Origin of the sequence: Streptomyces sp. NBC_00075 (genome assembly GCF_045041225.1) — a bacterium.
GTDB lineage: Bacteria > Actinomycetota > Actinomycetes > Streptomycetales > Streptomycetaceae > Streptomyces > Streptomyces adonidis.
Map to the genome: position 1 here is coordinate 11,586,743 of NZ_CP108243.1, position 57,671 is coordinate 11,644,413.

A 57,671-nucleotide genomic window follows, 5' to 3' on the forward strand; every position below is an offset into this window, starting at 1 on the left:
GCTTGGCCAGCACTCGGGCGGAACCGAGATTCCGCGGGTCACAGGTGGCGAAGATCCGATGAAGCCCCAACTGACCGAAGCCGTGTGAGAGAAGCCGGTGCCCGATTCCTGTGCCGATGCCCTGCCCCCAAACCCGTGGATGCACAATGTAGGAGATCTCGCCCTGGCGCTGAGTGTGACTGCGGACATGCAGTTCGCCCACCCCGACAACGTCGTCCCCGAAGCGCGCTGCATAGGCGAACCTCTGCTGGGGTGTGCTCGACCAAGCCTCGACGGCGGCCTTCACGAAATCGCGCGTCTGGTCCTCAGTGTTCGGTCCCCAAGGCTGGAAACGACAAGCCTCCGGGAGACAGGCCCACGAGTGAATGGCCTGCCAGTCATCAAACGAGATCTTGTCCAAGGCCACCGAGTGCAGACTCATGGGTTGATCTTGCCAACCCGAGTCGGCCGACGCTACGAGTTCAGAACACCTACCTGTGTGCACGATGGCAAAGCAGCGGCCAGTCGTACAGCGAGCCGTTTCCAACCCGCGGTGCACAGCCCCGCGCCCCGGCCGGTGAACCTACGTATTCGATTACGTAGTTCTACTGGAGACTCCGGAAGGCGGCGTTGGGAGACTCACCCCATGAACTTCCCGACGGAGCCGTGGTGCCACGCCGGGGAGCTTGCTGCCTCCCTACTGGACAACCGTCGCCAGCGGTCCCACGGGTAGCGAACGCTGTCCGGTCAGTAGAGCCCAGCCGAACATTGGAGAGTCCTCCGTTGGTTTCCAAGATTCGAGTCGTTCTGGGCATGCTCGTGCTCCTGGTGCTGGCCATCGGCGCCATCGCCCTGCTCGCGGCCGTGAAAGCCGACGCGACATGGTTCACGATCGTTCCGCTCGGCATCCTCGTTACCGGCGCGACCGTCGTCCAGTCGCTCGGATGGTTCGACAAAAAGGGCGGAAACTGACCTGGCGGCACACAGTCCTACTTGCAGCGCCCTGCGCACGGGCCACCAGCCAGAACACGCCCACGCTGCTGTTCCTGCGTCATCACTGCCTGCTGGTAGGCGAGGCGGGCCGCCCCGGTGCCGGACAGAGGCCGTCACCGTATGAGGCCGACTCTGACAGTCGAGTACGAGGGCCGTCACTCCTGTTGCTCCGCGACCTTGTCGTCGCGCGGTAACTCGGCAGCGCCCGGTGCCGCGTCCCGGGACAATGATCGTCATGACGTCTCTCGACTCCAACCCACTTTTTGCTCGGCTTGCCGATGCCGAACGCATCCTCGTCGCGGGAGCGGGCGGCGGCTTCGACATCTACTCCGGCCTGCCGTTGGCTCTTTCTCTCCTGCACCAGGGCAAGCAGGTGTATCTCGCGAACCTCTCCTTCAGCGCCCTCGACGGTCTTCCGATCGATGACTGGGCCGCCCCCGACCTGGCCGCGATCACTCCCGAATCCGCTCTGCACCAGAGCTATTTCCCGGAGCGGACCCTTGCCCAGTGGCTGCGCGGGCATGACTACCCGTCCACCGTGTACGCCTTCCCCCAGACCGGAGTGCGTCCGCTGCGCGCCGCCTACCAGGCACTGGTCGATCTGCACCGCGTCGACGCCGTGGTACTGGTCGACGGCGGTACGGACATTCTGATGCGCGGTGACGAAGCCGGGCTCGGCACTCCGGAAGAGGACCTGGCCAGCGTGGCGGCGCTGGCCGCGCTGGACGGCGTACCGACCCGGCTCGTCGTCTCGGTCGGCTTCGGTGTGGACGCGTACCACGGCGTGAACCATGTGCAGGTACTGGAGAACATCGCCGCGTTGGAGCGCGACGGCGCGTACCTCGGCGCCTTCTCGATACCGCGTGCCACCCGTGAGGGCGCTCTCTACCTCGACGCGGTGACACACGCTCAGCAGCACACCCCGGAGTACCCCAGCATCGTGAACGGTTCCATCGCGGCAGCCGTGCGCGGCTCGTTCGGCGACGTCCGGTTCACTGACCGCACCCGGGGCAGCGAGCTGTTCGTGAACCCGCTGATGTCCCTGTACTTCGCCTTCGAGCTGCCGGGCCTGGCGGCCCGCTGCCTCTACCTGGACCGGATCGAGGACACCCACCTGATGCGCCAAGTCCATTCGCGGATTGCCGAGTTCCGCGAATCCATCATCACTCGCCCACCCCGCAGCTTCCCGCACTAGCGACGAGGCCGACGGCGCGCTGCCCGGTGCCGTCGCTGCGCCCGCCATCGCCCGTGTGACAAGGGCTGAGGGGGACCTGCCTATGGTTCGAGGATGTGCCGCAGATAGGTGTGCGGGTCGGCGAGGTAGCGGCGCCAGTGATCCACGACGCCGAGTTCCTGCCAGACGGCCCTCCGCATGCCGTGCTCGCCGATCTCGATGATGTCCGCGCCCGGCAGTGCGGTCAGCAAGGGTGAGTGTGTGGCGCAGATGACCTGGCCGCCCTCCTTGGCCAACCGGTCGATGTGCCCGATCAGTTCGAGGCACGAGGAGAAGGAGAGCGCCGCCTCCGGCTCGTCGAGAACATAGAGCCCGGCGTGCAGGAACTTCCCGCGGAACGCCGCGAGGAAGCCCTCGCCGTGGCTGACATGGTCGGGGGAGAAGCCCTCCCTGTCCAGGGCGTCCAGCGCGGTCTCGGCCCGCAGGAAGAAGCCCTTGCGGGCCGACCAGCTGGTGGCCATACGCCGCCCGCGCCCCGAGGCGGCGTCGAACTTCATCCGCTCGCCGAGCGCCGACTTGCCGCGCGGGGAGGCGTAGCGCCAGTCGTGGGAGCCGCCATAGGAGTCCAGGCCGAACCCTTCGGCCAACGCCTCGACCAGGGTCGACTTTCCCGAGCCGTTCTCACCGACCAGAAAGGTGACCGGCGCGGTGAACCGCAGCCCTTCGTCGATCAACTGCCGGACACAGGGCACCGACCAAGGCCAGGTTTCGTCGTCGTACGAGGAGAGATGGGCATACGCGCGTTCGACAATCACGCAACCAGTGTCGCCCGGACTCGGAAGGCGTACGTGCACCCTGTGGCCGGCGTCAGTACCTCGCGCTCGTTGTCGCCCGGGCTCCGATCGGTCACGCAGCCGTTCCCACGCGTTGTGAGGCGGTGCCCTCAACGCCTCCGAGCTGAACGACGTGGGCGCCTGGCGGACCGGGGAACCCGCACTGGACTTCACGACGACGGCACTGCCGGCCTTCGCCCTGACTGCGCGCGGTGAAGGCCAGCAGACCCGGTGCTCCTCAGGGGGTGAGGTAGCAGCCCTTGCGCACACCGGGCAGTGGATCGGTGCCGAAGGCCGCCGTCGTACAACCGGTGCCGCCGGTGAACGTCTTGAGGACGAAGGCGCCCCGTGCGCCGTAGGCGACGGTCTGCTGGCCGCTGAAGGCGCACGTTCCGGCTTCGTCCGAGCAGGCAGTGGAGTAGCCGACCGGGCCGCCACTGGCCGTGTAGCAGGCCTTCGACTCACCGGGGATCGGATCGCCGAACGTGGCGTCGGTGCACGGGGTGTCGCCCGTGACGGTTCTCGTGGCGAACGCTCCGAAGGCGCCGTACATCACCGGCTGTCCCGCCGCGGCCGGGCATGTGCCGTTCTGGGACGCGCACTTGGTCCATCCACCGGCCGGGGCACCGTCGGGCGGCAGGTAGCAGGACTTGGCGACGCCGTCGATGGGATCGCCGAAGTGGGCGTTGGTGCAGGCGACGGAGCCGCCTGTGACCTGGTGGGCGAAGTTGCCGTTGGCGCCGTAGGCGACGTCACGGTTGTAGCCGGGTACGGCGCAGGTACCGCCTTCGGCGGCGCAGACGGTGTATCCGGGCGGGCCGCCCGCGTCGGCGACGTAGCAGGACTTGAGGAGATTCGCCGCCGGGTCGCCGCCGAAGGAGGCGTTGGTGCAGGCGGTACTGCCGCTCGCCGTCTTGTACCTGTACGTGCCCGCCCCGTAGGCCACCGCGCGGGTGCCGCTGAAGGAGCACGTACCGCCCTCGCCCGCGCACCGGGTGAAGCCCGCCCGCAGCGCACCGGTTCCCGGCTCGGCGGGCGGAGGAGGATTGCCCAGCCCTGCGGCGGTCAGGGTGTAGCTGCCCGGAGCGACGCCGGTCAGGTAGACGTAGGTGTCGTCCTGGCTTCCGCCGGTGATTCCCGCGGTGGGTGTGAAAGTCCCGTCGCTCCAGACGACGTTGCCGTTCACGGAGACGGAGATGTCGGAGCCGCCGAACTTCGGGACGCCGATACGGCCGTTGGTGCCGGCCGGGCTGGTGAGGTGCGCCGAGTAGGTGCCGGCGGCGGGCACGCGGGACCAGGACGCGTTGATCGCCCCCTGCGGCATGGTGATGCGGCCCTCGGCGCTGGTCAGGTCGCCGGGATGCGGGACGAAGCGGTACGCGCCGGTCGCCGACTCGGGCGTGGTGCCGAGCACGTCGAACGTGAGCGTGGAGGTGGGCGCGGACGACCAGCCATGGGCCAGGCTCATGAACGAACCACCGTAGGCGAGGCCGCCGTCGGCCCTGATGCCCTCCCAGAAGGTGCTCTTCGTACCGATGTCGCTGTTCAGCATGTGCCCCCAGGTACGGCGGATCTGCGCCAGGGCCGTGTGGTCGTCGTTGGCGGCGAAGTGGGCGTTCAGCTCCATCCCGCCGGCGAACGGCGAGACGTTGCCGCCCCATTCGGGGGTGGTGGGACCGTAGATGCCCCACCGGGTGGCGAGTTGACCGACGATGCTGCGCGACTTCGCGACGGAGTCGGTGAGCCCGTACCAGACCGCGAGCGAGTTGCCGTCCTGCGGGTACAGGCCGCTGGTCGGGTTGTCCTTGTACATGCCCTTCGAGGCGTCCCACAGACGGGAGTTGGCGGCGGCCTTGACGGCGTCCGCCTTGGCGGCCCAGTTCGCGGCGAGCGCGCTGTCGCCCTTGACCTGGGCCAGGGTGACGCCGTCCTTGAGCGCGGCGTACAGCAGTGCGTTGGCGGAGATGTTCTCGCCGCCCTGGCCGACCCGGGCCCAGTCCTGGGTGCGGGTCACGTTGAGCAGGTTGTTGCCGTCGATCTTGTCGATGATGAAGGCCATCCCGCGCGTGTAGTTCGCCCATTGGGAGTCCAGCCACGTCCGGTCGCCGGTGTAGGTGTAGTACGTGGCTGTGCCCAGCAGGGTCCAGGTGTGGTAGGTGTCCGAGCCGGTGAGGTTGAACGGCGGGCCCGACCAGGGGATTTCGCCCTGTGCCGACTGCGCGTCGTACATCGTGGTGAGCGCGTTGCGGGTCGAGGTGAGGTCGCCCGAGTACGCGTACTGCGTGGGTACGGCGATGCCCAGGTCGCCGGGCCACACCGTGCGGTCACGTTTGGCCCCGTCGACCAGGACGGAGTCGCCGACGCCGACGGTTGCCGCGTTGTCCCACTCCGTGGCCGGCGGGGGCCAGGCGCGGCCCTGGTCGGAGGCGATCGTGTTGAGCTGCACCGTGTAGGCCCCGGCGTACCAGATGCGGTTGAGCAGGTCGTCGCTGGAGTGGAAGTAGTTGGCGTAGTCGGCCGGATCGGCCTTGCCCGGATCCGCGGTGAAGTCGAGGCTCACGCCCGTGAGGTCCACCCAGCCCGAGGTGTCGAGGAAGACGGTGAGGTAGCGGAAGCCGCCGCGCTGTCTCGCGGTGGGCATCGTGTAGGTGCCGCCCGCGGAGGCCGTGGCGTAGAGGGCCCCGTCCTCGCCGTCGCGGCCGCTGCTGCGGTCACTGTTGTTGCCCACGTACAGGGACGACTCGCTGAAGGCCAGGCCCACGCGTTGGCCGCTGCCGCTGGTGGCGCCGAAGGACAACGTTGCCACTCCGCCGACCTCTTTGCCGAAGTCGAGCGTGACGGCCGACTGCGAGCCCGAGATCCGCGTCGGCTGTCCGCCGAGGACGTTCTGTGGGTTCGCGACGCTGCCGGACGTTCGGAAGACGGCGGTCGGCTTGAGGGTGCGGGAGGTCGGCGAGTAGTTCAGGTCGTCAAGGGCCGCCTTGCTGACGCCCGTCGGGGTGACCGGGGCCGCAGCGGAGACGGACGGCGCGGGCCCTGCGGCCAGCACGGCAGCCGCGACCACGGCGAGGCTGAGCAAGTGGTACCGGCCTGGCGTTCTGCTCAGCGGGGAACGACGGCGCATGGGAACCTCCCGGAACGGGTGCGGGAACACGGAGACGTCGAGGCCTACGTATGAAACGATTCAAATCTGTGACGCATGGGGCTCAGCGACTGATCGGACAGTGGGACGCACGAGGAGACTCGCCGAAGTGCCATCGATGATGGGCGCCTGAAAACGGGGTGTCAACCCGTCACGGTCTCCGCGAACAGCCTTTGAAATGAGGCCTGTTGGGAGCATTGACAGGGTCCCGCGAAGCCGATTCACTTCCCCGGAGGCAGGTATGGACCAGTGCAGGATTCCCGCCCGGCCGCCGGAGTCCCATCGTGGAATCGAGGCGAGCGACGATGTCTCTGCATGACTCTGACAGCGTCAATCGTCATCGGGCAGGCGATCGCGGCTCGTCGGCCTTCTGCTGGCGGCGGCTCTCGCGTGTGCGGCGTCGGCCGTCCCGGCCGCGATGCCCGGGTCCGCTGTCACCCCGGTGGGCGGCGCCGACCGTTCCTCAGCCTCGCGTGCACGCACACGCACGCACCAGCAGAGGTCAGCCCTGGCCACCGGCCTTCCCGCACTCGGGGTAGAACGTTTTCAGGCCCGAGTCGGGCATGTTGCTCGGGGTGTCGTCATCGGTCTGTTCCGCGTAGGCCCTGTACCTGCTCGTGTCGCCGGTCGCGTCGGCAAGCCCGGTGTCCCCGTCGCCGAGGCGTGCCTCTGTCTGGTAGACGCCGTCGCCGGCGTAGCTGAACACCGCGAGATCGGGGTAGGGGTCGTGATCGTAGTCGGCCACGGTGATGCCGCGGGTCTCGCCGAGGTCGAGCCGGCGGGTGTGCTGTCCCTGTCCGGAGGCCGAGAAGGGGCCCGAGACCAGCTCGTCCACGGTCGGCTCGATCGCGTCGTCTCCCTGGATCTGCCCGGTGGCCACGACGACCAGGTCGCTCCACCCGTCGCCGTCGAAGTCGGCCACCGCGGCCAGCACGTCCTTCTCGCCGCTGCCGGAGCGGCCGACCAGCTTCCGTACGCCGACCGGGGTGCCGTAGCCCGTTTCCTTGCCGAACGCGATGGTCAGTCGAGCACCGGTGTGGGAGGGATCGGAGACGCGGTCAGTGAGGCCGTCGCCGTCGATGTCCGCCAGCAGATCCCCCGACGGCGTCACGCATGAGAGGACCGAGGGACTGCCCGTGGGACGCGGAGGTGCCCCCTCGACAGCCTCACCGCAGGCGCCGAGCAGGACCACGGCCGACACCAGACCGGCCGCCCGCCGGAACAGCTGTGCAGGTCCGCTGGGACGGCTCGTTGTTCGCATGACTGTGACAAGCACCTTTCAGACAACGGGAGATGACCGCTGAAGCCCCGGGCCCAGGCGGCAACGCCACCGCCGGGAACGGCCGAGCCTACTGACTCGCAGCAGGTGCCGATCGAGGGGCCCGCGCCGGATCGGACCTTCCGCCGTCCAGCCCTGCACACCAAGGGCATGGCCATGGCTGGATTGAGGGCCGCTGCCCGCTTCTGGTTCGTCTGTGAAAGGTGTCCCAAGGTCACTCGGCACCTTCCCGTTGGGCGCGCGAAGGAAGACCGTGGCTCGTCGAACTGCCGTGCTCACAGGCGCCGGAGGAAGTGGCTGTGACCTCGTTCGCGGATCCCCTGAGATCGTCCGCGCCCGCTGCGCGTACAACGGCGGGACATCTCGCGGACCTTGCCACGGATGCGGGTCCCCGATCCGAGGATCGGAGAGGAGGCTTCGGCGAGCATGCACGGCGGCAGGCTGGTCACCGAACGACTTCCCGGCCCGTCGGCCTTCTCCCGCGTCTGCGGCTTGCCGGATCTTCCGGTTCGGTCAGGGTGGTTTCCGAGTGGCCGCCTGGAGGGCGGCGAGTACCGAGCGGTGGCCGGGCCTGTGCCGTCGCTCGTGCGCTGCCAGACCTACGCCACCTTGAACTCGATCTGGGTGATGGCCGGCCCGTCGCCGGTGACCTGGCCGTCAGTGATGGGCTCGGTCCAGGAGCCGTCCTTTTGGAGTTTTGCCAAAACGGTGGGGGAGAGGCTGACCGTGATCTGGATGCCGCCCCCGGCGGACGGGGCACGGTCGATACGAACGTCATTGCTCATGCCGACGAAGCTACCTCCAACTTGCCGGTCGGCATGGGCCGTTGGCGTTTTGCCCAAGGTCGTGAGGCTACGGGTCGATCGGTCCTGCCAACAGGATGCCGTTCGTCCGTAACTGCCGAACTCCAGCGTCGGCCCAACCAGTTCACGGTGCCCAGAGCCCATTGAAAAGGCCTGGGAATGGTCTGGGCCTCAGGACACCTTCAAGCGCCGTCACCCGAGCTCTTCACGCGCTTCAGCAGGTCACGCCACCCGGCTGCCACGCTCCCGCGGATTTCCTTGGCTGTGTCACCTTCTCCGGGAGGCCGGTCCTTCCAGGGCGGGAAGCCGGGAGGACGAAGCCTCGAATTCGCCCGTCCCCAGTTCCTATCGGCATGGGCGAAGGCATACCGGGAGGCGCCTTCTCTCCATTTCTCGCCGAGCGGCTGACCGACGGCTGGTAGTACTGCTCCGCGGCCAGGCGGGTTCGCAGGACCGCAACTGTTCTGGAGCAGGCCTGAACAGGCACCTGGCGCAGCCTCAATTGGTTCCGGTCGGGCGGGCGCGATAGGGGTTGAGGCTGATGTCTCGCTCAGGGTCGGGGTGTTGAGCGAGCTGAGTGATCAGGTTCCACATCGTGCGCTCGCCGGCCAGGTCGGGTGGCAGTACAAGACCCAGTGCTTCGGCAAGGGGCTTGCGGCCGACGTTGACCAGGGCACGTACGGCCGCCGCCCACTCGTCCGTGGCGGTGACGGCAGAGCGGTACCAGAGCGGGATCAGACAGCTGAGCACCGCGATGGTGACCAGCAGCACCGTGGTCTCGGCACGGGCCGAGGCCAGCGAGGCAGCCGCCGTGGCAGCGATTGCCGCGTGGCCGACCAACAAGGCGACGAAGAAGTCGACGCTGGTACGCGCCAGCTCGACTTGCCGCCGGATCTCTTCGGGGGCGGTTCCGGTGAGCTCGTTCCACAGCACCTGGGTATCGAGGCAGAACCGGCTGTCGCCGTACTCCTCGAAGCGGCGGATAGCGTTGCCCAACCGTGTGGGCAGGATCTGCCCGTCGTCGACCGGGTACCGGGCCAGTCGCTCCTCAAGCAGTGCCCGCTGAGGTGCGGTGCGTTGGCGGTCCTTGCGTGCGACCCGCGCAAGGCGGCGATCGTCGCGGAGTTCCTCCAGCCGCGTCGCTTCTTCGGGAGGAAGGGCGCCTTCCCGCTGTTCGAGGCGCTCGAGCCCCAGCAGCGCAATGCGGTCCGAGAGATGCCATTTGATATCGGCCTGGTGCCCGCAGGCGCGACGGTAGGCGCGGTTGGGCCACAGGAGATAGCCCTCCAGAATTCGGTACAGCGGGTTTTGCAGGGCGCTGAGCACGATGCCGATGAGGACTGCCCCCGTGAGCAGCAGGAGCGCGGTGCCGGTCCTGGTTGTGGGCCAGAGGCGCGCGATCAGGTCGGTGTGGCGCAGGCTGGGTGCGACGGCGTAGAAGGCGACGCTCAGGTTGAGCGCGGTCGGCAAGATCCAGCCCACCAGAAGCGTCCATGCCCCGCTGAGCACTCCTTTGGCAATGTCTCCCACGCCGCAGATTCCCCTGTGCTATCCGCCGCTGGCAGGTGGGGGTGGACGAACGGGTCGCCTGGGCGGAATCCATTCCCTGTTGCCCCCTATACGTGGACCGGGTGGAGTGTATCCGTCGGAGTTCACCCCGACGTGCTGCCAGGCCTTCAGCACCGCCCGCAGTTCGGCCCCGTCGCCGTACCGTGCCCTCGCCGCGGCGACGGTCAGCGTGGCGAAGTCGGTGAACTGTGCCTGTGCGCCCAGTTCGCCGCCGGTCAGCACGTCGTACCAGATCTGCCCGGCCCGCTCCCACGCATGGCCGCCCAATTCGGTGGCGAGGAGATAGAAGGCGTGGTTCGGGATTCCGGAATTGATGTGGACGCCGCCGTTGTCCCGTCCCGTGCGGACATAGTCGTCCATGGTCGCGGGCTGGGGGTCCTTGCCGAGAAGGTCGTCGTCGTACGCCGTCCCAGGGGCCTTCATCGAGCGCAGTGCGACGCCGGTGACGCGCGGGGCGAGCAGGCCCGCGCCGATCAGCCAGTCGGCCTGGTCGGCGGTCTGGCCGAGCGAGTGCTGCTTGATGAGCGAGCCGAAGACGTCCGACATGGACTCGTTGAGCGCGCCCGGCTGGCCGAAGTACGTCAGGTTCGCGGTGTACTGCGTGACGCCGTGGGTCAGCTCGTGGCCGATGACGTCGATGGGGAGGGTGAAGTCGAGGAAGATCTCGCCGTCGCCGTCGCCGAACACCATCTGCTCGCCGTTCCAGAAGGCGTTGCCGTAGTCCTCGTCGAAGTGGACGGTGGCGTCCAGCGGCAGGCCCTCGCCGTTGATCGAGTTGCGGCCGTACACCTTCAGGAAGAGGTCGAAGGTGGCGCCGAGACCGGCGTAGGCACGGTTCACGGTGGCGTCCTGCCCCGGGTCGGAGCCCTCGGAGCGGACGAGCGTGCCGGGCAGGTCCTGGCGGTGCTCGGCGTCGTAGATGGACCGCAGCGGCTTCTCGTCCGCCAGGGGCGCGGCGGCCACGCTCGGGGCGCCGAGGACCGTGGTCAGGCGGCGGTGGGTGCGCTGGTAGGCGTCTCGCTCCAGGGTGCGGCGGGCGGGACCGGCGAGCACCGGGTCGTCGGCCTGGGCCATCTTGTCGAGGACGTGCGGCGGGATGATCGTGCAGAAAACCGGCGTAATGTCCATGCCTTCGCCCCCCCCCGCGTGCCCTGCCTGTGTAATCCTTCATACCGTCAGCGGAACGGTTCCATCACCCGGTCGACGAAACTATTCGTTGATCGCATGAAGGTCGGATCGTTGGCCGACAACGAAGCGGCCTTCGTAACCAGCGCGCCAAACAGGCAGTCAACTTTGCAGAAACGCCCCCGGCCGTTGAAGTCGAAGGCGCCTTACGAGCTAGTGCACGGTTGGACGCGTCACGTCGAAGGCTGCGGATTCGTCCTGGGTTCACACCCGGGAACTGCTGGGCCGGGTGGCGGTCTGCTGGTGTGAGAGGAGTCCGGCGACGGCTTGGAGGATGTCGCTCATGTGCTCGCGGCGGCCGTGGCGGCGGGCGAGAGAGCGCCAGTTCTTCAAGTGTGCGATGCCGTGCTCGACACGGATGCGACGTGAGGAGTGCGCTTCGCGCTGCTGCTCGAGCCTCTCCTCGTACCAGGCGGGCGCGTTCTTCTTGAACTTGCGGTGGGGTGGTGTCACCACCCGTCCGCCGGTCTGCGCGCCCATGCCCTGGTATCCGGCGTCCGCGAGGATCTCCAGGAACGGACCATCGGCCAGGAGTTCGATCAGTCCGAACTGGCGGGCCTGGGTGATGTCGGCACAACTGCCCGGCCGGACCGGACTGCAGAACAGCACGCGCCCCTCGGTGTCCGCGAGGACCATGGACTTCACGGCGTTCTGCTTGGTCTTGCCGGAGACGGACTTGTCCCTGCCCTTGCTGCCGGCGGCCGGGTGTCGCACGCGGATCTCCGTGCCGTTGATAATCCCGGTCTGCCCTTCGGTGTCCAAGTGCTCGATGACCTCGGCGAGAGTGCACAGCCGGACGCCCGGCGCGACGGTGCAGCCTCGTTGCGCGAGCAGCGGCCTCACCTCGTCGATGGCGCGGGTGATCGTGGAGCGGTCCACGCCGAACCAGCAGGCCAGTACGTCATGAGTGGTGCCATGGCGCAGATTCACCAGGGTGGCCAGCAGCCGGTCAACAAAGACGAACTTGTGCTTCGCCCCGGCTTCCACAGCTCGCCGCCACGGCCGAGCCGCGAGCCGAGCCTGATGCTGGTCGTGCCACAACAGCCCTACTTCCGCGATGAGTTCACCAATCACATCCGGCGAGAGCCCCGTGACCCGGTACTCCGCCACGATCAACCCACGCGCCCCAGTCCGCATCATGCACAGTTCAACGAGCCGCCCGGGCACCGAGCCACGGCCAACTGTGCACGAGGTCGTTAGGCCGGGGACCGGAAAGCCGTCACTGTTGAGGCATTCCCGGCGGTGGGCTTCGTTGAGTTACTCGCGGACGTGAGCGTTCACTGTGGGATGCGCGTCACCGCTGTCCGCGCCCAGGCCCGTGAGCAGGCGCAGCCCGTCCTCGGCGGGGCTGCCGGGGGCCGCGGACAGCACCAGCAGCTCCATGCCTGATTCATCCGGTAGTGCGAAGTTCTCTTGGTGCAGTTCCAGCAGTCCGACCAGCGGGTGCCGGTACGCCTTGCGTCCATGTGTGCGGGCACGCACGTCCGCGCGGGCCCAGAGGCGGCGGAAGCGCTCGCTGCCCATCGCCAACTCGCCGATGAGCGAGGCCAGGCGGAGGTCCTCTGAGTATTTGCCGGCGGCCAGGCGCAAGTGCCCGACCACGTCGAGGGTGCATTTCTCCCAGTCCGCGTAAAGGCCGCGCTCGGCCTCCTCGAGGAAGATGTGCCGGGCGGTGTTCAGGCCCGGCATCGGCCGGCCGTAGAGGAGCCCGGCGAGGCGGTTTCCGGCGAGCACCTCCAGGCGGTGGTCCATGATCAGCGCGGGTGCGTCGGCGACCAGGTCGAGGACGCGCAGCAGCTCCGGCCGGACCCGCCCGCCCGGAGCCTTCGCACGGCGACGGCGCTGCCGGGCGAGCCGGTAGAGGTGCCCGCGTTCGGTCTCGTCGAGGCCGAGGACGCGGGCGAGCGCGTCGAGGACCTGCTCGGAGGGCTGGGTCGCGCGGCCCTGCTCCAGACGTACGTAGTAGTCGACGCTGACTCCGGACAGGTGCGCGACCTCTTCTCGGCGCAGCCCTTCGACCCGGCGGCGGCTGTCGGTGAGGATGCCGACGGCCGCCGGGTCGACCCGGGAACGCCGGGTCCGCAGGAAGCCCGCAAGATCGTCCATGCCCCCAGTATGGCCTCGGTGGTGCTCGCGCAAGGTGGTCCTGCCAATACCAGGAAGTCCTTTCCGATGGAAGAGGCGTCCCTGAACGCCGGGCGCCGTGGCGCCCAGAATCCAAGGCACCCGATCCGAAGGAGTTCCCATGAAAACGCTGATCGTCTACGCGCACCCGGAGCCGAAGTCGCTCAACAGCTCTCTGAAGGACCTCGCGGTGTCCACATTGGAGACAGCCGGGCACGAGGTACGGGTGAGCGATCTGTACGCGATGAACTGGAAGGCGGTCGTGGACGCCGCGGACTACGGTCCCGACGCTTCAAGTCCGCTGAAGGTCGCCCTGGACTCGGGCCGGGCCTTCGACGCCGGGACGCTCACCCCGGACGTCCTTGCCGAGCAGGAGAAACTGCTGTGGGCCGACACGATCATCTTCCAGTTCCCGCTGTGGTGGTACACGATGCCCGCGATCCTCAAAGGCTGGGTGGACCGGGTGTTCACCTACCACTTCGCGTACGGCGTCGGCGAGCACAGCGACACCAGGTACGGCGAGCGCTTCGGCGAAGGCACCCTCGCAGGCAGGAAGGCTCTGCTGTCGGTGACCGCCGGCGGCCCGGAGTCGCATTACGCCCCTCGCGGGATCAACGGCCCCATCGACGATCTACTGTTCCCGATCCACCACGGCATCCTCTACTACCCGGGCATCGAGGTGCTGCCGCCATTCGTGCTGTATGGCAGCGACCGGATGACCAGCGAGGGCTACCCGGACGTCGCCAAGGCCTGGGAGGAGCGCCTGCTCACTCTGGAGTCGACCGAGCCGATCGCGTTCCGGCGGCAGAACCTCGGTGACTACGAGATCCCCTCGCTGCACCTGAAGGAGGGACTGGAGCCCGCGGGCCGCACGGGTTTCGGGCTGCATGTGCGCGGTTAGTCGCCGGCCCGACACCCCGAGCTGGGCGCAGGTGGTTCTGTACGTGGGAGCTGGGTTCTGGCACAGATCTTGGGCTCTGTCGCTGATTTGGGGGTGGTGGCTGGTTGATCAAGGTGACAGGAGGATGCGGCGTCGTAGGAGGTCGGAGTTGGCCCGGCCGTACATCTGTCTCTTCAGCGGATTGATTCTGGTGACGTTGCCTTCGACCGCTCCCGAGGTGAAGATGCTGGTCAGGGCGGCGAGCAGGGCTGCGCGGTCGCGGCGTATGCCGGCGGCCAGGGTACGGAGTTCTCGTTGCCCGTCGAGGCGGACGTCGGCGGGCCAGACGTCGAGGGACAGGTGCTCGCTGCGGCGTTCGCGCACCATCGAGGCCAGTCGCTGGGCGTACTGGGTGGTCGTGGCCGGCACAGGGCTGCGTTCGCACAGCTCGTCGAGGCATTTGCGTTCGGTGTCGGTGGGTTGCTGGGGCCGGCGCATGATCCAGTCGGTGACCCGGCGGACGGTCAGACGGGGCAGCGGGGCATCCGCCGGGATCGTCCCGGTGCGGTAGGGCCGCAGGTGGCGGCGGACGGTGTTGACGTCTCCGCGGTGGCCGAGCTGCTGGATCTCCCGGGTGAGTGCGGCAGCGTTGGTGCAGCCCTCCATCCAGCGGTGGTGCAGGTAGAGCCGGTAGTCGTCGATCATGCTCGGGCGGTCGGTTGCCGCGTCGAGAAGTTGCTGGACTTCGGCGGCCCGGGCGAAGCGCAGGACGGTGCCGCGGCTGAGGTGGAGTTCACGGGCGATGGCTCGCAGGCTGTCGCCGTGTTCGTGGATCTGCTGGTGGCGTTCCCGGGTGCGGGCGACCAGCGGTCGAGGCCGTCCGTGCACGTTCAGCTCGTCCAGGGCGGTGGGGTGGACGCCTGCGGATGGGTGGATGCCGTCCAGGTTGGGCTGGAGTGTGAGGGGTTCGCGCAGATCGGCGCGGTGTCGTCCGACGACTCGCTCGACGGCCTCGGCGAAGGTGTGCAGCAGGTGCCAGGCGTCGGCCACTCGCCCGGCCTGTGGTGCACCGGCGTGGGCGCCGTCGCGGAAGGAGCCGGCGCGGTCGCGGCAGACGATCTGGACCTGAGGGTGTTCGCGAAGCCAGGCCGCGAAAGTGTGCGCGGTGCGGTCCGCGAGGATGTCGACGGGGCGCCGGGTGTTCATGTCGACGAGGATCGTCGCGTAGGTCCGGCCGCGGCGCACGGCGAACTCGTCGACGCCCAGACACGGGACAGATTCCGGCGCCGGGACGGGCAGCGCGCGCAGCAGGCGGAACAGGGTCTCCTTGCCGGTGGTCACAGCCAGGCGCCCGCACAGATTGGCTCCCGCACGTCCGCCCAGAAACAAGGCGATGTCCGTGAGCTGAGCGGTGAGGGCATTCGTGCGGCGGGCATGTCGACGCGTCAGGTCCGGTATCTGCTCGGTGAACGTCCGACGCCCGCAGCTGCCGTTACCGCACACGAGACGACGTGCCCGCAGATCGAGTCGCACCTGACGGCCAGCGACGGGACGGTCCGCCAGACACCGCTGGTAGTAGCAGTGCACACGCGAGGATCTCCATCCACATCCCGGACAGGCGGCCGACCCCACCCTGGACCGCACAGAAAGCCGGACCTCAGTGTCCCCAAGAACCACTGCTTCCACCGCCGCCCCAACCCCCGGAAGGAGAAGGTCGGCGAGGCGAACCACATCCCCCACACCGAGGTGATGCCCACCTGCTCTTGATCCTCACGCACCCCCAAATCAGCGACAGAGCCCGGAACTTGTGCCAGAGCCCTCACTCAGATACAAAGCCACGCGGGGCTGTATGCGGTGCTGCGGCGGGCTGACCGGGCTTCCAACTAGGAAGCGGCTGTGAGCAGGTTCTTCTCCAGGATCACCGGTAGTGACAGGGTTCGGTAGCCGACCGAGGCGAACAGGACGGTGATCCGGTTCTCCTCCTCGCTGAGGACCTCGCCGTCACCCCACTGCGGGTGGTGGACCGCGGTGCCGGGCGGGAACGGGTGGTCGTGGCGTGTGGGTGAGGCGGTCCGGGGGCGGGACAGGCCGGGGACGGCGGCGACTGCGGCTTCGGCGTCGGTGGGCCGCTGTTCGCATCGGTCGCAGTTGCCGCAGGGGGAGTTGAGGCGCTCGCCGAAGTAGCCGAGCAGGAAACGCCGTCGGCAGCCGGTGGTCTCGGCCAGGCCGCGCATCATGTCGACCCGGGAGCGTTCCATGCTCTCGTGCGCGGTGCCCAACTCCATGGCCCGCGTGGCGGTTTCCTCCGCGTCGGCCCCGGGGACCGGGGCCACCTTTCCGCGTTCCGTGGTGAGGGCTCCGGCACTCTCCAGGAGGTTGAGGACGGCGGTCAGCCGGCCGGCGGACAGGCCGGTCTCTTCCTGGAGTTCCGTCGGTGTCAGCGGGGTCGCACGGTCTCGTACGAGGCGGGAGACGTCGGCGATGGTGTCCGCGTCCGGGCGGCCGGTGGAGAAGAACTTCTGGAGGCCCAGGTCCTCGACGCGGTAGTGCAGGATGGCCCGGGACGGCTCGCCGTCCCGGCCCGCCCGGCCTATCTCCTGGTAGTAGGCGTCGAGGGACCCGGGCACCGAGGCGTGCAGCACGAACCGTACGTCGGGCTTGTCGATGCCCATGCCGAATGCCGAGGTGGCCACCACCACGTCCAACTCGCCGCCGAGAAAGCGGTCGTGGACCGCGCTGCGGTCGGCCGACCGGCTGCCCGCGTGGTAGGCGGCGGCGCTCAGGCCGAGTTCGCTCAGCTCGGCGGCGTACGCATCGGCGTCCTTGCGGGTGGCGACGTAGACGATGCCCGGCTTGGGCTCGGCCGCAGCCCGCTCCACCACGGCGCGCCGCTTGGCCGCGTTGTCCAGGAAGTGGGTGACCTCCAGGCGGATGTTGGGCCGGTCGAACCCGGCCACCACCTCGTGGGCCTTGCGCATGCCGAGCTGCTCGACGATGTCGGCGCGCACCGGCGCGGCGGCGCTGGCGGTGAGGGCGAGGATGGGAGGGCGCCCGATGCTCTCGGCGGCCTGCCGGAGCCTGAGGTAGTCCGGTCGGAAGTCGTGGCCCCAGGAGGACACGCACTGCGCCTCGTCCACGACGAAGAGGGACGGTCTCAGCGCGGCCAGCCGCTCCAGCACGTCCTGCTTGGCGAGCTGTTCCGGGGCGAGGAAGAGAAACCGGGCCGTTCCGTTGCTCACGCTCTGCCATGCCTGCTCGTTCTGCGCCCTGGACATCGACGAGTTGACGGCGACGGCGGTCTGGCCGCTGCTGCGCAGCAGTCCGGCGATCTGGTCCCGCTGGAGAGCGATCAACGGTGACACGACGAGCGTCGGACCGGGGAGCAGCATGCCCGGCACCTGGTACACCGCCGACTTGCCCGAGCCGGTCGGCATCACCACCATGGCGTCCCTGCGGCGCATGACCGCTTTCATCGCGGTGAGCTGGCCGGGACGCAACTCGTCCCATCCGAAGGCCACCCGCGCGGCTCTGCGGAGACGGCGGGCGACGAACAGGCTGATCGGCAAAGGGACTCCCGAAGCGGTTGCGCGCGACCGGGGCGGAACCGGACGGGCGGTGGTGGGTCTAGTGCCCGCCCCGGCCCGAAGCAGTCCGATCGCCAGGCGCGGACTGCGACGGCACGCTCGCGGCAGGCCGGCGAGCGTCACGAAGGCGTTCAGGGGCTTTTGCCTCGACCGTGTTGCCGGGCACGGCCAGCACGTCCTTGCCCATCTGCGCGGCGCAAGGAGCCCAGGCTGCGGCTTACGGAGACCGCCCCGGCTGACCGGGGCCCCGCTGCGGCCTGACGCAGCACATGACCGGCGGGGGAGCTGACCCTCGGGGCGGTGCTGGCGCGGCTGGAGGAGCGGGAACGGGAGATCGCCGCGCAGGCCAAGACGACGAGGGAGCAGATCGCACAGTTGACCGCACGGCTGGACGAACTCGGCCGGGCCGCCGAGGAGGTCCGGATCACCCGCAAGACGCTGCTCGAGCTGCCCGATTCGGCACCGTCCGCGCCGCCGGCACCGAAGCTGCCGGACCAACCGGCCTACCAGCAGATCATGGCGGTGTTCGCCGCGTCCGACGCGCCGCTGCGGGCACGGCAGGTGTGCGAGGCAATGGACCTGGAGATCGCGCCCAACAACATCGACAACACCCGTCTGTCGCTCAAGCGGCCGGCCGAGCGCGGAATCCTGGCCGAGACCGAGCAGGGCTTGTTCACCCACCCGCGGCTGCAGCCGCCCGGCGACGCTGCGGCCTGGCCGCTTGCCCCTCCCGAAAGAGGGAAACGGACATCAACTCACGCCCTACCCCTCTGGCAGCGGGCGGGCCAGCCATTCCTCGTCCCCTCGATCGAGCTGATCGTCTCGTGCCCTCGTTCGCCCTGATTGCGGCATGAGCGGGCGTTTGCCGATCGCAATTGCCGGCGGCTAGGAGGAGAACAGCTTCCAGTGCCCCTCGGAGACGACGTCGACGGTGCCGTCGGTCACGGTGATGGCGGTCTCGTCGTCGATCGCGTACGCCGGGCCCATGATCTCGGCCGCCCATCTCTCGGCGTCGGCCATGGTGTTCTCCGGCAGGAGCTCGTGATCCAGGTGCGGGAAGATCGAGAAGTCGACGATGCCCAGCGTGCTGTCGCCACCGGCGGGCGGCTTCCATTCGACGAAGTCCTCCCCGATACGGGGGGTCATCACCATGCTCCCGGCGCTCAGCCCCACCCAGACGGTCTCGCGCAGCGAGGGCAGGAGATCCGCCAGCCCGGACTGCCGCATCCAGTGGCACAGGTACAGGGCGTCGCCGCCATTCACCAGCAGGACGTCTGCCTCTCGGACCCAGGAGACCCAGCGTTCTTCGTCGATGCTGGGCAGCGCGGTGAGCTCCAGCACTCCCAAGGACTTCCAACCCAGCTCACACATGGGCGTGGAGGACTGACCGGTGATGAAACGCCATGCCCCAGCAGGACTGCCCTGGGGGTGCCCGTACCCCGCAGTGGGGATACAGAGGGCGTTGGAGTCGGCGATCGGTTTACCCAGTAGGTCGACCAGTGCGTTGTGGATGCTCGTGTTCTTGATGCCGGCGGAAGTAAGAAGAAGCCTCACGCTGCCCCCAAGTGTCATTGGCGGGGCCAGACTACCGGCGACAGCCGCTCTTGTAGGGCTTGCGCTCGCTTACGGTGTTCAGCCCCGCACACCCGAGCTCGCCGACCGGCCGGGATGCCTCCGCAGTCCCATACGCGCAGGTGGGCAATAGGTCGCCTACCAACTCACATACCGCCCACTCAGAGGTGATGTGCATAGCGTTTCGGGATGCCTGCTGCGGGCGCTTTCTAGTGTGATGCGCCGCGATTCACGAGTAACTTGCTAAAGCGTGTTGCAGAGCGCCGTGATTTTGCAGGTCAAAGCCCGACGACGGCTGTGCTGGTCAAGTGGCGAGGGCGAGGTTGTGCATGTGCGCGATGGCCTGGACCGCGTGGTGGGGGCATCGCCGTGCTGTCGGCAGTCGCGGAGGATCTTGTAGTTGTTCAACCGGGCGAAGGCGTGCTCGACGCGAGCACGGACACGGCGATGCTCTGCGTTGTCGGCTTCCTCGCCGACCAGCAGCGGCCGGCCGGGTCGCTTGCGGTGCGGGACGACCAGCCCGGTGTTGATGTAGGCGCCGTCGCCGAGCACCGTGACACCCTGGCACTGCTCCGGCAGGCCGGAGTTGCGCCACACCTGGGCGTCGGCCTTGTTGCCTGGGGCCGGGCGGGCGGTGGCCACGACCAGGCGGGTGTCGGCGTCGATGACGACCTGCACGTTCGCGGAGAACCGGTAGTTGCGGCTCGAAGCACCGACCTTGCGGTCGCGGACTGGGACCAGCGTGCCGTCCACGATCCACAGCCGGTCCGCGACATCGACGGGACGGGAGGCCGCCTCGAGCGCGAGGAGAGGCCGTAGCCGCTGGATCACCCGGCATACCGTCGCCGGCGACACCCCGAACAGCGGAGCGAGCTGCCGCATGGTCAGGTTCGTCCGGTAGTAGACAGCTACCACCAGCACCCGGTCGGCAAGCGGCAGACACCACGGACGGCCGATTCGCGGCCCGCCGCCACCCCGCTCCCGCACCACCTTCAGCAACCGCTCGAACTGGTTCATCCGCAGCCCCGTGAACGTCTCCACCCACAACGGATCAGCCCTCAACACCCCACGCATAGCAGGGAAATGCCCTGCTCACGGCGTTCTGCAACACGCTTTACGACCTCGTGCACAGTTGGCCGTGGCTCGGTGCCCGGGCGGCTCGTTGAACTGTGCATGATGGGGACTGGGGCGCGTGGGTTGATCGTGGCGGAGTACCGGGTCACGGGGCTCTCGCCGGATGTGATTGGTGAACTCATCGCGGAAGTAGGGCTGTTGTGCAGGAGTTCACGCGTCAGGAGGCGCTGCTGGAGGACGTGCGCGAGGTCTACGCCGACGACGCACGGCTCGCGTTCAACGTGGCCGCGGCCTCTGCTCGCGCGAACGCGCTGCGACCGATCCGGCATGAGGGCAGGATCGCGGCGTCGGACTACGAGCTCGCCGCCCAGACCGCGTTCGCGCTGAGGAGCACGGCCGATTCCGGAAGCGTCCTGCATGACGCCTACCGGTACAAGAATCTCGGCTATGACTTGCCCCGCCGACTCGCTGACGGGCAACGGGACGAACCGAAGCTTTACGAACTCGTCCCCGGCGCGACGATGAGCTCCGGGGACGAGTGGGCGCGATGGGGGCTGGTGTTCGCGGCCCTCGCAGGCGTGGCCGTGATCACCGGAGTGCTGGCCGCGAACGTCGTACGGCCACGCAGCCTGCGCACGCCGCCGGGTCCTGACCGCCGACGTGTTGTCAGGGATCTGGAAGTCATCCCTCAGCCCGCGGTCACGGGTGGCGGTTGGCCCCGCGTCACCGCGGAACTCCATCTGTTTGTCGTCGCCCTGCTGGTGTTGCTTCCCCTTGGAGGGGTCTACATGGCGGGCAGTGAACAGCGGGCCCAGGCCGAGGAGCCCGCCAGGCGGTCCAGGACGGCACCGGCACTTTGGCCTACGGCCCGCGAGTGACCTTCCTGAACGGAAGCCGTCAGACGGCCATGCTCATCGAGCTCCAGGCGACGGCGCGCGAACGAGCCGCGTTGGGAACCGGAATCACGCCTGAGCAGGCACGGCACGAGCGAGTGGTGGCGGTGGTCGAGACGCGCGTCGCGGAGCATGTGCGGCAGATCGCCGAGTACATGGGGCGCGCCCGAACACGCCGACCGCATCGATGCCGAAACCGTGACCGCCCTGAGCGACAAGCCCGAGGACGCGCCGGATCTTCGGACGGAACAGGAGCGTCAGGTGAGCCTCGCGGAACGGGCCAGTAGCCGTGGCCTGTATCTCGGCTCTGCGACCGCCATCGCAGGCGTTGCGGAAATCCTGGCCGCCGCCGTCGCCGACGGGCGCCGCAGGTGGCTGGCGTGGCCGGGGGGGGGCGCTGATCTCGACCGTTCTGACAGCGGTGGTCCTGATCTGAACCGAGGGTCCCTGTGGCAACAAACTCAGGTGGGTGGTGCGTCTGCGCAGGGCCGGGGTGTGGCCGGAGCAGACGTGGCGACAGAGAGTGCACGGGGTCCGCTCTCGTGGAAGGCCACCAAGGTGCCGCCCACCATGGGTGACGGGGACGGCGAGCCAGGGGAGCCGGAGCGTGCAGTGTGCGCGGTTGGCTGTCCCGTCGAGGAGAGGGCGGCGGAAGCCGCTCGGAAGTTCGACAGCACGTGGCGCGTGGACCGGGGCGTCCGGGACCGCTGTGCCCTCCCGGACAGCGACGACTCGCAGAGCTACCCGCACATGACCGTGAGAACCGCTCGCTTCGGGCCCTTGTCCCGGAGTCTGGGGCCTGGCACTGGAGCGCCGCATCAGCGCAGTGCCTGCACGGCGTAGGAGATGCCGAGGGCGGCGGCGAGTGCGCCGAGAAGCAGACGCAGGGCGGTTTCCGGCAGGCGGGGTTGGAGGTGTGCGCCGAGATAGCCGCCGATCAGTCCGCCGAGGCCGCAGGCCAGGCCGAGGTACCAGTCGGGGGTGACACCGCTGGCGCCGGTCAGGGACAGCAGTGTGAAGGCCGCGGCGCCGGCCAGGGAGGTGACGAAGGTGGAGGCGAGGGCGGCCGGGGCGACCTGGGCGACGGGCATGCCCCGGCCGACCAGGACGGGGCCGAGGATGGAGCCGCCGCCGATCCCGTAGATTCCGCCGACGATCCCGACGGCCAGGGCAAGGCCGGTGACGGTGCGGGGAGATGGTTCCGCCGGCGGGTTGGGCCGGGCGGGGCGGAGAGTACGCATGATGAGCCACAGGCCCAGTGGCATCAGCAGGGCGGCGACCAGGAGACGGAAGACGGCTGGTCCCGGGACGGCGAACACCCGCACCACGGCGCCGACGGCCACGCCGGGCAAGGTGCCGGCCATCAGGCGGCGGGTCAGCACGCTGTGCAGCAGGCCCGTACGGCGGTAGCGCAGCAGTGCGCCCGGTCCGGCCACGACGTTGAACAGCAGGTTGGTGGGGGTGACCGCCGGGCTGGGCACGCCGAACACGCTCAGTTGCACGGGCAGGAGGAACACCGCGCCCGAGACCCCCACGGGCGCGGTCACCACCGCGATCAACAGGCCGACGGCCAGACCGGACAGCCCTGTCGACCACTCCACCCAATCCCCCTGGTTCGAACGTCCGGTCAGTATCGCTGCCCTGGACGGCAACCCGTTGACCCGGCCTGCCCCTGGTCATACGACCCGGCCTATTTGAAGGACCGCAGGCGCAGGCTGTTGGTGACGACGAAGACCGAGGAGAAGGCCATCGCACCACCGGCGATCATGGGGTTGAGCGTGCCGAGCGCGGCCAGGGGCAGGGCCGCGACGTTGTAGCCGAAGGCCCAGAAGAGGTTGCCCTTGATGGTGGCCAGGGTCTTGCGGGACAGGCGGATCGCGTCGGCGGCCACCCGCAGGTCTCCGCGTACGAGGGTCAGGTCGCCGGCCTCGATCGCCGCGTCGGTGCCGGTGCCCATCGCCAGACCCAGGTCGGCGGTGGCGAGTGCCGCCGCGTCGTTGACGCCGTCGCCCACCATCGCGACCGTACGGCCTTCCCTCTGTAGCCGCCTGACCACGTCGACCTTGTCCTGGGGCAGGACTTCGGCGATGACCTCGTCGATGCCGACGGCCCGGGCGACCGACTCGGCGACGAGCCGGTTGTCGCCGGTCAGGAGGACGGGCTTGAGGCCGAGTGCGCGCAGGTCCGCCACCGCGTCGGCGCTGGTCTCCTTGATCGCGTCGGCGACGGTGAGGACGCCGCGCGCTTCGCCGTCCCAGGCGACGGCGACCGCCGTACAGCCCTCGGCCTCCGCCGTGGCCTTGGCCTCGGCCAGCTCCCGGGGAAGGACGATCGACCATTCGTTCAGGAGCCGCTCGCGGCCGACGAGTACGGCGTGCCCGTCCACGACCCCCTGGACGCCGAGGCCGGCGACGTTCTCGAAGTTCTCCGGTACCGGCAGGCTTCCGGCCCGCTCGGCCGCGCCGGCGGCGATCGCCTGCGCGATCGGATGCTCGGAGGCGTGCTCCAACGCGCCCGCCAGCCGCAGCAGTTCGCTCTCGTCCACGTCCGGTGCGGTGAACACGTCCTGGAGCTGCATGCGGCCCGTGGTCACCGTGCCGGTCTTGTCCAGGACGACGGTGTCCACACGGCGGGTGGACTCCAGGACCTCGGGGCCCTTGATGAGGATGCCGAGTTGGGCTCCGCGGCCGGTGCCGACCATCAGCGCGGTCGGCGTGGCCAGCCCGAGCGCGCACGGGCAGGCGATGATCAGTACCGCCACGGCGGCCGTGAAGGCGGCGGCCGTGTCGCCCGTGACGCCGAGCCAGGCGCCGAGGGTGGCGGCGGCGATGAACAGGACGGCAGGCACGAAGATGCCGGAGATACGGTCGGCAAGGCGCTGCACCTCGGCCTTGCCGTTCTGTGCGTCCTCGACCAGCCTCGCCATCCGGGCGAGCTGGGTGTCCGCGCCGACGCGGGTCGCCTCGACGACGAGCCGGCCGCCGGCGTTCACGGTCGCGCCGGTCACGGCGTCGCCGACGGTCACGTCGACCGGCACGGACTCGCCGGTCAGCGTCGACGCGTCCACCGCCGAGGACCCGTCGACCACGGTGCCGTCGGTCGCGATCTTCTCTCCGGGGCGTACGACGAAGCGGTCACCGACCGCCAACTGCGCGACGGGGATGCGTACTTCCTTGCCGTCCCGCAGCACCGAGACGTCCTTGGCGCCCAGTTCCAGCAGTGCGCGCAGTGCCGCGCCCGCCTTGCGCTTGGACTTCGCCTCCAGGTAGCGGCCGATGAGGATGAACGTGGTCACGCCGGCTGCGGCCTCCAGATAGATGGAGGAGGAGCCGTCCGAACGGGAGACGGTGAACTCGAAGCCGTGCCGCATGCCCGGCATGCCCGCGTCGCCGAAGAACAGCGCCCAGAGCGACCAGCCGAGCGCGGCGAGCGTGCCGAGGGACACCAGGGTGTCCATGGTCGCGGCGCCGTGCCGGGCGTTGGTGAACGCGGCCCGGTGGAAGGGGAACGCGCCCCAGACGACGACCGGTGCGCCCAGCGTCAGCGACAGCCACTGCCAGTTGTCGAACTGCAGGGCCGGGACCATGGCCATCAGGACGACCGGCACCGAGAGCGCGAGCGACCCCAGCAGACGCTGCCGCAGGGAGAGCAACTCCCCGTCCACAACAGGTCCGGCCGCCCGGACGTCGTCCCCCTCGCCGGCCGGTGGAGCGGGAGGGGGCGGCTGCTTGGCGGTGTAGCCGGCCTTCTCGACGGTGGCGATGAGGTCGCCGACCTCGATGCCGTCCGCGTAGGAGATCTTCGCCTTCTCGGTGGCGTAGTTGACGGTCGCCGTGACGCCGTCCATGCGGTTGAGCTTCTTCTCTATACGGGCCGAGCAGGAGGCGCACGTCATGCCGCCGATGGAGAGCTCGACCTCGGAGGCGGACCCGGATGCCGGGCCGTGCAGTCTCGTATCAGGAGCCGCGCTTGTCATGGGAGGTTCTCCTGGGATTGGCCGGGACGGCCGGCAGCCGCGTCAGCGGGAGCGGCGCGCCCCGGCGGGGAGGAACGCGGGGCCCGGGGCCGCCGGCCCCGGAAAGTCTCAGACCGAGCCGACGAGCTCGTAGCCCGCCTCGTCCACGGAGGCGCGGACGGCCTCCTCGTCGAGCGGGGCGGTGGAGGTGACCGTCACCTCGCCGGTCTCGGCGACCGCCTTCACCGAGGTCACGCCGTCGATCGCGGATATCTCCTCGGAAACCGCGCCCTCGCAGTGGCCGCAGGTCATGCCGGACACCTTGTACACGGCGGTGACCTCACCCCGCGGGGCGACGGACGCGGCGCCGGAGTTCTTCTGATCGGTCATGGTCTTCACCTCGGGTGTCGATGCGTGGGTGCTCCGGGGAGGGGCTTGATCACCGCTCCTGCCAAGATGGATCGGCGATATACCCCCAGGGGGTAGATGGTATACCCCCGGGGTGTATGTTCACATCCATTGCAAGATACCCCATGGGGGTATATGTTTCGTCGCATGACGTTCCTGCTGTCGGCCCTTCCAGGGAGACTCTTATGAAGACCTGGCCGAAGATCACCGGCTTCGTCGCAGCACTGGCCCTTGTGTTCGGCGCGGCCTACGGTCTGGGCAGCCTCGCCGGATCCGACGACTCGGGCACCGAAGCGGGTACGCATGCCGCCGTTGAGGTCGAGACGGCGGAGGGCGGCGGCGCGGACGATGCCGTGGAAGTCCCCGAGGGGTTGCAGGTCTCGGCCCACGGCTACTCGATCGACCTGAAGACCCCGCGGATCGAGCGCGGGCGCGCCACCGGGATACGGTTCGCCGTCCTGGACGCGAAGGGGCGACCGGTCACCGACTACACGGTGGAACAGGAGAAGGAACTCCACCTGATCCTGGCCTCCCGCGACCTGACCGTCTACCGGCACCTGCACCCCACGCGGTCCACCGACGGCACGTGGCACGTCTCCGTGAATCTGCCGACGGCCGGCGACTACCGCCTCTTCGCGGACTTCGCCCCGGCCGCCGGGGACGGCGAAAGCCTCACCCTGGGCACCGACCTGGCGGTCGCGGGGAGCTACCAGCCGCAGCCACTGCCCCAGCAGGTGCCCACCAGCAAGGTCGACGGCTACACGGTCACCCTGCGCGGGGACCTCGACGCCGGCTCCGCACGGGAGCTGACCTTCGAGGTGAGCAAGGACGGCAGGCCGGTGACCGACCTGCAGCCCTACCTCGGCGCCTACGGGCACCTGGTCGCCCTGCGCGCCGGAGACCTGGCCTACCTCCACGTCCACCCCAACAGCGAGGCCGGCGACCCCAGGACGAAGCCCGGGCCGACCGTCTCCTTCACCGCCACCGCGCCCAGCGCCCACGGCTACCGCCTCTTCCTCGACTTCAAGCACGAGGGCAAGGTCCGGACCGCGAACTTCACCGTCCAGGCGGACCTCGGCGGCGACACCGCCCCGGCGGAGGGTGAGCACGCCGAGGAGAGCGGCTCGGCGGAGCACGACGGGCACGAGTGACCCCTCGCCGCCGTCCAAGGGCAACCGGCCACCTAACGGCCCTGCCCGGTCGGCGTCCGGTGGCCGTTTCCCTGCGCGGGGGCGGCCACCGGCGGATTCCTCGAAGGCCGCGACGGCCTTCCGTCGAGGGCGGCCGCGGACAGTTCGGTCAGCGGAACCTCCATCCGCCGGTCGATCCTGTCGCGTTCCCAGGTGCGGGTGTCGATCAGCCACCACTCCTCGACGATGACGACGTACAGGCGGTGCGGTGCCGGAGCGCGCAGTTGCGACGGCTGGAGCCTGAACCGGTCACGTTGCTCGGGGTCGGGGAACACCGTCCGGTAGAAGTGCGAGTAGTAGTCGCCCAGTTCGGCCGCCGAGATCTCGCCGCAGGTCCCGGTGAACTGGGCGCCGTCGACCGCATCGATGTCCAGACCGGGAGTACTCGGCGCCACGAACAGGGTTCCGCTGACGGCCGGTGTGTGTGCGATGTCCAGCCCGTGCCGGGACAGCCCCGCCGAGCCGAACACGAATCGCAGCGGGTCCGCCTGCCAGGCGTACTCCAGCGTGGCCACCCAGGGCTGCCCCTCCGGCGACACCGTGGCCAGGTTCAGATAGCGCGCCTTCTCCAGCAGGCGACGGGTTCTTCCCAGCGGTGTGCTGTTGGCCGTCATCATCGGCCCTCTGCTGCGCGTGCAAGGTCGGCGCCTGCCCGTCCGCGCACGATGTCCTCGGAGAGGGCGCGCCAGAAGGCCAGTTCGTAGGCGTGCACCATCCGGGCCGTCCGGACGGCTTCACCGGGGTCGTCTCCTCCGGCCAGCCCGGTCCGCAGCGTCTCCGCCGCCTGGTCCAGCAGCTCCTGGGGCGTGGCGGCGAAGAACCGGAAGTGCCCGACGGCCTGTTCGTCGAATCCGTACCGTTTGCACAGCGCGTCGGCCACGCGCGTGTACTGGTCTCCCGACTCGGCCGCATTGGCGAGCAGGGTCAGGGCGATGTCGCTGCGGGTGCCGTGGAGCGCGGTCTGGGTCAGATAGGCGGGGTACGCCTGAGCAAGCGGCCGCGGTTCGTACGCCACCAGCTCCGACTCGTCCATCCCGAGGGCGGACGCGAAATCGAGCAGGAGGCGCAACGCCTCCGACTCGCCCTGAGCCATGGTCAGGAACAGGTCGCCGGCGGGGGCCGAGGGGAAGCGCGAGGCCAGCAGGGAGAAGCTGCGGCGGTCGCTGCCCACCAGGCGGTGGAGCTCCCCTGCCAGCGCGCGCAGATGCCCCTTCGGTACCTCGCCCGTCTCCAGCAGGTCGAGGAACCGATTCGGCATCCACTGCTTGGACATCTGCTGCCGTGCCACTGACACGAGGGTGGCTATTTCATCGTCCATCGTCCGCTCCCTTGCACTCCGTCAGATCGGGTGATGTGCCGACGCCGCTTGTGACGGTGCGTCTGCGCAGGTCGGGGCCGGTCGCCGTACCGGGTTTCGGCTCGGCGATCCAGGGCCCGTCGATCGAGGGGTCGATGACGCCCTCTTCCAGCCAGGTGAAGTCGCCGGCGAGGACGGCGCGGGCGAGGGCACGGTCATGGTCGTCGGTGTTGGAGACCAGCCGGGCGAACAGCTCCGCGATTCGGATCCGGGCCTGACGGCAGAACATGTCGGCCAGTCGCACGGGCGTGTCGTCGGTGCCGCCGAGGGCCGCCGCGTAGACGCAGGCGGTGCTCATCGCGTACAGCTCCGCACCGATGTCGACGAGCCGGCCCAAGTGGCGCTGATAGATGCCCAGTTCACCCTCCGGGCGGCGGGCGAACTCGGTGAGCGGCGCGGCGATCCGTCCGGCGGTCTGCTCGACGAAGAGCAGATGCCCCGCGAGCGGGCGCTCGCCGACGCGGGCGTCGGCCGGGACCTCGACGAGGCTGGGCGCGTCGGGCGTCGTGTCTGCCGCTGCGCGATGGTGGCTGAGTACGGCGTCGGCGATGAAGCTCCGAAGGGCCTCCGTCGACCCGTCGAAGATGCGTCCGATGCGCAGGTCGCGCAGCAGCCGCTCGACCGGAACACCGCGTTCGCCGCGTGCCGCGGCCGACTCCGCGGTCTCGTAGCCACGGCCGCCGCGCAACTGCATCAGTTCGTCGGCGACCAGCCAGCCGTGTTCCGAGGCGAAGAGCTTGGCCAGTTCGGCTTCGAGCGTGGTGTCGCCGCCGAGGTCGGCGCGGCCTCCGGAGATCTCGACCATCGCCTCCAGGGCGAAGGCGGTGGCCGCGATGTAGGCCAGCTTTCCGGCGACCGCGTCGTGTTCACCGATCGGCCGTCCCCACTGCACACGGGCACCGGCCCACTCCCGGGCTACCTTCGCGCTCCATTTGGCGGCGGCGGCGCAGACGGCGGGCAGCGAGAGCCGCCCGGTCTCCTGTGCGGCAAGGGCGACGGTCAGGCCTTCGCCTTCCTCACCGATGCGGTTCGCTGCAGGGATCACGACATCGTGCAGCCGGGTCACGCCGTTCTCCAGGCCGCGCAGCCCCAGGAAGGAGCTGCGGTGCTCCACCGTCACCCCTGGTGTGTCGGCTTCGACCACGAACACCGTCATGCCCCCGGCGCGGCCCTCCGCCGGGGGAACCATGGCCATGACCACCAGCAGATCCGCGATGGTGCCGTTGGTGGTCCACAGCTTCACGCCGTTCAGCGTGTACGTGTCCCTCGACCGGTCAGGGATGGCGGTGGTGTGCATCCGGAACGGGTCGTTGCCGATGTCGGGCTCGGTGAGGGCGAAGGCGGAGATCTCCCGTACACACCGCGGAAGGAAGGCGCGTTTCTGATCCTCCGTGCCGAACAGCAGGAGCGGCTGCGGCAGGCCGATGGCCTGATGGGCGGCGAGCAGTTCTCCGAGCGCCGAGTGGGTGCTGTTGACCAGCATCAGGGCGCGGAGGTAGCACCGTCCCGACAGCCCGAGTCCGCCGTACGCCCTGGGGATCTTGATGGCGAAGGCCCCGAGTCCCTTGAGGCCCTGGATCACCTGGTCGGGGATGCGGTCCTCACGTTCGATCAGATGACTGTCGACCTGGTTCTCGCAGAACTCCCGCAGCCTGGTGAGGAATTGCTCGTCCGGGTCCCCAAGGCGCCTCGGATCGCCGGGGGGTGGGGTGAGGAGGCCGGTGCGGAGCCGTCCGAGGAAGAGCTCCGCGCCGAAGCCGGGCGCTGTCATCAGGCGGCGGACGGAGTGGCCTGGATCATGGACAGTGGCCCGGCCGCACCGAACCGCACGGACTGCACCGTGAAGCCGGTCTCCGCAAGCATGGTCCGGAACTCTGACTCGGTCCGCTCCCGGCCGCCGGCCATGACCATCATGTTCACATCGGTGAAGTACGCGATCGACTGGTCGGCGGAGGGGGTCTCGGGCAGCACCGTACCCACGATCAGCAAGGTGGCGGATTCGGGAATCATGGTGCGGCAGGACCGCAGCAGGGCCAGCGCGTCCTCGTCGTTCCAGTCCTGGAAGACGCTTTTGATGATGTAGAGATCGCCGTCACCCGGGATGTCCTGGAAGAAGTCACCCGGCTGGACCTCGCAGCGGTCGGCGACTCCGGCCTTGCCCAGCACCGCGGGGGCATCGGCCACACCGTTCGGGCTGTCGAAGACGGTTCCGCTCAGGTGGGGGTGAGCGGTGAGGACGGCCGCGAGGAGGGTTCCGTCGCCGCCGCCGAGGTCCACCACCTTGGTGGCGTGGGAGAAGTCGTAGCCGGCGGCGACGCGTGCGGCCGCTATCCGGGACTCCTCGCCCATCGCCTCGTGGAACAGGGCACTGAACTCGGTGTCCGCGGTCAGACTGGTGTAGAAGTCGGAGCCCTTGGCCTGGCTGAAGGCCACCTCGCCGGTGGCGACTGCCTGGCCCAGGCCCTGCCAGGCGGTGAACCACATCGGGCTGCAGAAGACCCGGGTGAAGGCACGCAGCGAATCGGGGGAGTCGGACCGCAGCTGAGCCCCCACCTCGGTCAGCCCGAAGCAGGCCGGCTCCGGTTCCGTGGTGACCCCGACGGCCGCGAGCAGGCGCAGCACGCGGCGCAGCGACGGCTCGTGCGCCCCGGTCTCGGCCGCCAGGTCGTCGCTGCTGCGTACGCCGTCCTTGATCAGGTCGGCTATGCCGAGATCTGCCACGACGCCGAGCGCGTGCGCGGTCATGTAGCCGCCGATCCGCTCGATCAGGGCGCCGCGCTGCTGAATGCGCTTGGTGGTGTCCTTGTGCGGTCCACTGATGCTCATGGTGTTCGTCCTTCTTCTTGTCAGTCGGTCGGTACGGAACAGGCTGTGCAACAGGTGTGGCGAGCGATTTCGGGAAACGGAGCCGAGGCGCTGTCAGAGGCGGTGGCGCACCCACACATTGGGCTCGATGTAGACGGCGTAGTCCTGCTCCACGTCGGCCATCACCGGTGTCAGCGCGCCGGGCACCTCGACGGGGCCGCTGGTGTCGAACGGCAGCTCTGTCCACTCGCGCCATTGCGCGAGGCTTCCGGAGATGGTCATCGAGGCCGGGCAGACCTTGAGGATCTGGCCGCCGGTCCGCACGTGGACACGGAGCCAGGGGTCCTCCGGCAGCCCGTCCGGGCGGGTCCGCGCGGCGTAGGCGGCCATGGTCAGCTGTGGCGCGGTGTGCTTGAGGCTCGGTCGCACCGGGGCGACCAGGTCGCCGAAGCCCTGGCTGCGGGCGTGGTCCTTCAGTGCCTGGAGCGTGCGCGCCGAGAGGTTGCGGGACTGGTGGCCGGGCACCACGGCGATCTCCAGCGCGCACAGCGCGGTGAGCCGGTGACCGCTGTAGGTGTCGGTCATGCACTGGCGCAGTGCTTCGTCCCAGCCGGTGTCGGGCAGGCTGTCGGGGTTGCCGTCCCAGGTCAGTGGCGCGCTCGCGGCGCGGGCGACGACCGTCTTCGTCTCGTCCAGGACGACGAGTTGGTGCTGGGCGTGCCGCTTGAAGATCCAGTGGACGAGGGTCGGGTCGGGGCGTATGTAGTCCGGCCAGGACGACTCCATCGTCAGCATGGCCGTCTCCAGCTCGGGGCGGTCGGCGAGACTCGCGACGTGCAGTCCTGTGTCGGCGGTGCTCTGAGGCATGGCGGTCTCCGGTGTGTGGTCGTTGGTCCCGGCCTTGTCAGTCCGTCAGCAGCTGGACCGGCCTCCGCCCGGTGCGCAGCGGCGACGGCCGGTGGGGGGTGCGGAGGAGGTCCAGGTACTGGGCGCGGGGGAGCGGCCGCGCCCCGAGCAGCCTGGTGTGGTCGCTGTCGCGCTGTACGTCGACCGCGATGCCGCCGGCCTCCGCGAAGCGGCGCGTCAGCTCGGCCACGGCGGCCTTGCCGGCACCGCTGCGCAGGGTGAACTGTGAATCGGCGCTGAAGACGCCACCGATCCGCACGCCGTACACCCCGCCGATGAGCTCGTCTCCGTCCCAGACCTCGACGCTGTGGGCGTAGCCGCACTCGTGCAGGCGGGTCAGACTCGCCAGCAGTTCGTCGGTCAGCCAGTACTCCGTGCGCCCCTCGCGGCACTGGACGGCCACCCGTTCGAAGCAGACGTCGGCGGTGGTCGTCCAGTTGACGCCGCGCAACTGCCGTCGAAGGCTGCGCCGGACACGTGCCTCAGCGGCGGGGATGACCGGGCGGGGATCGGGGGAGCACCAGGCGACGCCGTACGGATACCCGCTTCCGGTCTGCAGACCGATCCGTCCGGCGGCCACCTCGGGCTCGTAACTCAGCTCGTTGAGGAGCCGGTGCTCGACGGTGGTGGCGGGAAAGGGGTACAGCCCGTGCCGGTACGCGTCGAGCAGGCTCCATGGGGTGAGGTCGTCGCCGAACGCGACCGGGCCGTCGGTCGGTGCGGCGGCCAGATCCAGGAGGCCCCATGCGGATCGGGGGCGGACCGGGCTTGGCATCAGCACGTGGGCCTCACAGGAAGTCGATGCTGGTCAGATAGCGGATGTAGCGGTCGAGCATCTCGGTGTCCACCGGGGGAATCCCGATGCCGCTGCCGTCGAGGGCCTGCTCCACGTTGTCGCGGGAGAAGACGGGGAACGTCGTCTCCAGGTACATCTCCGCCACGCTCATCTCGCCGGTGGAACAGCGGTCGATGAACAACGGGGCGAAGGGCGTCATGGGATGGCCGGGCTCCTCGACCGCGATCTCGGCGATCCGTTCCACCCACTCCGCCCACGGGACCTCACGTACCTCGTGGCCATGGGCGCGGAGGCGTTCGGCGAGCACGGAGACGTTCGCCTTGCCCGGATTGGTGAGGTGGTAGACGTCGCCCTGCGGCAGCCGTGACCCGGCGATGTGTGCGACGGCCGCGGCGAAGCAGTCCACCGGTGTGTAGTCCAGGGGCAGTTCGGCGACGGGGGACATCCCGGTGTCCACGATGAACTTCTTCATCGCGCACATCTCCGTCGAGGTGTTCCAGGCGCCGGTCCGCCGGTCGCCGGAGATGTCGGCGGCCCGGTAGACGGCCACCGGGAGCCCCTGGCGGGCGGCGTTCATGAGCAGGGCCTCCGCGACCCATTTGCTCTCGACATAGCCCACCGACAGACGGTCGGCATGGGCGGCCGGCGTGGCTTCGCTCACCTGCCGGACGCCTGCGGTCCCGAAGCCCGAGACGACCGCCATGGTGGAGGTGTAGTGGACGGGGGCGTTGCGGTACCGCGCGGCCATACGGATGATCTCGCGGGTTCCCTCGACGTTTGCCGCCCGCATGTGGGCGTACGGATAGATGAAGTTGACGAGTCCGCCGGGATGATGGATGACGTCGACGATCCGGGCCAGCCGGTCGAACTCGTCCTCCGTCAGGCCGAGTCGGGGCTCGGCGAGATCGCCGGGAACGGCATGGATCCGCCCCTCCTCGCGGTAGCGCTCCAGGTCGTCCTGGAAGTAATGAGAGGTGTTCTTCTGGAGGCGCGCCATCGCGCGGCCATCGCCGTCGGCGCGCACCAGGCAGTGCACGGTGGCGTCGGTGGAGGCCAGGAGCTCCCGGAGCAGGTAGCCCCCGAGGAATCCGGTGGCTCCGGTGAGGAAGATGTGGGCCGGCTTCTCCCACGAGGCGGGTTCGGCGGGGGCGCGCCGGACGGGAACGCCCAATTCGGCCTCGGCGGTGAAGTCCACGGCCTTGGCGTCGTCGGCGAGCATGCCCGCCCTTGCCGACTCGACGGCGGCGGCGAAGCTGCGCAGCGTCGCGTCGTCGAGCAGCAGCCGGATCAGCGGACGGATCTGGGTGATCAGGATGCCGAGGGACTCACGGAGCTTGGCGAGCAACTGGGCGGCCTTGAGGGAGTCACCGCCCAGGCTGAAGAAGTTGTCGTGCGGCTCGACGCGCTCCACGTCGAGAACCTGGCGCCAGATGCCGGCGACCACGCGCTCGACCAGCCGGCCGCTCTGGTCCGGAGCGTTGTCGGGTGCAGATGCGGTGTGGGTTCCGGAAGGGGCCGGGGCGGGCATCGCCTTCAGATCGACCTTGCCGTTGCTCGTCATCGGCATGTCGGTCAGCCGGACGAACACCGAGGGGACCATATAGGCGGGCAGCCGGCCGGCGAGGAACGCCCGCAGTTCACTGACGGTGGGCGGGACACCGTCCCGCGCGGGGGCCGCGGTGTAGTACGCGGAGATCTTTGTCTCCGTACCGTCCACCCACGGCACCACAGCCGTGTCCACGACCGACTCGTGGGCGGACAGGGCCGCCTCGATCTCGGCCGGCTCGACCCGGAACCCACGGACCTTGAGCTGCCGGTCCGCACGACCGGTGATCTCCAGATCGCCCGCACCTGTCCAGCCGCCGACGTCGCCGGTCCGGTACATCAGGGTGCCGGGCCGCTCCGCACGGGGGTCGGGCAGGAAACCGGACCGGTCCGCGGCGTCCCCGAGATAGCCGTGCGCGACACCGGGGCCGGATATGTAGATCTCGCCCTGCCGGCCGGACGGTACAGGCTGCAGACCGTCGTCGAGTACCTGGACCACCGTGCCCGGCAGCGGGCGGCCGACCGGCGCCGGGCCCTGTGCGGGCAGCGTCCGAGAGGTGACTTCCATCGTGCAGGACGTGATGGTCGTCTCGGTGAGGCCGTAGGCGTTGACCAGACGTGAGTGGGGCATCAGCCGCAGCGCCGTCCGGCAGTCCTCGGCGTGCACGGCGCTGCCGCCCACGATCGTCAGGCGTACCGCGAGGTCGGCCGGCGTACGGCTGAGGTCGGACAGGAAGGCCCGCCAGTACGAAGGGGTCAGGTCCATCACGGTGACCCCGTACGCCGTCAGACGGTCCGCGAGGTCGCTCGGCGCCCAGAGATGGTCGGGGAGGACGAGGGCCGCGCCGTTGAGCAGGGCCACGAGGATCTGCTCGATGGAGGTGTCGAAGGAGACGGCCGCGAACTGCAGGACCCGGTCGGCCGGGCCGATTCCGTACCGTGCGTTGATCTCGTCGCACAGATAGGCAAGGGAGGCGTGATCGACGCGGACGCCTTTGGGAACGCCGGTCGAGCCGGAGGTGTAGATGACATAGGCGCCGTCCGTCCGCTCGACCGCGGTCCGGTCAGGGGCGGCCGGGACCTCGTCCGCCGGTTCCCCGCCGACGGCCATGGCAGTCACCGGCATGGCGGCGAAGAGCTCCAGGGTGTCGTGCCGGGTGAGCACCGCCGCGCAGCCGGCTTCCTCGACGTATCGGGCCACGCGGTGGCGGGGCGCATCGGGTTCCACCGGCAGGTACATGGCTCCCGCCTTCAGCGTGGCGAGGAGTGAGACGATCAGGTCGATCGAGCGCTCCAGGTGCACCAGGACCACGGAGCCGCGTCGTACCCCCTGCTGCCTCAGGACATGGGCCAACTGGTCGGCACGGCGGTCGAGGTGCCCGTAACCGATCTGCTCGTCGCCGTGGACAACGGCGAGCGCGTCCGGTTGTGCGGCCGCGCGGGCGGCGAAGCGTTCGTGGACCAACGTTGTTGTACGCATCCCCCGGCCTCCCCTTACCGCGAGAGGCGGTGGAGGAGGACGGGCAAGGACGCGACGCCGTTCCCGATGAAGGTGTGCTCGGGCTCGATCTCGTCCGGCTTGACGGCCAGTTCGAGCTGGGGGAAGCGTTCGAACAGCGCCGGCAGAGCGACCCTGGCCTCCAGGAGCGCCAGGCGTGAACCGGGGCAGAAGTGCGGGCCGAGCCCGAACGCGACGTGGTCCTTGTCCTCCCGGCCGATGTCGAAGACGTCCGGCTTCTCGTGGACGCCCGGGTCGCGCCCGTGGGCTCCGTAGCAGATCAGGATGGCGTCGCCGGCCCGTATGACCACGCCTTCGCCGAGGTCGATGTCCTCGGTGGCCCACCGCATCGGCAGATGCATGACGGGGCAGTGCACGCGCAGCGACTCCTCGATCGCGTCGGCCCAGCGCTCGGGAGACTCCTGGACGATGCGCAACTGATCCGGATTGGCGAGCAGTTCACGCACGGTGTGGTCGATGAGGTTGATGGTGGTGCCGCTGCCTCCGCCGATCATCAACAGCAGGGTGGAGATCAGCTCGTGCTCGGTGAGGGGGGCGCTGCCCTCCTCCCGGGCGCCGATGAGGAAGCTGGTGAGGTCGTCGCCCGGCTCGCGGCGCCTGGCCTCGATCAGCGAGTGCATCGCGGCGACCAGGCCGTTGATGATGGCGACGGATTCCTCCTCGCTCGCCACATCGGTCTCCCCGACAGCGCGGAACAGGCGCAGCAGCTCGGTCCGTTGGTCGTCCGGGACCCCGAAGAGGTCGCAGATCGTCTCGGTCGGCACCCGGTAGGAGAAGGCGGTGTGCAGATCGACCGGCTCGTCGTCCGGAAACGCCTCCAGGTCGTCGAGGAGACGGGCGACGAGGGCCTCGACATGGGGCTGTAGGGCGGTCACGCGGCGGGGGCTGAGGGCAGGCGTGATCAGTCTGCGGAGCCGGGCGTGCTCCTTGCCGTCGGCGGTGGCCATGTGGTCGATGTCCACCCACGGCGACAGCCAGGCGACCGAGCCCGGCTCGTAGTCGGGCACGGTGCCCTTGAGGTCCCGGGAGACAGCGGGGTGCGTCAGCAGCCGCTTGACGACGTCCCCGCGGCTCACCGACCAGGCAGCCATCCCCTCGGGCAGCTGCACGGGGACGGCCGGCGCCATGGCGCGCAGCTGGTCCACCTGGGCGTACATGCAGCGGCCGCCCGCACTGTCGAGGGCCACGGTGGGCGTGGTGCTGAAAGCGATCACGTCATATCTCCTGTGGGATACCGGGCTTGGTGGCTATGGCGGACCGGGACCGCCGTGCGGCCCCGGTCCGGGGAGCGACTCTCCGTTCACGGGGTTCTTCGGGCAGCCCTGACACCCCCAACGGGGGAGATGGGGGTGTCAGGAGACTTCAGGCGACGGGACTTCAGACGGCGGACGGGGTGTGGAAGCTGAACAGGAGCCAGGCGGCCATGAGCAGGAGGAGGAACGCGACGGTCATAAGGAGCCAGTTCGAGAACCTCATGGCCGGACCTCCTGCGGGCTGTGCGGGTACCGGGTGGGTTCGCGATCCGTATCACTGCGTGGGCGGTTGAATCTCGGCACTCACGCTAGGCGGGGCAAGTGCAACGAACCGTCAAGCGCAGTGCAGCAGACTGTTCAGCTTCGGACATGGAGACGACAGGACGGGCGATCAGGTGCTCGGTCCGGCCTGGTGGGACGCAGCCCGTTCCAGCAGGCGATACGCCGAACGCATATTCCAGCCCTCCAGGATGTAGGCGCGAGTAGAATCCGGGCAGCAGGTGGGCTTTAACGGGGGGTTGTGGACTACGTGCGCATACTTGTGGCCGAGGACGACGAGCACGTTGCAGACGCACTGACAGACGCACTCCGGCAGCACGGTCACACCGTCTTGTGGAGGGCCGACGGCGGCAAGGCGGTGGACGCGGCGGAGGAGGCCGATTTCGTCCTCCTCGACCTGGGTCTTCCGGACCTCGACGGCTATGAGGTGTGCCGACGGATCCGGGCCACTTCGATGGTCCCCATCATTGCGCTGACGGCACGTTCCGAGGAGATAGACCGGGTCATGGTCTTACAGGCCGGCGCGGACGACTACGTGGTCAAGCCCTACGGCTTCCGCGAGCTGCTGGCCCGTATCGAGGCGGTGATGCGGCGCACCAGGCAGGCCCCGCTCCCCACGGCCTTGCCGGAACCCGACGGCTCCGAGCTGGAGACCGGGGCGCTCAGTATCGACGTACGAGCACGCAAGGCTTTCCTGGCGGGCGAGCCACTGGCGCTGACGGCCAAGGAGTTCGACCTCCTGGCACTGCTCGCGGCCGAACACGGGGCGGTGCTCACCAGAGAGCAGATCATCGAACGGGTCTGGGACGAGAACTGGTTCGGCTCGACCCGGACTCTCGATGTCCATGTGGGAACCCTGCGGACCAAGCTCGGCGACAAACGATGGATCGAGACCGTCCGCGGTGTGGGTTTCCGGCTGACCGACCCGTGTGACTGAGGGAGGGGGGCCTGTGCGGAGGAAGCTGCTCCTCACTTATCTGACCCTCACTGCGGTCATTCTGTTGATGCTTGAGGTCCCGCTGGCCCTCAGTTACTCGATGAGCGCCTACCATCAACTGGCCATGACCCGGGCAGGGGAAGCCCGCGAACTGGCCCTGGAGGCCACCGCGGTGCTGAAGGACAAGGCATCGGCGACGGCCTTCGAGAAGCGACTGCGACGATACGAATCGAACCATCAGACCGCGGTCGTCCTCGTTGACACCAACGGCAGGGTGGCCGCCGCGTCGCGCACTGACATCGACGTCGCCGCGACCGCACTCCACTCTCCGCTGGCAAAGGCGTTGCGTGGCAAGAGCGTCGAACCGTCCCAGGACCTCGGCCATTCCGTACGACCGGGCAAGGTCATCCTCGCCGAGCCCGTCCGGCATGGGGACGAGGTGATCGGGGCCCTGGGTTCCGTCGCTTCGAGCGCGGCGGTGCAACGGGACGTGGAAAGCCACACCGTGCTGCTGATCTGTGCGGCGGCACTGGCGTTGGCCGCGGTCGGCCTCGCCAGCGTGCCGCTGAGCCGGTGGCTGCTGCGTCCCATCCGGGAGTTCGACAACACGGTGCACGCCATCATCGACGGGGCGTACGACGTCCGCGTGCGGTGCGGCGCAGGTCCCCCTGAAATGCACGGACTGGCCGACGGGTTCAACCGGATGGCTGATCACCTGGTGACGCTGCTGGAGACTCAGCGGGCCTTCGTGGCCGACGCCTCGCACCAGATGCGCAATCCCCTGACCGCGCTGCGGCTGCGGGTCGAGACACTGGAGTCGGGAGTCCGGCCGGAGGCCATGAAGCAACTCCAGCAGGCCGTGGCGGAGATCGAACGCCTTTCCACACTGCTTGACCAACTACTGCGGCTCGCCCGGGCCGAAGGCCGGGACCAGTCCGTGGCACCGGTGGACGTGGCGAGGGTCATCGCGACCAGGGTGGCCGCCTGGGAGCAGGCCGCCGCCCGCAAACAGATCACACTGCTCGCCCCCGGCACGGACGGGACCGTCTCGGCCTGCGTACCGGGCCATCTCGAACAGATTCTCGACGTGCTGATCGACAACGCGCTCCACGTCTCCGACGCGGACACCTCGATCACGATTCGTCACATGGTGGCGGGAGCGTTCGCGCAGATCCAGGTGATCGATGAAGGCCCGGGCATGTCGGCGGAGGACTGCCAACGCGCCCTCGACAGGTTCTGGCGCGGAGCGAAATCCGCCAAACACGAGGGGTCGGGCCTGGGGCTGGCGATCGCCGACACCCTTGCCAAGGCCAACGGCGGATCGCTGCGCCTGCTGCCGACGGTGCCGCACGGCATCGAGGCCCGAGTGCAGATGCCGCTCTGCCCCCGGGCAGCACAGGTCACCGAGGGCACGGTGCTGGTACCCGTGTGCTCCCGGGCCACGGTGGACTGAGGACGGCAGTGCGGAGAACGCGCCGTCCCAGTTGCCGAGCCGTTGCCGTGCCCTTGACGTTCCGCTGAACGAGCCTGGTTTGCCTGTTCCTGCGGTCGTTCCTGATTGATCCAGGTGTCAGCAGCTGCAACCGGGCCGGCAGCCGCATGACTCGTCCTTGGGTGCTGACGAGCTCGCGGTCGGGACAGGACCGCAGCAGGCATCCCCGCGCCATGCATCGCGGCCTTCCTTTACGGCAACGGCAGCGATGACGAGAGCGGCGACCGGGCTGCCCAGGACCAGCCGAACAGGCTGTTGGCGAGCAGGCCGATCAGCAGGACGCCGGACAGATACGTGCACAACAGGGTCTGCTTGGAGTCCGCTACGGCAGAACCGGATCCGAGTTCCCGGCCGGCACGGCGCTGAGCGGCCGACAGGAAAGGCATGACCACCGGGGAGAGCGCGGCGAGCACGATGCCGGGGGTGGAGTGATCGGCTTCCCCGTTGCCGGTGAACGCGCGGATCGAGTCGAAGGTGACACAGGCCGCGAGTGCGAAGAACGACACAGGGACGATCCGCAGGGTGGTCTGCTCGCGTGCTTGCCGGACGGCGTCGTCGGCGGAGAACTGCCAGGCGACGGCTGCCGCGGAGGAGACCTCGATGACGGAGTCGAGCCCGAACCCGACCAGCGCCGAGGAAGAGGCGAGGGTGCCCGGGGTGATGGCGACAACCGCCTCGATCACGTTGTAGGCGATCGTCACTGCGACCAGCAGCCGTATGCGCCGGGACAGGGTGTCGCGGCGGACCGAGGACGGGCCAAGGGATATCGAGGCCATTCAGCAGCAGCCCTTCTGGTCGGCGTCGGCGCACGTACGGTCCGACGCGACGGCGACGACAGCCGTGCACAGGCCGTCGAGCGCATGACCGAGTCGGGGATCGGCGAGTTCGTATCGGGTTCGCCGGCCATCGGGAACCGCGACGACCGGGCCGCAGTCGCGCAGACAGGCCAGATGGTTGGAAAGCCGGGTGCGGGAGACCCCGATCCGATCGTGGACCGAGGAATGCCTGTCGGGGAACTGGAGACCGCCGGCTACGGGCTCGCGTGCGGCCATCTCGTTCCTTGTCGGGCTCTTGCCGTGCCCTTGACGTTCTGCTGCACAGCCCCTGATCCGTGTCCCCCTACGTTCGTCGCTGTTCGAACAATCAGCCGATCCAGGACAACGGGGGGAATGAGGATGACGCTTCAAGCGCCAGACTTCACCCAGTTCCAACTCGATCGATACTCTCGCCAGCTCCGGCTGGAAGGCTTTGGCATAGAGGGCCAGCGCCGGCTCCGCGACGCCCATGTCGCCATCTCGCGCGGTGGCGGAGTCGGCGGCACGGTCGCGACGCACCTCGCGATGGCCGGCGTGGGCCACATCACCGTCGCACACGGCGGCGAGATCGTGCCGGAGTACCTGAACCGGATGCTGCTCGCCAACCCCAAGGACGTCGGACGCCCTTGCGTGGACGCGTTCGCCGACAGCCTCCACCGGATCAACCCCGACGTCGAGGTGACCACGTACTCCGAGTACGTGACCGACGACAACGTCCTGCGGATAGTGGGCGACGCCAACCTCATCGCGGACGGCGCGCCGCTCTTCGAGGAGCGCTACGCCCTCAACAAGGCCGCGGTCGAACTGGGCATCCCGCTGGTCTCCGGAGCGATGTACGACACCGAGGGCTACATCACCACCGTCCGGCCGGGCCGCACACCGTGCCTGTCGTGCATCTACCCGACCAAGCCGCCCTACTGGACGAACATCAAGGTCTTCCCCGCACTGAGCACGGCGCCCGGTCTGGTGGGCACCGTGATGGCCATGGAGGTGATCAAGGTGATCACCGGATTCGCCGAGCCGCTGGACTCGCAACTGATGTTCTTCGACCTGCGTACGAACATGACCCGGCTGCTCAACGTGGCCCGTCGACCGGAATGCCCGGTCTGCGGCCAACTCGACAACAACGACTGTTGAGGGAGAATCCGATGCCGAAGATCTTCGTCCCCACCATCATGCGCAAGCACACCGAGAACAAGGCCACCGTCGACGTACCGGGCAGCACGGTGTCCGAGGTGTTCGACAACCTCATCGCCGGCTACCCCATGGTCCGTGACCTCCTGCGCGGCAAGGACGGCGCGCTGCTCCGGCACATCAACGTCTTCGTCAACGGCGACGACATACGCGGGCTGGACGGGGACAAGACCGGTCTGACCGACCGGGACGAAGTCCACGTCGTCCCCGCCATGGCCGGAGGCTGACCCCCATGGCACGACAGTGGATCGCCGGGGCCGTCACCTCCGCCGTGCTGGCCCTGGCGGTATCCGGATGCGGCAGCGCGGGCGGCGCCGAGCAGAGCGGGCACGGGACGAAACCGGTCACCGTCTTCGCCGCGTCCTCCCTCAGCGGCGCTCTGGAAGAGGCGAAGAGCGCGTTCGCGAAGGTGCATCCGGGCATGGAGATCCGGCTCAACCTGGGCGGTTCCTCCACCCTGGTCGCGCAGTTGCGCAACGGTGCCCCGGCGGACCTCTTCGCCTCCGCCGACGAGCCCACCATGGACAAGGCGGTGGACGCGGGGCTCACCGACGGCCCCGTGCGCTTCTTCGCGGACAACACGCTGAGCCTGCTGGTCCAGAAGGGCAATCCCGACAAGATCCGCGGGCTGGAGGACCTGAACCGCGAGGATCTGACGGTCTCGCTGTGCGGGCCCCAGGTCCCCGCCGGCCGCTACGCACGCCAGGCACTGGAGCGCGCGGATGTGCCTGTGCCGAGCGGCGGTGAGGAACTCGACGTGAAGCAGGTCGTCAGCCGCGTGACGCTCGGGGAGGCGGACGCCGGCATCGTGTACGCCACGGACGCCAAGGCGGCCTCGGGCAAAGCGGACGCGGTGGCCATCGCCGAGGACCAGAACGTCGTGGCCCACTACCCGGCCAGTGTCCTGAACACCGGGGACAACGCCGCCGGTGCCAAGGTGTTCCTGGACTTCCTGCTGTCCTCCGAGGGCAAGGAGATCCTGAAGAAGCACGGTTTCCGGGACCCGCAATGACAGTCACGGCACCACCCCCGGTCGCCGCGGCCCCGCCGCCACCGCGAGCCCGCCGTTCGCGGTGGCTGGCGGTGGCGGTCATGCTGCTCGGCGGCCTCGGGCTTACGTTGTTCGCCGCGCCCCTGGCGTCCCTGCTGTGGCGTGTCCCGTGGGCCGACGCGGCCACACAGTTGTGGTCCCCGCAGGCTCGCGAGGCGCTCCGGGTCTCCCTGATGTGTTCGCTCTGCGCGACGGTGCTGTGCCTCGTACTGGGCGTTCCGGTGGCGTGGATCCTGACGCGCACCCAACTGCCGGGCCGCTCGGTCCTGCGCGCCATCACCACCCTGCCCGTGGTGATGCCGCCAGTCGTCGGAGGTGTGGCGCTGCTGCTGGCGTTCGGGCGCGAGGGCGTCTTCGGCCGGTTCCTCGACGAGACGTTCGGCATCCGCCTGGCCTTCTCCACCCATGGCGTGATCCTCGCCGAGACGTTCGTGGCGATGCCCTTCCTGGTGCTGACGGTGTGCGGCGCGCTGCAGTCCGCGGATCGTCAGCTGGAGGAGGCGGCCCGGACCCTCGGCGCGAGCCCGTGGACGGTCTTCCGGCGGGTCACTCTGCCGCAGATCCGTCCGTCCCTGCTCTCGGGAGCGGTCCTGTGCTGGGCGCGTGCCCTGGGCGAGTTCGGCGCCACCATCACCTTCGCCGGCAACCTCCCCGGCACCACCCAGACCCTTCCGCTCGCGGTCTACGTCGCCCTGGAACAGAGCCCCGAAGCAGCGGTCGTCCTCAGCCTGCTGCTCCTGGCGGTGTCCTTGAGCATCCTGATCGGGCTGCGCAAACAGTGGGCAGGTGGCCTGTGACCCTCACAGCGCAGATGCATGTGGTGAACGGAACCTTCGACCTCGACGTCGACATAGAGGTCGGCGACGGGGAGACCGTCGCCATCCTCGGACCCAACGGGGCAGGGAAGAGCACGATGCTGCGCGCCCTGGCCGGACTGCACCGTCTCGACGAGGGACGGCTCAGCCTGAACGGCCGGGTGCTCGACGACCCGGCCGCCAGGACATTCGTACCGCCCGAGTGCCGTCCGGTCGGCGTCGTCTTCCAGAACCTGCGCCTCTTCCCGAACCTGAGCGCCGTGGACAACGTCGCCTTCGGACTGTGCTGCCGTCGGGTGCCCCGCCGCGAGGCATCCCGGCAGGCCGCCGAGTGGCTGGACAGACTGGGGCTCGCCGACCGTGCCGCAGCGCGGCCGGCCGAGCTTTCCGGCGGCCAGGCACAGCGGGTCGCCATGGCCAGGGCACTGGCGGTGGCACCGGAAATGCTGCTGCTGGACGAGCCGTTGTCCGCGCTCGACGTCGGCATGCGCGCCGAGATGCGCCGCGACCTGCAGCGGGCACTGGGGTCCTTCCCCGGCGTACGGCTGGTGGTGACCCACGACCCCACCGAAGCCTTCACCCTCGGCGACCGGCTGATCATCCTGCAGGACGGACGCGTGGTGCAGACCGGCACCCCGGCCGAGGTGACGGCACGCCCGCGTTCGCAGTACGTCGCACGGTTCGTCGGCGTCAACCTGCTGCGCGGCTGGGCCGAGCGCGGCCGGCTGACCGTGGACGGCGGCGTCCAACTGGTCGTGCCCGACGGCAGGCACGGCGACGTATGGGCCGGCATCAGGCCCCGTGCGGTGGCCCTGCACCGGGAACGCCCCGGCGGATCGCCGCGCAACGCCTGGGCCTGCCGGATCGAGAGCCTCGACGTCGAACGCGACGTGCTGCGGGTCGCGTTGACCGGCAAACCCCCGCTCGTCGCCGAGGTCACCGCCGAGGCGTTCGCCGAACTCGGCCTGGGACCCGGTGACACGGTCTGGGCCTCGGTGAAGGCCACCGAGATCGAGGTGTTCCCGGCATGACCGAAGTACAGCGACCCGCGCGGGGCCGGGCGGCCGCCGAGGTCTTCTGGGTGTTCCTGCGCATCGGCTCGCTGTCGTTCGGCGGACCGGCGGCCACCATGGGGCTGGTCCACAGCAAGGTCGTACTCGGCCTGCAATGGATCGACAAACGCGACTTCCTCGATCTGACCGGCATGGTCAGTGTCCTGCCCGGTCCGAACGCCGTCGAGATGGCCATGCACATCGGCCAGCGGCGGGCCGGGCGGGCGGGATTCGTGCTCGGAGGCGTGGCGTTCATCCTTCCCGGTGCCTTCCTCGCCGCGCTCCTGGGCGCCCTCTATCTGGAGTACGGGACCACCCCCGCGGCCACCGGGCTGCTGTACGGCATCAAGCCGGTGGTCGTCGCGGTCACGGCCTGGACGGTCGTACGGCTGGCGAAGACCGCCAAACTCCGCAGGCCGCTGCGAGCGGTCCTCATGGCCGCGGTGGCACTCGTGTACGTCCTGGGAGTCGACGAACTCCTCCTCCTCGCCGCCGCAGGGGTCCTCGCGCTGGCTGCCCGGCACCGCAACACCCTCCGGCAGAACAAACAAGGCGCTCTGATGCTCCCGTTGGCCGCCCCCATGGGGAACACCGATCTGGTCTCGCTGGCCGGTGTGTTCCTCAAGGCCGGCGCGCTGCTGTTCGGCGGCGGGGCCGTGCTGATGGCGCTGCTCCGCGGCGAACTGGTGGTCGACCGCGGCTGGATCACCGAGACGGAACTCCTGGACGCCATCTCGGTGGGACAGGTGACCCCGGGACCTGTGCTCAACACGGCCACCTTCCTCGGCTACACCCTGGGCGGGCCGCTGGGCGCGCTCGTCGTCACCGTCGTCGTGGTCCTTCCGTCCTTCGCGCTGATGGTGGCAGCCGGCCCGCTGCTGCGCTTCATCCGCGCCCACGACTGGACCCGCGCCCTCCTCGACGGCATCACCCTGGGCTCCATCGGCGTGCTCGCCGGGGTCACCGTGGAGTTCGCCCGGACCGGGATCATCGACCCGCTCACCGCCGGCCTCGCCTCGGGAGCGGCCCTGATCCTGTGGCGTCGGCCGCAGTCCGCCCTCGTACTCGTCGCCGCGGGCGCCGCCTTCGGGCTGCTCCGGCTCCTTGCCCACCACCTCATGTGAAGGAGGAAACAGTGCCCCGATTCACTCTGGTATGGGCCGAGTTGAAGGGTCGGCCCATCCGGACACTCACCGGTGCGATCAGCCTTGCCATCGGCCTCGCGCTCTTCCTGAGCCTCCAGGCGTACGGCACCGGCTACCGCGAAGCGGCCAGAGCCCCGCTGTCCGAGATCGGCACCGACATCGTGGCCCAGCGCGAGGGCGATCGGCCGAAGGCGTTCGAGGGCGCCGTCTTCCCGCACTCCGCCGCCGCGATCACCGACGAGGAGGCTTCGGCCGTCGCCGCCACCGAGGGCGTCGAGGCGACCAGCCGAGCCCTGATCTTCTGGTCCTTCCAGGACGAGGACCTGGTCGTCACGCTGGGCATGGATCCGGCGGAGCGGATCGGGCCGGGCCGGCTGAGCGCCGGTCTGCGCGACGGCCGCTTCCTGAAACCCCAGGACTCCGGCGCTGTCGTGCTCGACCTCAGCTACGCGGAGCAGAAGCAGATCAAGACCGGTGACACCTTCTCCATCGCCGGCCGGGCGTTCGAGGTGGTCGGCCTAGTCGACACCAGCCGGGCCGGACAGATCGCCAATGCCAACGCCTACCTGCCTCTGGGCGACGCGCAGAAGATCACCGCCGCTGCCGGAATCTCCGGCCCGACCGACGTCAACATGGTCTTCGTCACCGCCCAGCCCTCCCAGAGCGAGGCGGTCGCCCGCGAGATCGCCGCCGGACTCGGCGAGGACAGTCTCATCACCACACCGCAGTCCTTCGACGACGCCCTGGGCTCGACGTTCTCCCTGATCGACCGCTTCGGCCTGCTGGTCGGCATCGCCGCCCTGCTCGTCGCGGCGGCCGGGCTCGCACGTACGGTCGGCGCCAACCTCGCCGAGCGGCGCCGGGATGTCGCCGTCCTGCGTGCGGTGGGCTGGCCGCGCCGCTCGGTGACCGCCCAGCTCACCGCGGAGACGACGGCCATCACGGCGCTGGGCCTGGTGATCGGCGTCCTGGCGGCCGTGGGGGTGACCTGGGCACTGAGCACCACCCAGGTCACCGTGCCGGTCCCCTGGGAACTCAGCCCCACCCCCCACTTCCTCGCCGGCGGAGCCCGGCAACTGTCCCTCACCGTCCCGCTGCGGGCTTCGCTCGACGTTCTTCTGATCGCCTCCGCCGCCCTGGCCGGCCTGGTCGCGGCAGCACTGGTCAGCGTGTTCGCCGCGAGGCGCGCGGCAGGCATCAAACCCATGGAGGCATGGCGTGTCCAGTGAAGCCCTGAAGGCCGAGGGGATCCGCAAGTCCTTCGGCGACGTCACCGCGGTGGCCGGCATCGATCTGACCATCCACGTCGGGGAGTTCCTGGCGATCGTGGGCCGGTCGGGATCGGGGAAGAGTACCCTGCTCAACCTCCTCGCCGGGCTGGACTCGCCTGACGCGGGACGGATCAGCAGCCGGGGCGAGGCCCTGCCCACCGGAGAGGACGCCCTGGCCGACTGGCGCCGCCAGCACGTCGGCCTGGTCTTCCAGGCATTCCATCTGATCCCCACACTGTCGGCGCTGGAGAACGTGGCCATCCCGCTGTACCCCCTGCGCATGAGCGCCACCGAGCGCCACGAGCAGGCCCGAAAGCGCCTGGAACAGGTGGGCCTCGGCCACCGCACGACCCACCGCCCCGGTCAGCTCTCCGGCGGGGAACAGCAGCGCGTCGCGATCGCGCGGGCGCTGGTCGGCGAACCGACGCTGATCCTCGCCGACGAACCCACGGGCAACCTGGACAGCTCCACGGGCCAGGAAATCCTCGACATGTTCCAACGGCTGCGCCAGGAGACCGGATTCGCACTGGTCGTCGTCACCCACGACGAGAAGGTGGCCGCCGCCGCCGACCGGCAGATCAGGCTGCAGGACGGATTGGAAGTCGCATGAACCGCAGACTCATCCCCGCACTCGTGCTCAGTGCGGTCCTCGCCGCCACAGGCTGCGGCGGCGAGGACCAGGAAAAGGCCGACGACCCCTCAACGGGAGTCGACGTCGACCTGGTGTACCTCAACCACCCTCCCGTGCAGCCGGTCCTGAAAGACATCAACCGGGTCCTCGCCGACTACAAGGGAAAGGTGAGCGTCTCCCGATACGACGCCGACACCCCCGAAGGCAAGGACTTCACCGACGAGCACGACCTGACCGGCCACGTCGCGATCGCCGTCCTCATCGACGGCGAGGTCAGCTTCAAGGGCTTCCCCACCGGCGAGGCTCCCATCAAGAGCGCCGAGGGCGACTGGGAGATCGAAGACCTCGACGCCGCCCTGCGACAGCGGACGAAGGGCTGACCGCACGGTGAACCTCTACACCCGCTCCCAGCTGCGACACCGCCGTCGGCGAGCCCTCGCCGTGGTCGCCGCGGTGGCGCTGGGCGCCGCCCTGCTGATCGCCCTCACCTCCCTCGGCTCCGGGTTCCGCGAGGCCGCCCGCGCCCCGCTCGCGGGCATCGCCGCCGATCTGGTCGTGACCCGGCCGGACAGCGGCACCCCCTCGGAGCAGACCGGACGCGGCGTACGCCAGCCGTTCGGCCTGGCCACCTTCGACAGCGGCGAGGTCCGGGAGATGGGCGCCGTACCCGGCGTCGACACGGCCGTGGGCTCGCTGCAGATCTGGGACTTCGGGGCGCGCTCGACCACCACCATCGCCGGAGTCGACCCCGGGCAGCGGACGGTCGGCCCGGGCCGGATCCTGGACCACAACCTGATCGCGGGCCGCTCCCTGCGCACCGGCGAGCGAGGCGTCGCCGTCCTTGACCGCCACTACGCCGCGTTCTACGACACCAAGGTCGGCCAGCGCGTCACGGTCGGCGAGCGCAGCTTCAGCGTGGTCGGAGTGGTCGAGGTCAAGGACTCGGCGCAGACGGCGGCCTCGAACATCTACCTCCCGCTCGCCGAGGCCCAGGAACTCGCCGGCCTGACGGCGGACCAGGTCAACCAGGTGCATGTGCAGGTGGGCAACTCGGCCGACACCGAAGCCGTCACCGCCGGGATCACCGACCGCGTCGGCCAGGTCAGCGCCATCACCCCCGACAGCCTCGTCCAGATCATGGGAGCCGTCGGCCGTATCTCCGCCCGCTTCTCGACCATCGCCGCGGTCGTCGGCGGCATAGGCGGCCTGGTCCTGAGCTGGACGGCACTGCGCGGCCTGGTCTCCGAACGTACCCGGGAGATCGGACTGCTCATGGCCGTGGGCTGGCGACGTTCCCACGTCGTCAGGGCCTTCCGCGTCGAAGCCCTGGTCCTCGGACTCGTAGGCGCTGCGGTGGGTATCGCCGTCGGCGCGGCCCTGGCCGGTCTGCTCTCGTACATCCCCGCCCCCGATCTCTTCTCCGCGCCGCCCTCCGTCGCAGGGCACGGCGATGCTCCGGAGGCCGCCGGCGAAGGGCTGCCCGTCAGCGTCAGCCTCACCGCCCTGGGCGCCGCCGCCCTGGTGTCCGTCGTCGGCGCGACCGGCGCAGGGGTCCTGGCCGCCCGGCGCGCGACCCGGCTCAAGCCCGCACGGAGCCTTGTGTCTCTGTGAGGGTCACCGACTTCTGCAAGAGGTGCGGCAGTCAAGGCCGCCCGAGCGATGGAGCTGTCATGACAGACGATTTCGTCCCGATCATCGACCTGTCCGGCCGGAACACCGAAGCCGGCCGTGCGGAGATGTCCGCCGCGATCCGGCGGGCCTGCGAGACCTCGGGCTTCTTCACGATCGTCGGGCACGGCGTGCCGAAGGACCTCGTGGATCGCATGTACACCACGACGAAGGGCTTCTTCACGCTGCCGGAAGCGGAGAAGGGACTGAGCGCGAACCAGGGCGCCGGGGTGTCCGGGCTGCGCCGCCCCGGAGGGCCGTACGAGGCGTTCGCGGCGCATGTGACCGGAGACCTGAGCGAGGAGGAGCGCGCGAAACTCGGTGACTACCCGGCCACCTGGAAAGCGGCGAACATCTGGCCGGACGCCGGGTTCAAGGCGACCTGGGACGAGTACATCGCCGCCATGACAGGACTGTCGGCCGACATCATGCGGCTGTTCGCGCTGGCGCTTGAGCTGGACGAGGACTTCTTCGAAGGCAAGTTCGACGGGCACGTGTCACTGCTGCTCGCGAACTACTACTACCCCGAACCGCAGGCGGATCGGCTTCGCCGGGACGCCCACACCGACTGGGGCAGTCTGACCGTGCTGTACGTGGAGGACGCACTCGGCGGCCTCCAGGTGCTCCGCGGTGAAGAGGACTGGCTGGACGTCCCGGCCGTTCCGGGCAGCTTCGTGGTGAACATCGGTGACCTGATGGCCTTCTGGACCGGCGGCCGGTGGAAGTCGACCGTGCACCGGGTGGTCAATCCGGAACCGGGAAACACGTCCTCGCGGATCTCCATCCCGTTCTTCTACCTGCCGAACCACGACACCTCCATCGAACCGATGCAACCACTGGCGGCGGGAACCACCGAGGCGGATCTCGACCAGGTGACCGTCGGCCAATGGTTCTCCTGGAAGATGCAGACGACTTACCAGGCCGCGTCGTGAGCGAAATTCCCGAGACGGATGGCGTGTCGCCTTCAGCGGGACATTCCTCCGCCCCGATCAGCGGGCGTATCACCTCGGCGCCGAGTGCTCTGCTCCACGACGAGATACTCGCTCCGCAGTTCCACTACGAGGCCGAACATCTCCTCCCGTGGTACATCGCCATCGAAAAGGTGCTCGCGATCGAGTACGGGCGGATGGGCATCGTTCCTCCGGAGGAAGTCCGGGAGTTGGGCCGGCTGCTCTCAGAGGTCACCGCCGATCGCATCCGGGCGAGCCCGGACGACAACATGTCGGACATCGCGTTCGCTCTGGAACGCTTCGTCGAGGAACGCCTCGCCACTCCCATTCCCGGATGGCATGTGGACCGCAGCCGCAACGACTTCCAGTCCTGCGCCCAACTCCTCTTCGGCAGAGAACAGTTGCTCCGCACCGCCGAGCAACTCCTCGACTTCGCCCAGACCGTGCATCGGGTGTCCTCGCGCACGCTCGACATCCCGATGCCCGGCTACACCCACCTCCAGACCGCCCAGATCATCACGCCAGGCTTCTATCTGGCGGCCCTGTGCGAGCAGTCGGTCCACTCCCTGACCCGGCTCCTCGCCACCTACGACGGGATCGACCTCAGCCCGCTGGGCGCCGGTGCCATGGCGGGCCAGGAACTGCCGTGGGACCGCGGCCACATGGCCGACCTCCTCGGCTTCCGTGCAGTCCGGCCGCACGCCCTCGCGGCCGTGGCCTCCCGCGACTGGGCGGTCGAGATCACCGCCGAGTTCTCCGTCCTCGGAGTCTCACTGAGCCGGTTCGCCACCGACCTCATGAGCTGGGGCAGCAGCGAGTACGGATTCATCGACCTCCCCGACGACCTCTGCGGCATCTCCTCCGCGATGCCGCAGAAGAAGAACTTCCCGATCCTGGAACGGATCCGGGGCAGGACCGCCCACCTCAGCGCCTTCCACCTCGACCTCGTCCTGGGCCAGCGCAACACGCCGTACTCGAACTCGGTCGAGGTCTCCAAGGAGGCCGGCGCGCACCTCTATCCCGCCTTCACCGCAGCGCGGAGCGTGCTGCGCCTGCTCAACACCGTGGTGGACAACCTCCGGTTCCGCAAGGACCGGATGCGCGAGGTCTGCGAGCGCGAGTACCTCGGCGGGTTCACCCTCGCCAACCTGCTGACCCTGGACGAGCAAGTGCCCTGGCGCAGAGCCCAGGTCATCGCAGGGCAGTACATCGTCGCCGCCTCCGGCCGAGGGCTCTCGCCGCGCGAGACCGACCCCGAGCTGCTGTGCGAGGTCGCGCTCAAGCACGGCTTCGAGCTGGCGGAACCCGGACACGCCCTGGCCGTGGCCTTCGACGTGGAGGAGAGCCTGCGCCGGAAGCAGTCGGCGGGATCGGCGCACCCCGACGCGGTGCGCGACCTGCTGGCCGGACAGGCCGCTCACCTCGACGAGCAGCGCGTCCAGTGGGCCCGGCGCAGCGAACGGGTTCGCGGCGCGCTCGCGGAGATCGATCGTCAACTCGGCAGATAGCGGCCGCACCGGCTCGGTAGGGACACGGGGGAGTAGATGACTGGACCACCAGGAGAACAGCACGAGGCATCGCCGTACGGCCCCGTCCAGGAAGACGGCGTCGGGGTCGGTACCGCGAACGGAACCTTCGGTGAACTGTTGCAGGGAGTGCTGCCCGAGAACGAACTGGACTTCCTCGTCACCCTTCCGATCACCTCCTCCTCCACCGCGGAGTTCCGGCTCGCCCCGTCCCGCCGCGAGGTAGTGGTCAGGCCACCGCACAAAGCCAAGTCCCGTCTCCTCGCGGAACGCATCCTGCGGGCCCACGGTCACCGCGGCGGCGGTTCTCTGACCATCACCACCGAGCTGCCCGAGGGAAAGGGGCTCGCCAGTTCCTCCGCCGATCTGGTGGCCACGGCCCGCGCCGTCGGTGCGGCAATGGGCGTACGGCTCACGGAGAGGGAGATCGAATTGTTCCTGCGCGGCATAGAGCCGTCGGACGGTGTCATGTACCCGGGAATTGTCACCTTTTACCACCGGGAAGTGCGGCTGCGCGAGAAGCTGGGATTTCTTCCGCCTCTCACGATCGTCGCCCACGACGCCGGGGGAATGGTGGACACCGTCCGGTTCAATCAGTCGAAGAAGCCACGCAGCGAATCCGAGAAGCGGGAGTACGCGCAGCTGTTGAGGGAACTCACGGACGCTGTTCAGGTCGGTGATCTCCAGACGGTGGGTGATGTCTCCACCCGGAGCGCGGAAATGAACTCCACGCTCTCTCCGCGAAAGCACTTCGACGATCTGCTGCGCATCTGCCGGGACGTCGGTGGGCTCGGGCTGGTGCTCGCGCACAGCGGGACGAACCTCGGTGTGCTTCTCCCCGGCGACGAGGACGAGCAGGCGGACAGCGTCGAGTACGTCCGGAAATCGTGCGCCGCGTTCACCGGGAGTGTGTCCGTCTACCGCTCGCTGGGGCCGGAGGGCGAGAGACCCGACGGGCCGGAGAGATCCGAAGACCCACTGCTGAGAGATCCGGAAACCCCCGAAGCACCGTTCACCACATCCGTCGGCCACCACCCAGGGACCTGAACATGCTCTTCAACAGTGTGGTTGACGCCATCGGGCACACGCCGCTGGTACGCCTTCGTGTGGCCGGCGCCCCCGGCGTCGAGGTCTTCGCGAAGCTCGAACTGCAGAACCTGTTCGCCATGAAGGACCGCGTCGCCCGAAACATGATCCTGGAGGCGAAACGCACCGGCGCCCTCCGCGACGGGGCACCCGTCATCGAGAGTTCCTCCGGGACCATGGCGCTGGGTGTCGGCCTCGTCGGGACCGCCCTCGGCCACGACGTGCACATCGTCACCGACCCCCGGATCGACGAGGTCACCCTGGCCAAGCTGCGCGCACTGGGATGCCAGGTCCACGTCGTGGAGGCGATGAGCGAGCACGGGTGGCAGAGCGCCCGGCTGGAACTGCTCGACCGGCTGCTCGCCGACCTGCCGGGCGCCTTCTGGCCGCAGCAGTACAGCAACCCCGACAACCCTGGCGCCTACCGCCTGCTCGCCGACGAGATCCTGGGCGACCTCGGGCCGATCGACGTACTCGTCGGCTCGGTGGGCAGTGGGGGATCCTTGTGTGGCACCGCTCGTGCCCTGCGGGACACGCTGCCGGACCTGACCGTGGTCGGGGTCGACGCCGTCGGCAGCGTGCTCTTCGGGCAGCCCGACGTCCCCGGCAGGCTGCAGAGCGGCCTCGGCAACAGCCTGCTGCCGAAGAACCTCGACCGCCGCCTGATCGACGAAGTGCACTGGCTCAACGACACCGAGGCGTTCGAGTCCACCCGCGCCCTCGCCAGGGAGCAGCAGATCTTCGCCGGTAACACCTCCGGGTCGGTGTACCGGGTGCTGTGCGACCTCGCCGCCCGGGCCGAACCGGGCACTCGCATCGTCGGTATCCTCCCGGACCGCGGAGACCGCTACGTCGACACCGTGTACAGCGACCCGTACTGGACGGAACAGGGGCTGCACGAACTGGACACCGCATCCGCGCCCCGGGCCGTCGAGCCGGGCCGGATCGTGCACGGGTGGTCCCGCACACCACGCGAGGGCGACGGCACCTCCGGGCTGCGCCGGCACCTTCTCTTCGTGGAGTCCAACACCACGGGGACCGGAATGCTCGCGCTGGAGACGACGCGCGGGCTCGGACACGAAGCCGTCCTCCTGACCAGCAGTCCCGAGCGGTACGCCGGCCTCGCCGAGGCGGAGTGCGAGGTGCTGGTCTGCGACACGAACTCCCTTGCTGAGCTGCGCCGCACCGTCCAGAACCGCTTCCGCCGAGAGGAGATCGCGGGCATCACCACCACCAGCGACTTCTACGTCCCGCTGGTCGCCGACCTCGCGGCCTGGCTGGGACTGCCGGGCAACCCCGTGGCGGCGGTGGCCGCCTGCCGCGACAAGTCGGAGCTGCGGAAAAAGCTGGACTCCGCCCGGGTGCGTCAGCCGCGCTTCGCCGCCGTGACCGAGGTCGCCTCGGTGCCCGCGGCGGTCGACGCGGTGGGCCTGCCGTGCGTGGTCAAGCCGGCGGACGAGTCGGGCTCCACGAACGTGCTGCTGTGCGCGACCCGGGAACAGGCCGAGGCACAGGTCGAGAGGATCCTCGCCGTCCAGGTCAACGCGCGGGGCCTGGCCACGGCCGGGACAGCGCTGGTCGAGGAGTACCTGGACGGACCCGAGTTCAGCGTGGAGATGTTCAGCTGGAAGGGGGAGACGCGCTGCATCGGCATCACCGAGAAGAGCGTCACCGGCTCCCCGTACTTCGTCGAGCACCGCCACCTCTTCCCCGCCCCGCTCTCCCGCACGGTGGCGGGACAGTTGGAGGACCTCGTACGCCGCGCCGTGGAAGCGGTCGGCATCGAGCTGGGCGCCACGCACACCGAGGTACGGCTCGCCGAGGACGGCCCGGCGCTCATCGAGATCAACGCCCGGATGGCCGGCGGCATGATCCCGGAACTCATCCGGCTGGCCACCGGGACGGAACTCCTCGAACAGCAGCTGCGCGTCGCCCTGGGCCGGTCCCCGGAGCCGGCCGCGGAGCCGACCCGCCACGCCGGCATCCAGTTCCTCCTCGCCGACCGCGAAGGCGAACTCGCCGGAGTCGACGGCACCGACCAGGCACGCGACATCGACGGCGTCGACCGCGTCGTCGTCACCGCCCGCCCGGGAGCCGCCGTACGTCCGCCCCGCGACGCATACGACCGCCTGGGCTACGTCATTGCCCACGGCGACTCGGCCACACAGGTCACCAAGACCTGCGCCGACGCCATCGGCCAGCTGACACCCCGGATCCACGACACCCCGCCGGAGCCGAACCACCGGACGGCGGAAGGGAGGACGGCACGGTGACGGAACTGCGAACCCGCCCGCCCGTGGCGTTCCCCTCGATCCCGGCCGCCCTCTCCCACTGGGCCCGGGAACGGCCGGACGCCACCGCGTACACCTTCGTCGGTACCGAACTCGCCGTGGAACGCACCGTCGGATACCGGGAGTTGGAGCGGTCGGCGCAGAAGGTCGCGGTGTACCTCCAGCGCACGGCCCGCCCCGGTGACCGGGTCCTGCTGCTCTTCCCGCCCGGACTCGACTACCTGACGGTGTTCCTCGGCTGCCTGTACTCCGGAGTCGTCGCGGTGCCGCTCTACGCGCCACGGCCCGGCGCCAAGCTCGACCGCATCGCGGCGGTGGCCGAAAGCTGCCGCCCCACCCACGTGCTCACCACCGACCAACTCGCCGAGAAGCTGGGGGAGACCTTTCTGCCGGAGGACGTGGCGGGCGGGCCCGGGGTGCACACGGTCGAGGCCATGCTGACGAGCGACCACGAGCTGTTCCGGCCGGTCGAACTCGCCGCCGGAGACCTCGCGTTCCTGCAGTACACCTCCGGATCCACCGGCCGGCCCAAGGGCGTGATGGTCAGCCACGGCAACCTGGTGGAGAACGAGACAGCGATCACCGCAGGCTTCGGGGTACGCACCGACGACGTCATCCTCAGCTGGCTGCCGATGTACCACGACATGGGGCTGATCGGCACCGCACTGCTGCCGCTCTTCTACGGCATCCCCGCCGTGCTCCTCAACACCTTCGCCTTCGTCCACGATCCGATGATCTGGCCGACCGCGATCGCCCGCTTCGGCGCCACCTGCTCCGGCGGGCCCAACTTCGCCTACCAGCTCCTCGTCGACCGCTACGACCCCGCGCGGCTGACCGGAGTGGACCTCAGCTCCTGGCGGGTCGCCTTCAACGGAGCCGAACCGGTCAGCGAGCAGACCCTGCGGAGCTTCGCCGCCTGCTACGCCGAGCACGGCTTCCACGCGGATGCCCTCTACCCCTGCTACGGGCTGGCGGAGGCCACCCTCTTCGTCTCCGGGGCCCAGCCCGGGGCAGGCCACCGCACCGGGCTGTTCGACCGGGGCGCCCTGGAGAAGGGGCGGCTCCAGGCCGCCGCCGAGGGGTCGGCGAACGCCGTCGCGATCGTCTCCTCGGGCGCTGCCGCCCTCGGCACCACCGTCGTCATCCGAGGAGAGGACGGCACGAGTCTGCCGGACGCCGCCGTCGGGGAGATCTGCGTGCACGGCCCGAGCGTCGCGCAGGGCTACTGGGGCGACCCTGTGGCCAGCGAGGGGACTTTCCGGGCCCGCGTCACCGGTCACCAGGGAACGTTCCTGCGCACCGGCGACCTCGGTGCCGTCCAGGACGGGCAGCTCTATCCGGTCGGGCGGAGCAAGGACCTGATCATCGTCGCCGGACGCAACTTCTATCCGCACGACATCGAGAGCGTCGGCTCCCTCGACTCCCCGTACCTCCGCAGGGGCGCCGCCGCCGCGTTCCAGCCGGACCCGGGGGAGCGGGACGTCGTTCTGGTGCTGGAGACGACCCGCGACGGCGTGGCCGCACTGCGCGCCGACGAGGAGACAGCACATGCGCTGGCCGAGCGGGTACGACGAGAGGTCGCCGCAGGATGCGACGTGCACCTCTCCGACGTGGTCCTCGTCTTTCCGGGCTCCCTGCCCAAGACGTCCAGCGGGAAGATACGCCGGGCCGAGACCAGACAGCGCCACCTCGACGGCACCCTGCGCCTCGTCCTGCGGCCCCGGCCCGCGCCCGTCGGCACCCCCTCGGCCGAGCCGAACACCGGCCGGGAAACACTGCGCGACACACTCGGCAGGCTCGCCGCCGCCCACCTGGGATACGAACCGACCCCGGAGGACCACAAGCAGCCCCTGGCGGCGCTCGGTCTGGACTCGCTCAAACTGGTGACGCTGAAGGGCGGAGCGGAGCGGCTCCTGGAACGGCCGGTCGACGCCGGCCTCTTCTACGGCGACCGCTCCCTAGCGGAGATCGCCGAAGAACTCGCCGCCACCCCGGTCCCCGCGACCTCACCGACCACGCCTTCCACCGGGACGCCGGGCGACGGCACCGGAACCCATCCGGCGTCCGAGGGACAGGTCCAACTCGCCTTCCACGACGAACTGCACCCGGAGGACACCGCCAACATCCTGCCGACGGCGCTGCGCGTCGCCCGCCGGCTGGACCCGGACCGCCTCCGCGCCGCCGTCGCCTCCGCGCTCACCCGGCACCCCGCCCTGCGGACCACGCTGGGCCCGCTCGGCACCGGCACCCAGGTCGTGCACGACAGCCTGCCGCTGGACTTCCAGCTCCGGGAACAGGAGACCGAGGATCCGCAGGAGGCCCGCCGCTTCCTGGAGGACGTCGCCCACCGGCGATTCCCGTTGACCTCCGGCCCCCTGGTGCGGGCCGCCGCCGTACTCACACCGACCAGCACGCTGCTGCTGCTCGCATGTCACCACGTGGTCGTCGACTACTGGTCGCTGCGGATCGTCATGGCCGAGATCCTGGCCGACGTTCTGGGCGTCGATGACACCCCCGCCCCGGCCCCCGCCCCCGGCGTCGGCGCGATCGAGTGGGCCGGCGCCCAGAAGGCCGTACTGGACTCGGAAACGGCGAAGACACACCTCACCGCCCTGACCGAGCGATGGCACCCACTGCGCGACCAACTGCT

At 69.4% G+C, this 57,671-nt stretch carries 47 protein-coding genes and 2 pseudogenes (2 of these 49 running past the window's edge); 23 read left to right on the forward strand and 26 right to left on the reverse strand.

Annotated elements, in window-relative coordinates; genetic code table 11:
* Positions 1-421, reverse strand: the 5' portion of a protein-coding gene (locus OG787_RS51030; protein WP_405540295.1) for a GNAT family N-acetyltransferase. 128 nt of this gene lie to the left of the window's left edge; 421 of the gene's 549 nt are visible here — the first part of the coding sequence; it begins with the start codon at positions 419-421; its stop codon lies off the left edge, out of view.
* 371 nt (positions 422-792) lie between these two features.
* Here OG787_RS51030 and OG787_RS51035 point away from each other — a divergent pair, with 371 nt between their 5' ends.
* Both OG787_RS51035 and OG787_RS51040 read left to right on the forward strand, forming a co-directional pair.
* A complete protein-coding gene (locus OG787_RS51035; RefSeq protein WP_369035279.1) occupies positions 793-951 on the forward strand; it encodes a hypothetical protein in 159 nt (52 codons plus the stop codon).
* Positions 952-1,207: 256 nt separating this feature from the next.
* Entirely contained in the window at positions 1,208-2,167 is a 960-nt protein-coding gene (locus OG787_RS51040) for a DUF1152 domain-containing protein (protein WP_405540296.1), read from the forward strand.
* An 80-nt stretch (positions 2,168-2,247) separates the two neighbouring features.
* Here OG787_RS51040 and OG787_RS51045 read toward each other — a convergent pair whose 3' ends face one another.
* From OG787_RS51045 to OG787_RS51080, 8 genes are all read right to left on the reverse strand, one after another.
* Positions 2,248-2,961: an AAA family ATPase gene (locus OG787_RS51045; protein ID WP_405540297.1), complete on the reverse strand. Its 714-nt coding sequence runs from the start codon at positions 2,959-2,961 to the stop codon at positions 2,248-2,250.
* A 256-nt stretch (positions 2,962-3,217) separates the two neighbouring features.
* Positions 3,218-6,103 (reverse strand): MGH1-like glycoside hydrolase domain-containing protein, encoded by a 2,886-nt coding sequence (locus tag OG787_RS51050; protein ID WP_405540298.1) that lies wholly within the window; start codon positions 6,101-6,103, stop codon positions 3,218-3,220.
* Positions 6,104-6,623: 520 nt separating this feature from the next.
* On the reverse strand, positions 6,624-7,382 hold the full coding sequence (locus tag OG787_RS51055) for an FG-GAP repeat domain-containing protein (protein WP_369035283.1): 759 nt from the start codon (positions 7,380-7,382) through the stop codon (positions 6,624-6,626).
* Positions 7,383-7,999: 617 nt separating this feature from the next.
* The gene (locus tag OG787_RS51060; protein ID WP_405540300.1) at positions 8,000-8,185 is read right to left on the reverse strand and encodes a hypothetical protein; all 186 of its coding nucleotides are present in this window, start codon (positions 8,183-8,185) and stop codon (positions 8,000-8,002) included.
* A gap of 516 nt (positions 8,186-8,701) precedes the next feature.
* The gene (locus tag OG787_RS51065; protein ID WP_405540301.1) at positions 8,702-9,733 is read right to left on the reverse strand and encodes a hypothetical protein; all 1,032 of its coding nucleotides are present in this window, start codon (positions 9,731-9,733) and stop codon (positions 8,702-8,704) included.
* Between the two features lie 18 nt (positions 9,734-9,751).
* Positions 9,752-10,900, reverse strand: a complete 1,149-nt coding sequence (locus tag OG787_RS51070) for a M4 family metallopeptidase (RefSeq protein ID WP_405540303.1) — start codon at positions 10,898-10,900, stop codon at positions 9,752-9,754.
* A gap of 261 nt (positions 10,901-11,161) precedes the next feature.
* Complete coding sequence (locus OG787_RS51075) at positions 11,162-12,097, reverse strand: transposase family protein (protein WP_405540304.1); 936 nt, start codon at positions 12,095-12,097, stop codon at positions 11,162-11,164.
* Between the two features lie 117 nt (positions 12,098-12,214).
* Positions 12,215-13,063: a helix-turn-helix transcriptional regulator gene (locus OG787_RS51080; RefSeq protein WP_405540305.1), complete on the reverse strand. Its 849-nt coding sequence runs from the start codon at positions 13,061-13,063 to the stop codon at positions 12,215-12,217.
* Between the two features lie 139 nt (positions 13,064-13,202).
* Here OG787_RS51080 and OG787_RS51085 point away from each other — a divergent pair, with 139 nt between their 5' ends.
* Positions 13,203-13,982, forward strand: a complete 780-nt coding sequence (locus tag OG787_RS51085) for an NAD(P)H-dependent oxidoreductase (RefSeq protein ID WP_369032854.1) — start codon at positions 13,203-13,205, stop codon at positions 13,980-13,982.
* A gap of 108 nt (positions 13,983-14,090) precedes the next feature.
* Here the strand turns inward: OG787_RS51085 and OG787_RS51090 are convergent, their stop codons facing one another.
* Together OG787_RS51090 and OG787_RS51095 are read right to left on the reverse strand one after the other, a co-directional pair.
* Complete coding sequence (locus OG787_RS51090; protein ID WP_405540307.1) at positions 14,091-15,701, reverse strand: ISL3 family transposase; 1,611 nt, start codon at positions 15,699-15,701, stop codon at positions 14,091-14,093.
* 143 nt (positions 15,702-15,844) lie between these two features.
* Positions 15,845-17,434, reverse strand: coding sequence for a RecQ family ATP-dependent DNA helicase (locus OG787_RS51095; RefSeq protein ID WP_405540809.1), 1,590 nt, complete (start codon positions 17,432-17,434; stop codon positions 15,845-15,847).
* Positions 17,435-17,845: 411 nt separating this feature from the next.
* Between OG787_RS51095 and OG787_RS51100 the strand changes: the two genes are divergently transcribed.
* A complete protein-coding gene (locus tag OG787_RS51100; protein ID WP_405540309.1) occupies positions 17,846-18,388 on the forward strand; it encodes a hypothetical protein in 543 nt (180 codons plus the stop codon).
* Positions 18,389-18,430: 42 nt separating this feature from the next.
* Here OG787_RS51100 and OG787_RS51105 read toward each other — a convergent pair whose 3' ends face one another.
* Both OG787_RS51105 and OG787_RS51110 read right to left on the reverse strand, forming a co-directional pair.
* On the reverse strand, positions 18,431-19,099 hold the full coding sequence (locus tag OG787_RS51105) for a Type 1 glutamine amidotransferase-like domain-containing protein (RefSeq protein WP_369032850.1): 669 nt from the start codon (positions 19,097-19,099) through the stop codon (positions 18,431-18,433).
* 322 nt (positions 19,100-19,421) lie between these two features.
* Positions 19,422-20,191: pseudogene (locus OG787_RS51110) on the reverse strand (transposase family protein).
* 200 nt (positions 20,192-20,391) lie between these two features.
* On the opposite strand from OG787_RS51110, the gene OG787_RS51115 reads away from it, so the two are divergent.
* Positions 20,392-21,069, forward strand: coding sequence for a hypothetical protein (locus OG787_RS51115; protein ID WP_405540310.1), 678 nt, complete (start codon positions 20,392-20,394; stop codon positions 21,067-21,069).
* Between the two features lie 833 nt (positions 21,070-21,902).
* Here OG787_RS51115 and OG787_RS51120 read toward each other — a convergent pair.
* The 3 genes from OG787_RS51120 to OG787_RS51130 form a co-directional block, all read right to left on the reverse strand.
* A complete protein-coding gene (locus OG787_RS51120; protein ID WP_405540311.1) occupies positions 21,903-22,685 on the reverse strand; it encodes a TSUP family transporter in 783 nt (260 codons plus the stop codon).
* Between the two features lie 89 nt (positions 22,686-22,774).
* On the reverse strand, positions 22,775-25,060 hold the full coding sequence (locus tag OG787_RS51125; protein ID WP_405540312.1) for a heavy metal translocating P-type ATPase: 2,286 nt from the start codon (positions 25,058-25,060) through the stop codon (positions 22,775-22,777).
* A 108-nt stretch (positions 25,061-25,168) separates the two neighbouring features.
* On the reverse strand, positions 25,169-25,429 hold the full coding sequence (locus tag OG787_RS51130) for a heavy-metal-associated domain-containing protein (RefSeq protein ID WP_369032846.1): 261 nt from the start codon (positions 25,427-25,429) through the stop codon (positions 25,169-25,171).
* A gap of 203 nt (positions 25,430-25,632) precedes the next feature.
* On the opposite strand from OG787_RS51130, the gene OG787_RS51135 reads away from it, so the two are divergent.
* Positions 25,633-26,598 carry a hypothetical protein gene (locus OG787_RS51135; RefSeq protein WP_405540313.1) on the forward strand — a complete coding sequence of 322 codons (966 nt, stop codon included), beginning with the start codon at positions 25,633-25,635 and terminating at the stop codon, positions 26,596-26,598.
* Between the two features lie 32 nt (positions 26,599-26,630).
* Here the strand turns inward: OG787_RS51135 and OG787_RS51140 are convergent, their stop codons facing one another.
* From OG787_RS51140 to OG787_RS51175, 8 genes are all read right to left on the reverse strand, one after another.
* A complete protein-coding gene (locus OG787_RS51140) occupies positions 26,631-27,251 on the reverse strand; it encodes a pyridoxamine 5'-phosphate oxidase family protein (RefSeq protein ID WP_405540314.1) in 621 nt (206 codons plus the stop codon).
* Complete coding sequence (locus tag OG787_RS51145) at positions 27,251-27,955, reverse strand: hypothetical protein (RefSeq protein WP_405540315.1); 705 nt, start codon at positions 27,953-27,955, stop codon at positions 27,251-27,253. The genes OG787_RS51140 and OG787_RS51145 overlap by 1 nt, the downstream gene beginning before the upstream one ends.
* Positions 27,945-29,765: an acyl-CoA dehydrogenase family protein gene (locus OG787_RS51150; protein WP_369032842.1), complete on the reverse strand. Its 1,821-nt coding sequence runs from the start codon at positions 29,763-29,765 to the stop codon at positions 27,945-27,947. The genes OG787_RS51145 and OG787_RS51150 overlap by 11 nt, the downstream gene beginning before the upstream one ends.
* On the reverse strand, positions 29,765-30,820 hold the full coding sequence (locus OG787_RS51155) for a methyltransferase (protein ID WP_405540318.1): 1,056 nt from the start codon (positions 30,818-30,820) through the stop codon (positions 29,765-29,767). Before OG787_RS51155 ends, OG787_RS51150 begins: the two co-directional genes overlap by 1 nt.
* Before the next feature lie 93 nt (positions 30,821-30,913).
* A complete protein-coding gene (locus OG787_RS51160) occupies positions 30,914-31,666 on the reverse strand; it encodes an N-acetyltransferase (protein WP_405540319.1) in 753 nt (250 codons plus the stop codon).
* 37 nt (positions 31,667-31,703) lie between these two features.
* Positions 31,704-32,480 carry a leucyl/phenylalanyl-tRNA--protein transferase gene (locus OG787_RS51165; RefSeq protein ID WP_405540811.1) on the reverse strand — a complete coding sequence of 259 codons (777 nt, stop codon included), beginning with the start codon at positions 32,478-32,480 and terminating at the stop codon, positions 31,704-31,706.
* 13 nt (positions 32,481-32,493) lie between these two features.
* Positions 32,494-35,526 (reverse strand): amino acid adenylation domain-containing protein, encoded by a 3,033-nt coding sequence (locus OG787_RS51170; RefSeq protein ID WP_405540320.1) that lies wholly within the window; start codon positions 35,524-35,526, stop codon positions 32,494-32,496.
* Between the two features lie 14 nt (positions 35,527-35,540).
* On the reverse strand, positions 35,541-36,779 hold the full coding sequence (locus tag OG787_RS51175) for a cytochrome P450 (protein WP_405540321.1): 1,239 nt from the start codon (positions 36,777-36,779) through the stop codon (positions 35,541-35,543).
* A gap of 568 nt (positions 36,780-37,347) precedes the next feature.
* Between OG787_RS51175 and OG787_RS51180 the strand changes: the two genes are divergently transcribed.
* The gene (locus OG787_RS51180) at positions 37,348-38,034 is read left to right on the forward strand and encodes a response regulator transcription factor (RefSeq protein WP_369032837.1); all 687 of its coding nucleotides are present in this window, start codon (positions 37,348-37,350) and stop codon (positions 38,032-38,034) included.
* Between the two features lie 13 nt (positions 38,035-38,047).
* Positions 38,048-39,487 (forward strand): ATP-binding protein, encoded by a 1,440-nt coding sequence (locus OG787_RS51185; protein ID WP_405540322.1) that lies wholly within the window; start codon positions 38,048-38,050, stop codon positions 39,485-39,487.
* Between the two features lie 117 nt (positions 39,488-39,604).
* Here OG787_RS51185 and OG787_RS51190 read toward each other — a convergent pair.
* Both OG787_RS51190 and OG787_RS51195 read right to left on the reverse strand, forming a co-directional pair.
* A pseudogene (locus tag OG787_RS51190) lies at positions 39,605-40,302 on the reverse strand (cation transporter).
* Positions 40,303-40,578, reverse strand: a complete 276-nt coding sequence (locus tag OG787_RS51195; protein ID WP_405540324.1) for a winged helix-turn-helix domain-containing protein — start codon at positions 40,576-40,578, stop codon at positions 40,303-40,305. It abuts the pseudogene before it with no gap.
* Positions 40,579-40,701: 123 nt separating this feature from the next.
* On the opposite strand from OG787_RS51195, the gene OG787_RS51200 reads away from it, so the two are divergent.
* The 15 genes in view from OG787_RS51200 to OG787_RS51270 are tightly spaced (at most 59 nt apart) and all read left to right on the forward strand, a layout consistent with a single transcriptional unit that may run on beyond the window.
* Positions 40,702-41,478: a ThiF family adenylyltransferase gene (locus OG787_RS51200; protein ID WP_369032834.1), complete on the forward strand. Its 777-nt coding sequence runs from the start codon at positions 40,702-40,704 to the stop codon at positions 41,476-41,478.
* Between the two features lie 11 nt (positions 41,479-41,489).
* Entirely contained in the window at positions 41,490-41,762 is a 273-nt protein-coding gene (locus OG787_RS51205) for a MoaD/ThiS family protein (protein WP_369032833.1), read from the forward strand.
* Between the two features lie 5 nt (positions 41,763-41,767).
* Positions 41,768-42,547 (forward strand): molybdate ABC transporter substrate-binding protein, encoded by a 780-nt coding sequence (modA, locus tag OG787_RS51210; protein WP_369032832.1) that lies wholly within the window; start codon positions 41,768-41,770, stop codon positions 42,545-42,547.
* Positions 42,544-43,383 (forward strand): ABC transporter permease, encoded by an 840-nt coding sequence (locus tag OG787_RS51215; RefSeq protein ID WP_405540325.1) that lies wholly within the window; start codon positions 42,544-42,546, stop codon positions 43,381-43,383. The genes modA and OG787_RS51215 overlap by 4 nt, the downstream gene beginning before the upstream one ends.
* A complete protein-coding gene (locus OG787_RS51220) occupies positions 43,380-44,432 on the forward strand; it encodes an ABC transporter ATP-binding protein (protein WP_369032831.1) in 1,053 nt (350 codons plus the stop codon). Before OG787_RS51215 ends, OG787_RS51220 begins: the two co-directional genes overlap by 4 nt.
* Positions 44,429-45,577, forward strand: a complete 1,149-nt coding sequence (chrA, locus tag OG787_RS51225; protein WP_369032830.1) for a chromate efflux transporter — start codon at positions 44,429-44,431, stop codon at positions 45,575-45,577. The genes OG787_RS51220 and chrA overlap by 4 nt, the downstream gene beginning before the upstream one ends.
* A gap of 11 nt (positions 45,578-45,588) precedes the next feature.
* The gene (locus tag OG787_RS51230; RefSeq protein ID WP_405540326.1) at positions 45,589-46,827 is read left to right on the forward strand and encodes an ABC transporter permease; all 1,239 of its coding nucleotides are present in this window, start codon (positions 45,589-45,591) and stop codon (positions 46,825-46,827) included.
* Positions 46,817-47,479: an ABC transporter ATP-binding protein gene (locus OG787_RS51235; protein ID WP_369032828.1), complete on the forward strand. Its 663-nt coding sequence runs from the start codon at positions 46,817-46,819 to the stop codon at positions 47,477-47,479. Before OG787_RS51230 ends, OG787_RS51235 begins: the two co-directional genes overlap by 11 nt.
* Positions 47,476-47,880 (forward strand): hypothetical protein, encoded by a 405-nt coding sequence (locus tag OG787_RS51240; RefSeq protein WP_369032827.1) that lies wholly within the window; start codon positions 47,476-47,478, stop codon positions 47,878-47,880. The genes OG787_RS51235 and OG787_RS51240 overlap by 4 nt, the downstream gene beginning before the upstream one ends.
* Positions 47,881-47,887: 7 nt before the next feature.
* On the forward strand, positions 47,888-49,111 hold the full coding sequence (locus OG787_RS51245; RefSeq protein WP_369032826.1) for an ABC transporter permease: 1,224 nt from the start codon (positions 47,888-47,890) through the stop codon (positions 49,109-49,111).
* 59 nt (positions 49,112-49,170) lie between these two features.
* Positions 49,171-50,100, forward strand: coding sequence for an isopenicillin N synthase family dioxygenase (locus OG787_RS51250; RefSeq protein ID WP_405540327.1), 930 nt, complete (start codon positions 49,171-49,173; stop codon positions 50,098-50,100).
* The gene (locus OG787_RS51255; RefSeq protein ID WP_405540328.1) at positions 50,097-51,626 is read left to right on the forward strand and encodes an argininosuccinate lyase; all 1,530 of its coding nucleotides are present in this window, start codon (positions 50,097-50,099) and stop codon (positions 51,624-51,626) included. The genes OG787_RS51250 and OG787_RS51255 overlap by 4 nt, the downstream gene beginning before the upstream one ends.
* A 36-nt stretch (positions 51,627-51,662) precedes the next feature.
* Positions 51,663-52,691, forward strand: a complete 1,029-nt coding sequence (locus OG787_RS51260) for a kinase (protein WP_405540329.1) — start codon at positions 51,663-51,665, stop codon at positions 52,689-52,691.
* A gap of 2 nt (positions 52,692-52,693) precedes the next feature.
* Positions 52,694-55,003 (forward strand): pyridoxal-phosphate dependent enzyme, encoded by a 2,310-nt coding sequence (locus OG787_RS51265; protein ID WP_405540331.1) that lies wholly within the window; start codon positions 52,694-52,696, stop codon positions 55,001-55,003.
* A protein-coding gene (locus tag OG787_RS51270; RefSeq protein ID WP_405540333.1) for an AMP-binding protein crosses the window boundary here: on the forward strand, positions 55,000-57,671 show its 5' portion. 703 nt of this gene lie beyond the right edge of the window; the window shows 2,672 of its 3,375 coding nt (coding positions 1-2,672); the start codon lies at positions 55,000-55,002; its stop codon lies beyond the right edge, outside the window. The genes OG787_RS51265 and OG787_RS51270 overlap by 4 nt, the downstream gene beginning before the upstream one ends.

Bases quoted from the DNA above. Each gene is read 5' to 3' on its own strand.
- OG787_RS51035 (WP_369035279.1), top strand. From the start codon at position 793: ATGCTCGTGCTCCTGGTGCTGGCCATCGGCGCCATCGCCCTGCTCGCG.
- OG787_RS51040 (WP_405540296.1), top strand. From the start codon at position 1,208: ATGACGTCTCTCGACTCCAACCCACTTTTTGCTCGGCTTGCCGATGCC.
- OG787_RS51050 (WP_405540298.1), bottom strand. From the start codon at position 6,103: ATGCGCCGTCGTTCCCCGCTGAGCAGAACGCCAGGCCGGTACCACTTG.
- OG787_RS51055 (WP_369035283.1), bottom strand. From the start codon at position 7,382: ATGCGAACAACGAGCCGTCCCAGCGGACCTGCACAGCTGTTCCGGCGG.
- OG787_RS51060 (WP_405540300.1), bottom strand. From the start codon at position 8,185: ATGAGCAATGACGTTCGTATCGACCGTGCCCCGTCCGCCGGGGGCGGC.
- OG787_RS51070 (WP_405540303.1), bottom strand. From the start codon at position 10,900: ATGGACATTACGCCGGTTTTCTGCACGATCATCCCGCCGCACGTCCTC.
- OG787_RS51075 (WP_405540304.1), bottom strand. From the start codon at position 12,097: ATGATGCGGACTGGGGCGCGTGGGTTGATCGTGGCGGAGTACCGGGTC.
- OG787_RS51080 (WP_405540305.1), bottom strand. From the start codon at position 13,063: ATGGACGATCTTGCGGGCTTCCTGCGGACCCGGCGTTCCCGGGTCGAC.
- OG787_RS51085 (WP_369032854.1), top strand. From the start codon at position 13,203: ATGAAAACGCTGATCGTCTACGCGCACCCGGAGCCGAAGTCGCTCAAC.
- OG787_RS51095 (WP_405540809.1), bottom strand. From the start codon at position 17,434: ATGAAAGCGGTCATGCGCCGCAGGGACGCCATGGTGGTGATGCCGACC.
- OG787_RS51125 (WP_405540312.1), bottom strand. From the start codon at position 25,060: ATGACAAGCGCGGCTCCTGATACGAGACTGCACGGCCCGGCATCCGGG.
- OG787_RS51130 (WP_369032846.1), bottom strand. From the start codon at position 25,429: ATGACCGATCAGAAGAACTCCGGCGCCGCGTCCGTCGCCCCGCGGGGT.
- OG787_RS51135 (WP_405540313.1), top strand. From the start codon at position 25,633: ATGAAGACCTGGCCGAAGATCACCGGCTTCGTCGCAGCACTGGCCCTT.
- OG787_RS51140 (WP_405540314.1), bottom strand. From the start codon at position 27,251: ATGACGGCCAACAGCACACCGCTGGGAAGAACCCGTCGCCTGCTGGAG.
- OG787_RS51145 (WP_405540315.1), bottom strand. From the start codon at position 27,955: ATGGACGATGAAATAGCCACCCTCGTGTCAGTGGCACGGCAGCAGATG.
- OG787_RS51150 (WP_369032842.1), bottom strand. From the start codon at position 29,765: ATGACAGCGCCCGGCTTCGGCGCGGAGCTCTTCCTCGGACGGCTCCGC.
- OG787_RS51155 (WP_405540318.1), bottom strand. From the start codon at position 30,820: ATGAGCATCAGTGGACCGCACAAGGACACCACCAAGCGCATTCAGCAG.
- OG787_RS51160 (WP_405540319.1), bottom strand. From the start codon at position 31,666: ATGCCTCAGAGCACCGCCGACACAGGACTGCACGTCGCGAGTCTCGCC.
- OG787_RS51165 (WP_405540811.1), bottom strand. From the start codon at position 32,480: ATGCCAAGCCCGGTCCGCCCCCGATCCGCATGGGGCCTCCTGGATCTG.
- OG787_RS51170 (WP_405540320.1), bottom strand. From the start codon at position 35,526: ATGCGTACAACAACGTTGGTCCACGAACGCTTCGCCGCCCGCGCGGCC.
- OG787_RS51195 (WP_405540324.1), bottom strand. From the start codon at position 40,578: ATGGCCGCACGCGAGCCCGTAGCCGGCGGTCTCCAGTTCCCCGACAGG.
- OG787_RS51200 (WP_369032834.1), top strand. From the start codon at position 40,702: ATGACGCTTCAAGCGCCAGACTTCACCCAGTTCCAACTCGATCGATAC.
- OG787_RS51205 (WP_369032833.1), top strand. From the start codon at position 41,490: ATGCCGAAGATCTTCGTCCCCACCATCATGCGCAAGCACACCGAGAAC.
- modA (WP_369032832.1), top strand. From the start codon at position 41,768: ATGGCACGACAGTGGATCGCCGGGGCCGTCACCTCCGCCGTGCTGGCC.
- OG787_RS51215 (WP_405540325.1), top strand. From the start codon at position 42,544: ATGACAGTCACGGCACCACCCCCGGTCGCCGCGGCCCCGCCGCCACCG.
- chrA (WP_369032830.1), top strand. From the start codon at position 44,429: ATGACCGAAGTACAGCGACCCGCGCGGGGCCGGGCGGCCGCCGAGGTC.
- OG787_RS51240 (WP_369032827.1), top strand. From the start codon at position 47,476: ATGAACCGCAGACTCATCCCCGCACTCGTGCTCAGTGCGGTCCTCGCC.
- OG787_RS51250 (WP_405540327.1), top strand. From the start codon at position 49,171: ATGACAGACGATTTCGTCCCGATCATCGACCTGTCCGGCCGGAACACC.
- OG787_RS51260 (WP_405540329.1), top strand. From the start codon at position 51,663: ATGACTGGACCACCAGGAGAACAGCACGAGGCATCGCCGTACGGCCCC.
- OG787_RS51265 (WP_405540331.1), top strand. From the start codon at position 52,694: ATGCTCTTCAACAGTGTGGTTGACGCCATCGGGCACACGCCGCTGGTA.